The sequence below is a fragment of the Vibrio sp. 10N.222.51.C5 genome (assembly GCF_041474575.1).
Classification (GTDB): domain Bacteria; phylum Pseudomonadota; class Gammaproteobacteria; order Enterobacterales; family Vibrionaceae; genus Vibrio; species Vibrio crassostreae_C.
The window spans coordinates 1-40739 of the sequence record NZ_JBFRUJ010000056.1 but is presented as its reverse complement, the minus strand read 5'-3'; the positions used below and the strand labels follow the sequence as shown (position 1 = coordinate 40739).

Genomic DNA, 40739 nt, shown 5'->3' with positions numbered 1-40739 from the left:
CGTATTTTAGGACGAGACATATCATTGTTTTCGCTGACTTTGGTAGTGCTGTTGTGTTTCGTTAATTCCCAGGTTGCTTTTGAAAACAGATCAGTCTTTTGATACGTCACTTTCTTGGTGCCTTTAACGCTTACTTTACACAGTAGCTGTTTATTTTCTAGGCGTAGGATATGTCGGTACACCAGTCGTCTCGCTGCTGCTTTATCTAACGTAGAACCAGCGAGAGCCAGATACCGATCCCTAAGTTCTAATACAGAGAAATCATCAAGTTGATCCTCAATGAGAATTTGATAGAGAAACGGAATTAGATGAATTGGCTTACTGGACATTTTGTTTACCGAAATTTCGAGTGGGATTTTAAATGCGGATTATAGTCCGTGGATTTATATGCCGCAAGTAAGGATAGTTTTCATTTTAACTTGGATTAAAAATGAAAGACTTAGCGGTTAAATTTGGCTCGAAATTACGTGAGGTACGCAAAGAAAAAGGCATCTCTCAAGATAAACTCGCGCTAATTGCTGACATAGACAGAAGTTACGTTGGCCGCATTGAACGTGGTGAAGTGAATATTACACTCGAAAAAGTGTATGGCTTGGCACAAGCCTTAGAATGTAATGTTGTTGAGTTGCTGCCAGCGCCTTAGGGTAAAAGTGTATTCATACCATTCAAGAACCATTGCGGTTGTCGTTAAGTATCTTGTATACGCTGTTTCTCGAAATGCCTAGCACACTAGAGATTTGTGTAATTTTTTGATGCTCAGAATGCATACTGATAACTTGTTGCTTTATTGCGTTCGAGATTGGTTTCCTACCTTTGTATTTTCCAGCGGCTTTTGCTGCCGCGATCCCTTCAAGTTGACGTTCTCTGCGAATGTTTAATTCAAACTCGGCAAAGACGGCCAACATATCGAGAAACGCTTTGCCGGATGCTGAATCTGTTGAGATAGGTTGTTCTAAAGCGGTCAGTAGGATTTGCTGATCGTTAAAGGTTTTGACCATCTGCTGCAAATCTAGAACAGACCTGGCGATGCGATCGATTCTTGTAATGACGAGAGTGTCTCCGGCTCTTAGGTATTCCATTAGATCCACCAAACCTTGACGTTTGATGTTTGACCCCGTTGAAGTATCAGAGAAGATTTTGATACAACCTGCTTCCGTGAGTTTCTGAATCTGGAGATCTAATGATTGCTCTGTAGTGGAAACTCGTGCGTAGCCGACCTTGCTCATTGAATTTGCTCATTTAGCATCTAGACTTATTGAACATAGTGTCATTTAAAGTGTTTATCCACTCTAAATGAACATTATTGAGAAGCAATGAGTTTGTTGAATTAGGGTATACCTTAAATGAAGGCTTGCAGCCGCATGATGTGGAAGCTACTCGTTTAGAAAAGAGGAGACGTCATGAATTTTCGAGATCCTGAGCTTATTCTTGTTAAGCGTTTTCGTGGCGGAAAGAAATCCTATTTTCAAGTGAATTCATTTGATACCGAATGCGTGTCATTACAGGATATAGAACATGGCGAATGCTTTTGCTTTAAACGAGCGCAGTTAGAAAGCCACATTAACAGCGGCCTTCTTATCGCAACGGTCAAAAATAATGTTCCTGACGTTTTATTCATCAATGCTGTTAAAAAGAAAACAAAACCTGTAGCCGTTGGCAAGAAAGCAGCGAATGAAATGGAGGTAGAGCGTCGATATTTCTATGTGCACAAAGTACTGGATTCGGATCTTCCTGCATTGTCAGCAAATCGGTTAACACCTTGGATTAGCAAGGTAGCAGCAGAAATCGAAGATGAATCCCCACCATCATATAAAACACTCACCCGATGGCTTAAAGCGTTTAATGAATCGGGATGGAAAAAAGCGTCGCTGCTCTCACGTCATCATAATAAAGGTAATCACTCCAATCGACTGCCCCCTGAAGTAGATCAATTACTATCTCAGGTTATCGTTGAGCATGCTAGGTCTTCAGTGAGAGTTAATATAGGCAAAGCACATCGAGATTTTATTGAGCGAATGGAACGGCTGAATGAGCGTCGATGCAACGAAGGGCTACCGATGCTTACTCCGAGCAGTTATGAAACTACGTTGCAGCGTTTCAGAAAGTGACCATCTGGTTGTTTATTTTTGTAGCCTTATAACGGGATGAACAATGAACTTTAGCGACCCTAATCTTATTCTTGTGAAGCGCTATCGAGGCGGCAAGTGTTCTCATTATCAGGTAAGTGATGTGAGCCGAACTGAAATTACCATCAAAGACATCGAGCATGGTGGGCACTTTTCCTTTGCAACACGCCAATTAGAATCCCATATACAAAAAGGCCTGTTGGTTGCTGTCATTAAAGATGCTCTCCCTGAAACGGTATTTGTTAACCCTGTAGGCAAAAAGGCTAAGTCCCAGAAAGCGAGCCGAGAGTTAGAATACGAAAAAACAATGGAAAGGCGCTATGCGTACGTAAGGGGAGTATTGGACTCTGATGTTCCGGCGTATACCGAAAAGCGACTGGTTCCGTGGCTTGCTACATTTTCTGAAACTATTGAGGATGCAAATCCACCAAGCTGGCGAACGTTAGCAGAGTGGGTCAGTGTGTACGTGAAATCAGGTTGGCAAAAGAAAGCCTTGAAACCTGCTCACGCGCGTAAGGGTAATCGAACACAATATTTGGATGATGAGGTTGAGAGGCTTTTATTGAAGGTTGTTAGGGACCACTCATTAAAACAAATCAGAGTGAACTATACGCAAGCGCATAATGATTTCTTGAAGCTTGTGGATGATCTCAATCGATCGAGAGTTAAGCAGGGTTTGAAACCAGTTAAAGCGAGCAGTTACCGCACAACGGTTAACCGGTTTCAACGGTAGTATAGTGATAGCCATATGTACTAATCTGATACCTATTTAAAATTAAATAAAATCAAAGGCTTAATTGGATTGGTATCCAGTGTGCTATAAATTTCTAACTTGTTGCAAGCATCACCTTAAAAAAGCCGCTCTTTATGAGCGGCTTTTTGCTATCTGATGCTTTCTAAAGTGAACACAGTTCGCAATTAGTTTAGTCCACACTGCATACCAAACTATTCGTAAATGCTGTATGAAAAATACTTACTTGCGATTTTTTGATGCTGACCATTGTCGATCAAGCGCTGGATACCGTCATCAATAAGATCTTTGAGTTCATTATCTTGTTTTCGTACCGCGACACCAATACCACGCCCGAACCATTTTTCTTCTGTAAATTTAGGACCCGTAAAGTGGTAGTCCTTACCTTGCTCCGTTTCAAGAAAGCCCGTATTGAGTCCCATAGAACCACCAAACACGCTATCTAGGCGCCCGTTGAGTAAATCGGTAAAGGCTTCGTCGAATGATCCATAACGCTTGATATCTACATTTGGGTAGATCTCGGAAAGGTATTTGTCACCAATGGTAGCGCGCTGAACTCCAATTGTTAGTTCATTTAAGCTGCCGTCATCCATATTGATTTCACGCCCTTTTTCCATGACAAAACGAGTGGGAACTTTAGCGTAAGGCATCGTGAAGTTAACTTTCTTTTCACGTTCTTCGGTAATTGTCATAGCCGCTATAATTGCATCGTTTTTACGGCTTAAAAGCGAAGGGATAATCCCGTCCCAGTCAGTTTTTGAGATGATACATTTTACTTCTAATTCGACACACAAGGCGTTGGCTAAATCGACTTCAAACCCCTCTAATTCACCATCTTGCGTTGTCCAGCTGAATGGTGGGTATGCTCCTTCCACCGTAAATCGGATTTGCTTCCAATCTTTTGCGTAAGTAAATACTGAGAAAACACTGACGAATACAACAAATATCCACTTCATTTTTATTTCCTTATAGTTTTAATGGATAAGTTGGTTAATCAAATGTTAAATAATATCAATGTTAATGCATATCATTGTGAGCAAAGGCATTAGATAACTTCTGGAACTCTTGCTTCCCAAACTAACTACACGACTTTTTCTTATCTAAATTTCTATTTATATCTTTCATAAACAGTAGCTTGCTGTACTTCTCGCAAGATCTTTAAGATACTCACCTTTGATTTATGTTGCATCTGAAACAAAAATCAATACAATGAGCGCATTATTTTGTTGTAGGTGAAACATTATGGCTAATAAAGCGTATCAATGGATGCTCTATCTAACACTTGGCACCAGTGCCTTGTTTGCTCTTTTCTTGGTGGCAAGTGACAACCTTGCGCCGTTCACAACTCAAGCTCAATTGCACATTCCAACCAGCCGTATTGCTGCAGAAGTGTCGGCGCCAGTGGTGGAGTTGGCTGTTAAGAATGGTCAGGATGTAAAAAAAGGGGAACTGCTAGTTCGCTTAGATCCAACTCGTTTTGAATTGGCGTTAATTCAGGCTGAAGCGGCTTTGGTTGAAGCAGAGCAAAGCTATGAAGCAAACAAGCAGCACTTGCATGGCGCGGAAGCGACGTTACGTCAGCGCCAACACGAAGCTCTGAATGCCGAGAGAAAATTGAAGCGTAACCAGCAATTGATTTCGAGAAAACTTGTTAGCCAAGAAACGCTAGACGATAGCCGATCGGACACGATTGTAAGACAGCAAGCCGTCGAAGCTGCGCAAGCCGATATTGAGCAGATAAAAGCTGAGCTTGAGAAAAGCAGCGACAACGGTGCTTTGGCTGTTGCTCGAACTCGCGTTGAACTGGCGCAATTGGATTTGGACAAAACGACAATCGTCGCGCCTGTTGATGGCGTAATCAGCAATCTCAACCTTAACTCAGGAACCTATGTTGGCGCTGGCAGCCCCGTTTTGTTTTTGGTTGATCGCCAGCATGCTTGGATTAACGCAGACTTCAACGAAAAGGGCAGTGCAAATCTGACTGCGGGAACAACCGTTCGTTTGGTGTTTGATGCAATGCCTGGTGAGGTGTTTGAGGGAAATATTCAAGGTCGTGAACTGGCTATCTATGATGCGAGCAGCGACAACAGCGGCCTCGCGAAAGTCGTGAATGATGATCGCTGGATTCGAGACCAACAAAAAGTGCGTACACAAGTAACGTTGCCGTCACTTGATCACTCATTGTTCTCAGGCTCTAAAGTGAGCGTGATGGTGGTGCCTGAAGCGACGTTTTGGGATGTGATCGGAAGTGCATGGATGGAAGTGCTAGCTCGCATTCGTTACCTAGTTTAACTGTGCTCTTCAATCATCGACTGACTGACTACCCACTGACGAAATAACGATTTACGACCTAAGAGGCAGATTATGAATAACGAAGTTCGAGGCCCGATTAACTGGTCTGAAGTAGCTTGGATCAGCGCTATCGTGTCTTTGGGTATGTTGGCTCAACTTTGGCTACAGCTAGGTGTTGCGGCGTACCTCGCTCTTTATCCGGTAATGGCGGCGACCAAGATTAACGACTACTCAGTGAGAGGTATGCTCAAAGCGTTTCTCCCTATCTTGGGTGTCGCTTGTGTGGCTCTGCTTGTCGATCAGTTATTTGCCTCACACCCGGCAGTGGTTTGGGGGATCAGTTTATGGGTATTTGATTTAGCAAGAAGGTGGGCCGACACGCCTGCCAAACTTGGGAAAATCTACATCCCATTGCTCAATTGGTTTTTGGTGATTGTGTTTGCACAACATGGCCCAATGCCGATGACGGACTGGGTTCGCGATATAGCAGTGAGCATGGTGACGACCATGGTTGTGGTGAGATTTGTGATGCTGTTCTTAAAGCCGCCCAAAGCGATGTCGCCGCTGCCAATGCAAAGTGTTCCTGTGACGTACCAGCAGCGAGTGATATATGTGGTCATGCTTGGAGTTGGTTTAGCATTTTTGATGATGGTCGATTTGATTGCCGCGACGTTCTGTATGATGCCTGTGATTATTGCGGCTGCGCAAAGTGAACGCATGAACTATCAAATGGTGGTGAAAAACTGTTTACAAGCCCACGTTGGTGGTTGTGCATTGGCGTTGGTCTTCGTAACCTTGTTAGCGGGGCAACACTCCTATAATTGGGTGTATATCATTGGACTAACAAGCTTGGTGACCATGATAGCAATTTGGATCAGCGGCAGTCGTGGTGGCGTGCGAGGTATGCATACTGAAGCGATGTTAGGAACTATGCTACCATTGCAACTCTATGTTTCAGCAACCGATCTTGGTTTGCAAGATACCTACTTTCGTGCAGAGTTAATGTCCATCGTGTTGGTATTATTAGTGGTCTGCCAAGGAATTATATATGGAAAATCAACCAGCATTATCCATCACCGGAATTGATGCACTCGACAGCAATCCTATGTTCTTAATGGGCTTTGCTTACAAACAGTTTCGAGCTCAAGTCACCGCTGAGATGGGCACCACTTCGGGCATTTCTCTAGAGATGTTTGGTGCGCTTCGAGTGTTAGATAAGCATGGCAAAATCACTCAGCAAGAGTTAACCAATTACTTGCTTCGAAATCGCTCTGTGACCAAGCGTTTGGTTGATAACGCGATTAAGCTGAACCTTATTGAGGCCAGCAAGAGTGAAACGAACAAAAAGGTAAAACTTCTTTCTTTAACGGAAGAGGGCAAGAAGCTTGCCGAATATTGTGAGCCTATGGTCGATAGTATCAGCGAGCAGTTTCAGAGTGCGTTGAGTGAAGACGAATCCAAGCAGTTACAGACCTTGTTGGCTAAGCTTGTAAAAACAGACCAATTCGTCGACTGATTATGCGATCGAAGGTGTGGGTCTAATAACAATCGAATAAAGAGTAAGTGACATGACATACAAAATATTAGCGATGCTAATGATTAAGCTGTTGTTTACGTTTCGTGGCAGTAAACCTACGTCTAAAATCCCCGCCTCTGACTTTGATGCCGAACGCTTCGCTGGTACATGGTATTCCGCTTGTTTTATCCCGCATCCATTGCAATCAAAGCTCGGTTCTTTGTCGTTTAGCTTTTTATTTGAATCTGACGGTAATCTTAAGCTGACAACTCGAGGCTACAACGCGAAAAAGAATGAGTGGAAGACCAAAGAACAAGCCGCAACATTTAAGGGCTCTCAAACCGAAGCGTGGTTTTCAGTCGAAGCGAATAGCCCTTATGAGAAGCAGAGAAAGGTAATTTTCTTGAATGAAGATTACACTCAGGCTTTGTTGGTGGGTCCTACCAAAAATACCTTACAGATCTTGTATCGCACTGCAGAGTTCACCAAACAAGACTTAGACTCGCTGATTGAACGGGCGCAGAGCATGGGTTTTAAAACCAGTAAGCTAGTTCGTGTGTCACAACATATCAATGATGTGCCTGAACAATAAAGTAAGTTCGGCTAGTCCTGACTAGGTAGCTCGGCTAATAAGCAAACAACATTGCTAACCCGTTCTAATTCGCAGGCAACACTACTGCCGATGCTTCTTCGTCTGAATCTTCTTTGTCTTCTACTTGGTCAGCAACCCAGTCAATTGTCTTTGTTAGATAAAGCTTGTTGGTTTCGGTATCACACCAACTCTTGGATAATCCTCTTCGATTGAATTCACTGCCAATTGCTGCGAGTGTCTGGTTACTTGAGCGCCCGTAATACAAGGTGTCACAAAGTTGCAGGTTCGACATCGATTGTGGGTATGTGTTAACCGATGAGGAGTTCATGCTCAGTGCTTTTGATTGGTTATGAGTGCATCCTGTTAGGCTCAGGAAAAAGAAAAGGATCAGTGTATTTTTCATGGTGTATCAGGTCTGTTGCCGATGATTTGAAGACAGTATTGGCATGTATGATTAAATTATTGTCAATTTTCGCCAACTAGTTATAGACCAAGACTTTCCTCCCAATTAGAAAGCGTTGTTAAGCTAACGACAAAAACCGTATTAACAAACAAAAGCGCAATTTTGTACAAAAGCTGAAAGAGACTATAGAGTAGACTGATAAGTCGCTCGATAATCAACAGGCTTGGGAATTGTTATGGAGAACAAGAAACGCTCTAAAGAAAAGGCCGAATATAAGATAACCGAAGAGCTCGGCGGCCTTGAAATTCTTAATGCTGAATACGAAAAGCAGAACTTCTCGCGCCATAGTCACGAGGGCTACACGCTGGGAGTCATCGAGCAGGGCGCTCAGCGTTTCTATCGAACGGGCGGGCATCATATCGCCCCACAAAATGCGATTATTCTGGTCAATGCCGACGAAGTTCATAGCGGTCACTCTGCCACTGAAGGCGGTTGGGCGTATCGAGCCATGTATCCACTCCCAGATCAACTTGCCAAGATCACTCAAGAGCTAAACCTACCCAATTACGGCGCGCCTTATTTCCCAAGAGCGGTTGTTGAAGACCCTGAACTCGCCAATCAATTGAGGTTGGTCTTCAACACGATTGATGAATCCGACAATCGCCTGTTAAGAGAGACCTTGATGTATGGGATGTTGGTTAAGCTGATTAGTCGACACGGAAAATCGCCGCTTAACCCTCAACTCGACGGAAAAACTCAGCGCCAGCTTGTCTTGGTTAAAGAGTTCTTAGATGACTTTCCACAAGCCGACGTGTCCCTAGAAGAACTCTCTAAACTGGCGGCATTGAGCCCGTTTCACTTAGTGCGTTCTTTTCAAAAAGAGTTTGGTCTTCCGCCACATGCGTATCAAATCCAATCTCGGTTAAGGCTTTCGCGTAAGTTATTGAAACAAGGGCATACCATTTCAGATACAGCGCAAGAGTGTGGCTTTCACGACCAAAGCCATTTTCATCGACACTTCAAAAAGGCCAATGGGTACACGCCGGGGCAATACATCAAAATGCTCTAAATCGGACGCATTAATTCGTTCGCGAAATCGAGCAAGTTTGTACAATCGAACCGACTCCACTCTTCTTACATTGAATAGCAAATGTGAAGAGAGAAAAGAATGATATGGATAGTGAAACAATGGATAGACGAACACAGTTATGGAAAGGCGTTTTAGCGGGAATGCCCTTGAGCATTGCGGTAATCCCTTGGGGAATTCTAGCAGGCTCATATGCGATAGATGCCGGATTGAATCAACTTCAAGCGCAAGCGATGTCGGCTATTTTGTTTGCTGGCTCAGCGCAACTTGTCGCCGCGGGTATGTTCAAAGCGGGTATTGGTTTAGGCACCATGTTGTTGACCACACTGTTCATCACCTCAAGGCACTTTCTGTATAGCGTATCGATGCGTGACAAAATCAGCCATCTTCCTGCGCGTTGGCGTCTATTACTCGGTTTTTGGCTCACCGATGAGCTGTTCGCGATTTGTAGTGGGCAGTCTCAGCAAGAGTTTAATCGCTGGTATGCTGCGGGTGTAGGCGGCGGTTTTTATCTCGTTTGGAATATTGCGAGCTTTGTTGGCATTGTCGCGGGAAGCCAAATTCCTTCGCTTAATGAAATTGGGCTCGATTTCGCGGTCGCAGCAACCTTTATCGCCTTGGTGTTCCCATTAATCCGAACTCTACCCGTCGTGGTGTGTGTGGTGGTTTCATTGGTCACTTCGGTTGCCATGTCGGTTAACAATATTGAGGGCGGGCTAATGATTGCAGCGATCGCCGGTATGTTAGCGGGCTTTTTCAGCGAGTCGTTCCAAGACCGAAACAACGGTAACAAGACAATTGTGGAGGGGAAATAGAGATGATTTGGTTAACGATATTACTCATGACTGCGATTGTTTTCTTTAGTCGGTATTTGTTTCTTGAGCCTGCAATTCCGCTTCGACTCAATCAAACCGCAAGGCGCCTATTGCGCTATTCAAGCCCAGCGGTGCTGACTGCTATTTGGGGGCCGATTGTATTTGCTCCTGAACAAACATTTTGGCCAAGCCTTGAAAACCCATACTTGATAGGCGCGGTGGTCACAGGTCTGTTGATTTGGAAAACAGGCAATGTGCTGCTAACGATCGGCGTCAGCATGGCGGTGTTTTTGTTCTATAACCTTGTCGCGGTTGATTTCCTTTTTTCTTGAGCTTCAACGTCAACTTAGGCTTTGTGTTTCTCCTATTCTTTAAGGGCTGTATAAATATGATTACTTGTTATGTTCGATATGTGATTGATCCTAAAAAGGTAAATGAGTTTGAGGCATACGCAAAAATGTGGATTCCTCTGGTCGCTAAATTCGGAGGTCAACACAATGGTTATTTCTTACCGTCGGAAGGGGCGAACAATATTGCCATGGCGCTGTTTACCTTTGAAAGTTTGGCTGCCTACGAAGAATATCGGGTTAAGTCGTTGAGCGATGCTGAGTGCATTAAAGCGTTTGAATTTGCAGACGAAGTTGATTGCATTGTGAGTTATGAACGCAGCTTTTTTAGACCTGTTTTAGAGTGATAGACCTTGCAACGTATAGCGTGGTGGCATCTAATGTACTGATTCACTGTTTGTGTGTTTAGGTTTTGGTAAGGAGTTAGTTTGGCTAAGAAATATTATGTGGTTTGGAAAGGTCGTACACCGGGTATTTTTACCACTTGGAATGACTGTAAGTCTCAAGTCGATGGCTTTGCTGGTGCGAGATATAAATCGTTCCCAACACTAGGCGAGGCTGAGTCTGCTTTCGGTGGTAAAACGTCGTCTGCGTCAGGTTCTACAGCGACAAAGCCAAACTCTGCGGGTAAGGCGACGAAAGCTAAGGTGCCGCCTCTTTCGGAGCAGCAAATCACAGATATGCCTTTTGATATCAAGATCTTTACCGATGGTGCGTGTGAACCAAACCCTGGTGAAGCAGGGACGGGGTTAGCGGTATACCAAAACAACCAATTAACCGAATTGTGGTATGGCTTGTATCAACCTGTTGGTACCAATAATACCGCTGAGTTGCATGGCCTTAAACAGGCGTTTTTGCTCGCAAAAGAGAAGCTAAACGCGGGTCTGTCTGTAGCGATCTATTGTGACTCTAAGTACTCGATAGATTGTATTACTAAGTGGGCAACGGGTTGGGAGAAAAAGGGCTGGACTAAGTCGGGCGGCGAGATCAAAAACCTCGATATTATTAAGCTGGCGTATGCGCTCTACCAAGAGCTGGCTTCAAAAATTACCATCTACCATGTGAACGGACACGTTGGTATTGAAGGTAACGAATTGGCCGATAGAATGTCGATTGTGGCTATTTCATCGAAAGAGCAACAACTCGCTCAATATCGTGACATCGAAGATATTGAGTCTATTTTGGCACTGCGAGCAGGCTAGTTAGGCTTCTTAATGAAAAGCTACTGAAAGTCACTGAAAGCATAAGTCGCCATCATTAGGCAGTGCTAGACGAGCGTTACATTTCAAATCAATGTAGCGCTCTTTTGTTTTTGTGGTGCTCCGTTTTTTTATGGTGCATAGTCGTTCTTGTGAGACGCAGCAGCCCTTGCGATGCTTACTGCCTGAGTTCATCCTTATTGAGCAGGGTTCTCTATCCAACGAGATAATTGCTGAGCTTGTTTGATCGAATTAAAACTGTCTTTCACTCTCTCACGTGCCTTTAAACTCATCGATGTTTTATCGTTACTGCTCAGCTGCGCGAAACGCTCAATCGCTTCTCTTAATTCTTCCACGTTTTTTTCGCTAACCACAAAACCTGTCTCTGGTGAGACGATCTCTTTGCATCCCATGATGTTGGTGGTAATGACTGGCGTTCCCACAGCCATCGCTTCTTTTAAAACCAGAGGCCCTGTATCCACACATCCGGTTTCGGAAAAACAGAAGGGCGCGATTAGGCTGTCATAATTCGATAGTTTCTCTTTCACCCATTCATGAGGCTTAGCGCCAAGAAAGGTCACGTTTCGAGTGAGCCCTTGCTCTTTGACCTGTAACTTTAACTGTTGCTCTAAATCGCCAGTACCAACGATATCGAGATGAATATCGAGAGGTTCGGCAATCGGCGCCAATGCATCAATAAGATGGTGGATGCCTTTTTGCTCCACTAATCGGCCAAGGAAAACAAAGCGAAGTTGCTTCGTTTCGGTTTTTGGGTTGAGTTGGAATTGTTTGGTATTAACTCCGCAGTGCAAGAGTTTAATGTTTCCTTTCGCCATGGTGTTGAAGTCAGCAAGCATGTCTTTACACACGGCAACCACAAAATCACTCGATGAAATCTTATGTTCAATGTCATAAGCGAACTCGTAAACATCATGACCGTGAGCAACGAACGAACAGGTGATATTCAGCAGCTTTGCCGCGACGATGGCGTGAGCTGTGGTGTGCTGACAGAAATGCGCATGAACGTGTTCGACGTCGCTTTCCGCGAGTTGTAGCGCTAATTTAAAACCATAAGCGAACAGTGACTTTTTGGGCATACTGGTTTGCTTAGAAATAAATGAGACAGCCTTGATGAACCCTATCCAGTTAATGCTGGCGACTTTACCCATCCGAACATTTTTACCTATTTCGACAATGTCGTAGTCGAACTGTTTTTCGCTGTTTTCAATTTTGAACGTCATTACACAAACATCGTGCCCACACGCTTTCACAGAGTCGACTTCTGTTTGAATGAAGGTCTCACTGAGTACTGGGTAGGTTGGCGCCACAAATGCTACTTTCTTCATTCCTTACTCCTCAAATCCATATGACTAAAGCTATCAAGCCAAGGTAATAACCAATAAAGCAAGATACGAACCAAGATCGAATCGTAGCTTTGGAGGGCTTTCTGATTGCTTTTCGAAGGCTACCCCTTAAGAGGTAGCTCGTTTTCTCAAATTGATAATCAAATTGGAGTTGCAGTTTTTTTGAACATCTGTGTTTGGTCGTCATTTTGAGAATGGACGCGTAGGTGGCTGATCTAGATGTGATTTCATAGCAAGACACTCTCGGCATAGAACATGCAACGTCAGCCATATAACGTATAAATCTGAGGGCGTCATTATGGCTAAAGTAAGTGTTGTTATTCCTACCTACAATTGTTTGGATTACCTGCCGAAAGCGATTGGCAGTGTACTAAAGCAGACTCATCAAGATGTTGAGCTGATTGTCATTGACGATAACAGTAACGATGGAACGTCGACGTATCTTGCTTCTATAGACGATGAACGCATTATTACGTTGTCCACATTGGGTGTTGGTGCGCCTCAAGCGAGAAACCTAGGGATTGAAAAGGCGACCGGTGAATACATCGCTTTTTTAGACGCAGACGATTTCTGGTTTCCTGAAAAAATTGAGCGCCAACTCGAATTTCATCAACGTTACCCTGATCTCGCGATGAGCTTTACTAACTACGAGCATCTTACTGAAGATTACCAAGTAATAGTCGACTGCTTTAGTTACTGGTCGCAGTTTCAAGATCAAGATGAGCTGTTCATCAATATCGAGAACCCGTTGGAGTTCATCATAGAAAATAACGTGATTGGAACATCAACGGTCATGGTGAAAGCGGATGTGTTTTCTCAAACAGACAGTTTCAATGCTGACATCAAGTATGGGGAAGATTGGGAACTGTGGCTTCGAATGAGTGAAAACCATCAGATCGGTGTGTTGAACTCGGTGCAGGTTGGCTACTTGATGAGAGCGAGCTCTGTTACCCAAACTGAAAGTCTTAAATTGAGAAATTTGCAGTCTATAGAGACTATTCTTCAACATTACCAAAATGACAGTCAACGATGGAATCTACCCACTTCTAGCTTCAAAATCGCAAAGGCGAGAATACTGGAAGGTTATGCTGACTATTATCGAGGTTTACAACAGAATAGACAGGCTATTGCCTACAGTTTCCGTTCTTTGGTCATGTCACCTCAAAAACGCACATTGCGACACCTAATTGGAGACTGTAAAAGTTTCCTAAAGCCAGCTTGGTAAGGAAAAGGTGACGACTATGGGTTCTTTAAAGCAGTCGGCTTACTACGCCATCGGTATATTAATGATGAAAGGGATTTCATTGGTGATGATCCCGTACATTACGCACAATATGACGTTGGCAGAGTATGGTTCCTTAGAAGCCATTGTCTTGCTGGCAGACATTGGGACGATATTGTTCAGCTTCGGTATTGTCGATGCCATGTATCGTTATGTGGGTGTCGCCGAAGGTGATGAAAAGCAAAAGCTTGTCTCGAACTGCTTCACATTGAGCGTGCTGGTGTGCGTGCTTGGGGGCGCCTTGATTGCCCTCAGTATGCCGTTGTTAATCTTAATGTTGCCAGTTGAATTCCAGCCTTACCAGATACTGCTTCTGCTTATTCCTACCATGCTCGATGGGGCGATTTCTATCCCGCTAACGCTGATGCGTATGAACGCGATGGCGAAACGTTTTTGCATGCTCAATGTGTTGAAAGCCGGTGTTCAAGCCATCATGACTTTTGTTTTGCTTGAGGCTGGATACGGTATAGATGGCGTGTTGATTTCAGCTGCGGTATCCAGTGTGTTGCTAATGGTTTGTTTAGTGCGTTATCAATGGCAAGAGATGGGATCTTTTGGTTGCTTCAAATACTCGGCGAAGATCTTAAAATTCGGACTGCCCGTTCTGGTTGGCGGTGCATCAATGTATATGATCATGGGGCTCGACCGCTGGGTAATGGCAAGCTTCGTCGGTGTCGAAGAACTCGCGATTTATGCGGTTAGCGGAAAGTTCGCGTTGATTCTTGGTCTGTTGTTGCAGCCTTACGCGCTTTGGTGGTTTCCAAACCGTGTGGCGATGCTTCAACAGCCGGGTGGCAGTAAGATGTGTGCCGATAGGGCGTTAGTCGGAGTGAACCTCGCCATTGTTTTAGGTTCGTTGATGATTCTAACGGTACCCGGATTTATTTCTCTCATTTTACCGAGCAGTTATCATTACGCGGGGGCCATTGTTGTTGCGCTGCTTGCGATTAGCGTTATCAAAAATGCAGGTGATTATCTTAACCTTGGTTGTTTCAGTGGCGATTCGAGTCAATCTCAAATGTGGATTCAAGGTGGATGTGCGGTCTTGGCGGCCATTGGTTATTTCACAGTGACGCCTATTTATGGCGTGTGGGGTGTTGTCGCGGTTCTTTGTGCAACTTATGTTGTGCGGCTCATGCTTCTGTATGTTGTAAGCCAAGCGATGGAACAATTACCTTATGAACACAGCAAGTGGGTAACCGCAGTTAGCATCGCATTAGTAGCGATAGCGAGTGATCAACTTCTGGGATTGGTGTTGGTTGATGTCCATGACTTTATTCTTGGATCGGCTGTTGGTGTAATCGCGCTGGTGGCCTTTGTTAAATACTCAGTGATCGTTGTCCCGCAAGCTCTGCTCGACAAGTTGATGCTGGGTAAGCGGTCTCACGCAAATTAAAATAAAACACTGTTCATAATGTGTTAGATCCGATAGTATTTATAAATTCAATGAATGCCATCAATGGAAAGATACATGAACAAGTGGATTGTGCTCTCAGCTCTATTCTCAACCTTATCGTACGCTTCGTCTGAATTGTCTAACCACGACGTACTCACTCAGCACTTTGACGTTCCTGAAGCTATCTCCTTAGAAAATCAAAACAGGGTATGTAATAGCCTTGTTTGTAGTTCGGTGTCTGCGCCAAAATCTGTTCCTGCTGTTGGCGACTTCCCAGAGCGAGAATCAAACCCAACGATAGATACAATTGCGAGCGCTATCTATTTCGTCGGTGAGATTGGTGTCGCCGAAAATCTAGCGACACCCGAGTACGAACAGTTTTTTGAGAACTGATTGAAAATTTACTGTATAGATTTGGTGCTTATTTTTTATGCAGTTACAAAAGATATGAAATGCTGTTATAAACGATAAGACCTTGTTTAAGGATTTTATAATCACGGCATTTGGCAATTAGGAAGCACCAATGGAAATCTGGAAGTTACTGCTGTTTATCCCGGCTTGTTTTGCGCTCAATATGACACCGGCTCCCAATAATTTGTTATCAATGAACAACGCCCGTTGTTACGGATTTCAGGCCGCCTTTGTCGCAGGCCTAGGAAGAATCCTCGCTTTTTCTGGCATGATTGCTTTGGCTGCATCTGGCTTAGCGGTTGTGCTTTATACTTCTGAAACGCTGTTTTTCCTGATCAAACTATTTGGCGCGATGTATCTGTTGTGGATCGCGTTCAACCTATGGCGCTCACACGCCAGTCCGGTCGTGGATATCGAACGAAATAAGAATTGGTTTGGTCTGTTTAAACAAGAATTTGCACTCGCTGCTGGCAATCCAAAAGCGATACTCATTTTCACTGCATTCCTTCCTCAATTTGTCGATGTTTCAGCGAACGTAAATACTCAATTCTTTGTTTTAGGTAGCACCTTTCTAGTGTTAGAAATGCTCGCGATATCGATCTACGCGGCATTTGGCTTATACCTCAGAAACTGGTTCTCTAAGCCACAAATGGTAAAACGTTTCAACAAAGCGTGCTCGGTTTTTCTTGCGTTATCTGGCGCAAATTTGTTGGTTATTCGACAGTAAAACATAAGTAACCTAATCTACTCCTCAGGCGTTAGTTAAGTGGCATCTTCGTTAAGGTAGTTCGTAAGCCTTTAGGCTGTTGATATATTGTTAATAGCACCTTTGAGTTTGCATGTTTAAACTTGAGGTTCGGTTTAAATGAGGTCTATCTATGAATGTTGTTTGTGCGGAAAAACAAGAACTGGCTGATATCTACCAGCTTGAACATGCTTTGTTTGGCGCTCACGCCTATCCGCTGTTTTTCTTTCGTCAGGCCTTTGATTGCTGGGGAAAAGGTTTATTGGTTGCTAAGCAAGACTCAAAGATTGCTGGCTATGCCTTAACGACAACCACAGACAAGCAGAATGAGTTTTGGGTCCTATCATTGGCTGTAGACCAGAATTATCGTGGCATGGGAGTTGGCCGGAAACTGATGCAACAGGCGGTTGAGCAGTTGCCTCGAGATGCTAGGCTTTTGCTCACTGTAGACCCAAATAACACATCGGCTCGTGCGCTTTATGCATCGATGGGGTTCGTTACCATCAAGCAAGAAGACAACTACTTTGGTGATGATGAGCCGAGGTTAGTGATGAAGCTCATCATCTAGATTGTTGCTAACGGTTTTTAACAAAGGCGCTTAACTAAATCAAAGGCTCACACTTCAAAGACAATCTCGTAGCTCTAGGTTAGCATCACGATACCGTGCATTAACACGACACTAGAGGTCAGCCGAGTCCTCATATCAAAGTAGCCATCAGGACCTTGGCTCTGGTTCTCTTCTCTCATCGTCCTTTCAGCTCGCCAAACCGCAATATAACCAAAGATGAGAATCAGAGTTGTCACTAGCTCTTTTTGTTCGCCAAGCAATACTGCCAGCCAAGCGATGAGCACAATCGCGTTGCTTATTAGCAGTGCTTTGTTACTTGATTGGCTTTCAAAGTTTTCGATGCCATTTGCCCACAAGATCCCTGAAAGAAAACTCAAAATTGCCACGCTGTAGGTGATGAACAGCGTTTCACCGCTTATCCCCATAAATTGGCTGTCGGTGAGCGAAAGGAGAAGACCGAATAAAAACGGAATTAACCCCATGTACCCCAGTTTGGCCATGGTGTTACGGGTTTGAGTTGTTGCCATGTAATCCGCCTTCATAACTGCTGCTCAATCGCGTTTTTGAGCGTGGCACTCACTGGAGATGTGGAGCTAGGGAAGGTGGCGACGACTTTACCTTCTTTACTGATCAAGAATTTGTAAAAGTTCCATTTAGGCGTTACGCCCGCTTGCTGTTGTATATCTGTAAACACGGGGTTGGCGTTGCTACCAGACAGTGAAGCTCGCGCCATCATTGGGAAGGTCACGCCATAGTCTAGGTAACAAACCTTTGCCGTCTTCTCTTCGCTTCCCTTGTCTTGGCGAAAATCATTACTTGGGAAACCGATAACCGTGAAGCCTTGGTCTTTGTAGGTTTGATGAAGTTGCTCGAGTTGCTCAAACTGCGGAGTGAAGCCACATTGGCTCGCTGTATTTACCACCAATAGAGTTTTGCCTTGAAACTCATCGCACAAGGCGATTTCTTCGGTTGAGTTTAACAAGCGCTGTTTGCCATTAAGTATTTCGGGACAGCTCGCTGCAAAGGCGATGGAACTCGTGAGGCTTGTAATCAGTGCGGTTGAGCAAAGTAGTGAACATTTCATAGGGTTGGCTCATTTTAGTTGGCGTAATGGTTATTACTCTTGAGCACGATGAAATGATCACTTTGCGTATTATTTACTGTCTCATTAACTCGCGCTTTTAGTTGTGCTTTTGCTCTCTGAGATAAGATATGGAGCGACCAAGCGACTGATATTCACTTTTGCACCAAGGCGAGCCGCTAATAGATACATGCCACCAATTTTTCGGTGCAGGAACAGCGCATCGGCGGGCGGCGTATGCCAATACTCTTGTTCCATGCTCAAAATGGTGCCTGCTTCACGAAGCCTTTGTGCCAATCCACTGGCTTTGAAGTCGTACTCTTCGTCAACTAACATCGGCTCACAGGCCATCTTCACTAGATTTAGAATCGCTTGGCGTTGTTCGGGAAGAATTGTCTCGCTAAAGAATCCTATTTGCTCTAAAGCTCGGTTGAGCACTTGCTCATCGTTGTTAATGACAGAGGAAAAGGCCAAGCGATAACCCTCGCTGAAGCGGTCACTGTATTCACGTGTTGCTCCGAAATCTAACAAGCCAATTTGTCGGGTGTTTTCAACGTAAAGGTAGTTGGCGAAATTGGGATCGGTTTGCACCATCTTAAAGTCGAACAACTCTCTGAATAGAAGCTCAAGCAAGCTGTGCATCACAAAGTCACGGGTGTCTTGGTCGTAACTTTCTATCTGTTCTATAGAGACGCCTTCGATGAAGTCCATGGCGAGCACGGATTCTGAAGAGACTTGCGGATGAATCTTAGGTACGACGAAGTGAGAGTGCTCTTTTAATGCATTGTGATAACGAGTTGCATAGCCAGCCTCTCGAGCGTAGTCCGCTTCATCATGGAGCTGTTTTTTTGCCTCTTCTAACAAGCCTTTGTAGTCGACCGACTTTGGTATCAAGCCAACAATGTTGAGCAGTGTGCCGACGTTGTCCACATCACTGTCGATGCTTTTTCGAATGCCTGGGTATTGGACTTTGACGGCGAGTTTGTCCCCAGCATCACTATAGGCTTGGTGAACTTGTCCGATAGATGCACTGGCGATCGGTTTAAAATTGAAGGACAGGAATTCGGTTTTCCAATGGTTCCCGAGCGAGCTTTCTAACACTTGATTGAGCTGTTTTGTTGGCAGTGGATCGGCATCGGAGCGCAGGCGAGAGAGAATGTCGGCTAACTCTGGTTCTAAGATATCACCCGCATCCATTGATAGCATCTGTCCTAACTTCATAGCCGCACCGCGCAGGTGTGCGAGTTGATCGGTCAGGCGAGCAATGTTTTGTGGCGTTAACAGTAAGTCTTTTGCTTTGGGCCTGTTGCCTTGTGCAATTTGTTTGGTGCCTTCCGTTAGCACGTTACCCGCGACTCTTGTCGCCAACGAAGCGAACTTACTGAATCTAGAAATTCGATGTGTGGGAAGGTTTCTCTCTTTTGCCGACATAAAGGTTCTCTCTGGGAATCAGGGTTGATACCAATCGTAGTAAATAACTGTTCACCCTAGCTTGTTAAAAATCTCGATAAAGTCGTTAGATTTTTTGATTGTAGAATAACTACTTATCTAAACTTCTTGTCGAAAAGAGCCGCCTTGTTCTCAAGCTTTTTTCCTGCGCTATTTCTTGACACTTACCTACTGTGATTGGTATGACTACAAAGTTCTATCAATCATTACACAACCGTATGTTTTGTTGTGCTAACTTGTCGCGTGGAACAGTAAACAGAATTAAAAGGACAAAGCATGAAATTTATTTGGTTGAAAGTGGCCGTTACGGTATTGGTGTTCGCAGCCCTATTTGGCATCGTTTACTACAAAGTCGCCAGCGGCATGTCTTAACTCAACACTATTTTGTGCAGCTGTTACCGTTGCAACGTGATTTTCCGGTTAGCCAAAACGAAATCTTATATCGATTTTTGGCAAACCGTAGATAACACCAATCTGCCATTGGCTTAAAAATCGCCCAACGTAACGGGGCATACAGCCAACCCTTTCCTACTAGCTTCCACGCTTGGTAAGTCACGTCTAAACCGAGCAGCAGCTTTCCGTTTTCGTCCAGTGCATGCAAGATTGTATTGGCTGCCTCGGCATCTATTTGCGGGTAGTTTGAAAACGCTTCACTGTAGATATCGACGGTCTGGATCTGATCTTTGGAATCAGACTTAGTCAGTGCTGCCATCTCTTTTGCACAAAGTGGACAGGTTCCATCGTAAAATATCGTTAATGCAGTCATTGTTTTCCTTACTATTTTCGTCAATTCTCATTGATACGACATCACCATTTAGGTGGATCATTCTGCCCAGTTATCCGACACTGTTATTGTGGCAACCAATTTACAGTATCATCTCGAGGTAACATCCGTTCCATGCATTTAAAAAATAAGAGCCTATCTCCAATGACAACAAAGTTAATGAACCGTTTGATTATAGCTGTGACAGCCCTGATGCTCAGTGGTTGTGTTAGCTACAGTATTACCGAGCAAGAAATGACGAAGTACCTTGAAGACTCAGTGATGCTAGAACAAGAGGTTGGTGTACAAAGTGTGATGTACGCACAAGTGGCTGTGGATGATCTAGAAGTGCAAATTGGTCGAGCCGATGCACAACGCGTGTCCGTGTTGGCGAATACCAATGCAAAAGTTCAAGTGTTCAATATGCCTAATATGGGGTTGGATTTAGACTTAGAGTTCAGCGCGATTCCCGAATACGACAAGGAGAGTGGCGAGGTGTATCTAAAGTCGCTGCGACTAGAGCGCTTTGAAGAAAAAGGCAAACAGCTTTCGCCTGAAATAGAGACACTACTCAAACCAGCTGTATCGATGATAGGTTTTGCTTTGTCCCAGTCTCCGGTTTACAAACTCGACAGCAACAAGGTTCAAGAGTCGTTGATTAAGTCATCGGAACCCAATCTAGTGATTAAAGACAATAAATTGGTTATCGAATTGTTTGATTAGAGGCTTGTTGTATTAAAGGTTGACTAGTTTTTGCCTGAGTACGGAGTAACTTGTTATTGTGTACTCGGGCTGAGGTTAATTCACTCTTCTGATTGTTGTTCGATAAAAGCCATTAACCAGCAACTTATTTGGTGCTAGGGCATTCAGTCGAGATGTCTCCAAACTGTTGTTTATGAACATTGATTGTCAGATCACTCGGTTTACTCCAATCGATGATTAACTTAAAAACATGTCGTAATCAGAATTTGGCCATTCTGGGATTGGGTCAACGTTATCAAAGCGATGCTTAATCAAAGTAACAAGCACTTCAATGCTGATGTGTTCCCACGCCAGTAAAAGATCTGCATTACGGTATTTATCTAAGAATAACTTCAAAGTCATTCCAACCATATTGTGTGTTGATGGGCATGCCATATTGGATCGCAGTTGGAGCAATGGTTACCAAGGCCGTCATCTGGCTTTTCGGCATGTCGAACAAGAATAATTCGTTGTACTTGATCGTTACTTGTTTTTTCTGCTTCCGCAGTCGCAGTATTACAAGCCATACCTAAGAGTATCGCCAAGAATATTTTTACTTTCATTTTTTACTCGAAATTTATTTAGCACTCCTGCAAGGTTAATAACGATATTTTCCTTAATATCATTTGTACGTGTGTTTAATTTAGAACTCGAATTTTGCTTTTAGGGCAAATACCACATCGGTTTTATTCTGGATTAAATTGATGTTGTCGAAGCCATTGGTCAGATCAACCGCGGTGTGATTCAGAACTTGCACACTTGGAGAAATTTGCAGCCATGGTGTGATTTGAGCTCGGTAATACGCTTCAGTTGTATATTGGTCGTCTAAGTCCAACCCTTGCGTTGTGCTCTCCATTGGGCTTGCCCAGTTAACTGCCAGTCCAAACATGTCTTGGTTTCTCTGTGCAGGAATGTAACCAAAGCCGGCGCTTACTGAGGCGTCATACATGGCTCCGCCATCTTGAGCCCATCCAGCCCTAATGAAAGGCAACCAACGTTCAGCCACTAAACCTGATAGAGACAGGTTGATACCGTAACCTTCATCATCGTTTCCAACTGCGTCACGCTGCCATAGGCTGATATGAGCATTGCTGATGAACAGCATATCTTTACTTGGTGTCCAACCGAGTTCTAAGCTTTTCCAAGTGGCCCCTGTGTCAAAGAGCTCTTTGGCTCCTTCAACTAAGTCAGAAGCGTTGCCTTTAGCATCAAGAATACTGGCCGAGCCATAAATGCTATCTGAGAAAAAACCGCCGGCCATAACACCCAGTGCACCATCAGGCAATCCACCAATCGTTCCACTTCCGGAAGTAAACACACCACTGTTGAAGTCATTCCATGGGCTAGCTAACGCATAAAAATCGGTGTAATCCGTCATGTCTAAGAAACCGGCGTAAACCACCATCTGTTCTTGCAGTAGAGATTGACGCCAAAATAAATGAGTGGTTCTAAAGCCTTGATCACCATATAAGGAGTGAGCAAAACCTAAGTAACCGAGATCGGCCAAACCGTATTCTTTCGGGGAGTTTTCTGTGTATTTATGTCGATGCTCAAACTTGAATACAATTCCGCCTTTGTCTCCATCTTCTGTCTCTATAAGATCCCATTGACCAAAGACTCTTAATGCTCCTGCCGCAGCAGATGCATCCCCAAGAGGATCAATCGCTCCCATAATCAGCATGTTGTAATCCATGCCCAACTGTAAGCCATGCTCTTTTTGAAGGTTTTGCTTGGTTTCATTCCATGAATCGTAATGTGAACGCGAAGTCGAGGACTCTACTGACATTACTTCAGCGGTTGTTGCCCCTGATGCCAATATCAGAGCAATCGTTGACATATTCAAAAGATGTTTCATTTTAACCTCTTAGTAATTACGACTCAGCTTGGTTAATCAAATACGCTGAGTGCAAAAATAATGATGTATCTACTTTAGGATTGGATGACTGAACTTGATTGTTACTTCGCCATAAGTGTTCTCAACTCTAAGCTCTCCCCAGCGAGATTTATCTTGTGATAAAGGTGTTGCTAGACGGAGTGTTGTTTTCAAGGTGCTGCTTTCAAGATCGCCGTCGATATATGTGTATTCCGGATTGAAGGTGAAAAAAGTGCCATCGTCGCCAGTTTTTAACGTTCAGGAATGCCGCAGCAGTACCACCAATCGCGGTTTGGTTGTTGATGCCAAATCCACCGCTTTGGATAAAGTCTTCTTTGTATTCGTATCGGTATTTCACATAGGTTATTTAGATAAGCCGGAATGATATAAACGTTTAATGGAAACTCAGAATTGCTATTGTCTGACGTGATCAGACAAACTATTTGAACCTTGTTGGTTTTTTTTGAGGTGGAAGTCGTAACCTATGCATGTTCTGTCTATACTCATCACGTCAAAGTGATTGATTTGAAAGTAATAAAGCATTATTTGAATATTGGAGTCATCTATGAATTTCAGCCTCGAGCAACTCTCCACCTTTGTGACGGTTTACGAGCAAAAATCTTTTAGCAAGGCTGCCGCTAAGCTAGATAAACACCGTAGTACCATCGGGCAAGTTGTTGTCAATTTAGAGGATATTCTTGATGTCGCACTCTTTGAGCGCAAAGGTCGCAGTGTTGAAGCAACACAAGAAGGTAAATTACTTTACCGCTATGCCAAGCAAGCCGTTGAGCAGCTAAAAGTCTTTGATAAAATAGCGCTCAACATCTCCCAAGGCGAACCAGAAACCATCAATATCGGTTATCTAAGCTTTATGCCACAGCTCATTTTGGCTGATATCAGAATGCAATTACAAAAAGACTTTCCAGGTTGTCGAGTCAATATGCTGGTCATGAATAAAAAGGAGATTGAGCAGGGGATTGAAGATGGGACACTGCACTTCGGTTTTTTGAATACTCATGAGAGTAGGGCGATGAATAGCTTTCACGCGGTTTACCTAGAAACCCTTACGCTGCTCCCATTCGCAAGTAAAGGCAGTGAACTGAGTAAAACGCCACCAAACGAACTGTTCTCTAAGTTAAAAATATCTAAGCAGTTAATCTTGAAATCATTAATCGATGAAGGGATGGCAGATAAAGTCACCCTTTCTGCTAACTATGAGCTTGTTGACCAACTTGCGCTTGTGATCCAATTGGTTCGGCTAGACTTAGGTTGGGCGTTACTTCCTCGCTCTGTTATTTACTCTGAATTTGTGCAGCAGAATTTAGTTGAGCTCAAGCCTACTGAGATTAAAAAAGGTTTAGAGGTTCCCATTTCTTTATGGAGCCCACATTCTTTACATATTGAAGGGATAAGGGAATCTATCGTTACTGCTGCTAATGAATACATCCAACACGTTTATGATGAATACTTCTAACTTGGGTTTATTAGATGAAAAAACAGCCAGTAAAAATCACTGGCTGTTATGAGGGCATATTAGTGCGCGTTAGGTAGATCGTCTCCAATCGCTTGTCGTAACTTCATCAGTTTCGTTCTTTGCCAGATATTCGTCCTTGATATCTGAATCTCGAACTCTTGATGTTCATCACAAAAGATCGCTGATGGCAATTGGTCATAACTTCCGATCAAATCATCAACTTGCACCTGAGACAAATTGGCGACATCTACGCCGACTTCGCTTACATATGAGGCCAGTTTACTCTCCTGAACTAACGTTGGCGCTTTCGGTTCTTTGACAGATATTTGTTGTCCTGTTTGTTTAAAACTAGACACATCAAATCCCATATCATCGATGCTAGTTGCACTTGTCGTTCCTGAAAACGAACCCGTGAGTAGCAATGCACATATAGCCTTTTTGATCATGATTACCTCACTTTTTTCTATAGTTGCGGATTGCCAGAGGCACCCGAGTCATCGATAGAAATCGTTGGTACTGTTAGGTTTTCCAAGAACTTTTCTTTGCTCAATCCTTCAAATCGCGATTCATCCGATGGTGTGTTACGAATGGGTTGGCCTGCCCATACTTTTTGGAACTCAGCTTCTTTAACCACTTGCTCACCATTTACGATGACATAAGAAATACCGGTTGTTGGATTGCCTTGTTCTTTGGCTTTGTAAGTCGCATTATCGGTTACGTTTTCTGGGTCGAAAATGGTGATATCCGCAACCATGCCTTCTTGCATACGACCACGAACTTTCATTGATTCAACCCCCGCATCACCTAGATGCTTTGCTGCCCAGTAAGACGTTTGAGCAAGTGTGAATAACAATGGTACGCCTTCTTCACGTGCCATACGTAATACTTTGCCTCGAGTACCCGCAGTTCGAGGGTGACCTTGATATTCTGTTGGATCGGCATCCCAAGAATCAGTACCTAAACCTGAATAGATAGAATCTGCTGCAACGGTCATGTTTGGAATTTGTAGCCAGTATTTCATCCAATCTTTACGTGCAGGGCTAAACAGAACCACCAAGTGACCCGGTTCTTCAGCGGCAATGACCAGATACTCTTCTTTGGTCAGAAATTTATCGCGTGTTGGGTCGTACATCATTTCTTCATACTTCGCGTTGTACATCCCTTCCACAGACTCCGGTACAAGGAAAGATGAACCAATCGCAGTGGATGCCGCATCATATGGATAGTATTCAGACCACATCACTAAGCCTTTCTCTCGTGCAAGCTTTAGCTTTTCTTCTACTTCCCACCAACCGAAGTCGTTGTTGTGGAGCATCAAAAATGGTAAGTCGAGAAGCATCGCATTGGTAAAGATTTCGTCAAAACCCAGCTGTGCTTCTGGATTTGAAGGGTTAGCGTGAAAACGGGTATGTGATGATACAAATCGGTCCCAGTTTGCTGCGACTTTCATGGACTCGTACATCTCAAATGCCGTCAAACCATCTTTCATATAAGCGGTTGTTGAAGCTAGGTTCAATGCACCTTCTGCAAAGCCTTGATCAAGAACAGAAAGGATTTGGTTCATCTGCTCGATATCAGCTTTGGTCTCAGACCAGCCACTCACACCGTCTTTAGCCGCTTCAGTTCGAAGCGAGCCAAGAATCGTAGTTGCATCATGTGGGCCTGTAATTTTCACTTCAGGATCTAGGATTTGAAGACGAGCTCCTTCGTGGCTGACACCAGTACCGTAGTTCAGTGGCCATTTACCCGCTTTTTCTTCATACCACTCACCGACGCGAATCGCACCGACTTCCAGATCCATACCCGTTGTTACACCATCTAGGGCTGCAAGCTTGATAGATAAACCATCTAGCGAGTGAAAGTGGGTATCAATGAAACCTGGGGCAACCACTTGATTTGTTGCATCGATTGTCTCATCACCGTCGAGTTTTTCTGCCGTGATTTTGATGATTTGACCATCTTTGATCCCGACGTTTAATACAGCATCCAGCATGCTTTCAGGGTCCATCACTCGTCCATTCTCGATAACTAGGTCGTAATCTGCGGCAAAAGCACCTGACGCACCTAGGCACAATGCGATACTAACAAGTCCGCTTATGCGGCCTTTCTTGAATGATTCTTTCATGATTTCTCTCTTTGTTGCTGGAAAGGTTAAAGTGTTTACCTATTTCAGCTGAAATTAATTGTCGTACTGCCGTTTGTATTTCTGGCTTACCTTTGGAAGCTGAGATAATTCTAGCTCAATTTTTATATAACAAAATTTCAGTTTGTCTGATCTAACCCTACAAACTTAAAACTTGAGTTGATGATGAGAGCCTTGGTGTTGGTCTTTAAAAGTGGTTTTCCATTATTTAGACAGAATAGATATTGTTGAGGCATAAAACCAAGATATGAATATCAGCACGATGGCTATCGGTTTGATGGTGATTCAGGCTTTAGACTGGAGTCGCTTTACTTCATCCGTTTATTGAATTCGCTGGGTATCTCACCTTTACTTTACTCTTGTGAGCAAGTCATCGCTTCAGTCATCAAATCATAAGAAAGAAAAGGTGAGCGAACTATGAAGAGTCCAGTAATTGCGGATAACAAACCCGTTAAAGTAGAGCTGACGAAGGGAGAGAAGTATTACTTCTGTACCTGTGGGAAGTCGAAAAACCAACCGTTTTGTGACGGTTCTCATGCCGGTACGGGGTTCAAACCGAAAAGCTTTGTCGCCGAAGAGAGCGGAGACGCCTACCTTTGTCGCTGTAAGTATTCCAACAACCTTCCTTTCTGCGATGGCACTCATAAACAGTTTACTGCGGAACAAATTGGGCAAGAAGGCCCTGAAGTTAACATTCAAGCGACAGCCCCTGATTTATCTCCAGCGGCAACCGCAACCAAAGAAGAGCCTACCGTGGAGTTTATTCATCAGTTAGCGCGTGATGGTTTATCTAAGGTTGGGCATCATGGGCCAATGACCTCTATGGGCGTGCCAAGACATCTATTACCTCACTGGGACGATATTCAAGTGATGGTCGCGCAAATGGCGACTAAGCCTTTGCTAGAAAATGTGCCTGTTGGTACCGAACTGATTATTGGCCCCAAAGCGAAGAAGCCGCTTAAATTGGACATCTCTTTGTTTGTGTCTGATATGAGCTTTGGCTCGCTATCTGAAGAAGCAAAAGTCTCATTGGCGAAAGGTGCCGAACTCGCAGGGACGGGTATCTGCTCCGGTGAGGGCGGTATGTTACCCGAAGAGCAAGCGGCGAACTCTCGCTACTTTTATGAATTAGCCAGTGCTCAGTTTGGTTACGATGAAGCTAAGCTCAAAAACGTTCAAGCCTTCCACTTTAAAGGCGGGCAGGGTGCCAAAACCGGAACGGGCGGGCACTTACCGGGCGCGAAGAACATAGGCAAGATCGCGGAGGTGCGTGGCATTGAAGCGGGCACGGCAGCGATTTCTCCACCCACCTTTGTCGACCTAAACACGGTCGAGGATTTTAAAAAGTTCGCCGACCGTGTTCGAGAGGTGACAGGCGGTATCCCGATTGGCTTTAAGTTAAGTGCCAATCACATCGAAGAAGACATTCAGTTCGCGCTTGATGCCAGTGCCGATTACATCATCTTAGATGGGCGTGGTGGCGGTACAGGGGCGGCGCCAGAAATGTTCCGTGACCATATCAGTGTTCCCACTATTCCAGCACTCGCTCGCGCTAGAGCGTATCTCGATAAACAAGGGGTCAGTGACAGAGTCACATTGATCATCACGGGCGGCTTGCGCGTGCCGATGGATTTCGTAAAAGCGATGGCGCTTGGTGCTGATGGTGTCGCTATCTCAAACAGTGCCATGCAGTCGATAGGTTGTGTGGCGGCGAGAATGTGTAACACCAATAATTGCCCTGCTGGTATTGCAACTCAAAAAGCCGATTTACGTCAGCGTTTGAATGTCGAGAAAGCATCGAACCAGCTTAAGAACTTCTTTGAAGCCTCGACAGAATTAATGCAAGTGATGGCGAGGGCATGTGGGCATGATCATTTGAATCAATTTAACCCTCATGATTTGGCAACATGGAATCGCGAAATGGCCGAGCTATCCGGTGTCGCTTACTCTGGTGTCTGTCCATTAAATCACTTTAAGTAAATAATACTTCGATAAAGCACACTCAATGTATTTTGGGTGTGCTGACTTTTTCCTGTGTAATGCCAACCTATGTTAAACCTTTCATAATTAACTGCTTTATAAGTGTTTTTAAACTATTTCCTATATTTTGAAAATATCGCCTTACCTCAAGTTAACTTGAGGTTTATCATCATCCCCAATCTAAAAACACAATCTATCACCTTGTCGCCTAGTGCAGGTTTTGATGTTATCAAACAGACGTTACGAATCTTCAGTTATGAATTTTGAGCTCCGTAATTGAAGTCATGAGTGCAAAAAGGTGAGAAAAATGAACAAGGATCAACAATGAAAGTATTAGCGATTGGCGCGACCAACAGTACAACATCAATTAATCAACAACTTGCAGCGTACACCGCAGGTTTAGTCGAAGGCGCGCAAGTCGAGGTGCTCGACCTTAATGATTTCGAGATGCCAATTTACAGCGAGAAAAGAGAGCAAGATTCAGGTGTTCATCAACACGCTCAACGCTTTTTTAGCAAGATTGGCGAAGCAGATGCTGTGGTCATTTCTTTTGCAGAGTATAACGGCTCATACACCGCAGCCTTTAAGAATGTGTTTGATTGGACATCACGAATCGACATGAAAGTGTACCAAGGCAAACCTGTTGTGATGCTCTCCACATCACCAGGCCCAGGCGGCGCAAACTCTGTGTTGTCGTCTGCGGTAAATTCGGCACCTTACTTTGATGCAGATGTGAAGGGGTCGATGTCGGTGCCAAGTTTCTACGACAACTTTAATGTAGAAACGGGTGAGATCATCAATACCGAAATGGCCGAGAGCCTGAAATCGATCATGAGTCAGATCTAACTGCTTCAGTGAGTGAGAGAATTACTACATCGGTGCACAGATAAATAGATAAATAAGTAGATACATACATAAATGGCCATCAAGCGATGGCCATTTAATTGCGTCATTGTCTATTGTGATAACTCTGCTGCGGTGTCAACGAAGATACCTTGAATGTCTTTCGCTTCACGCTCAGTTTGACCACCGTGTTTTAGAAACGCACCGATAATTGCTGCGGTTTTCTGCTCTTTTGCGCGCTCTAAGAAGTAACGAAGTTCTAGTTCAGCGCCCGCTTGCTCATCTTTGATTGAGGCAGCGATGATCTCTTTGTACATCACGATATCACGTACTTCTAATTGGCTGATTACACCGAGTGTCGCTGCTAAGAAACCCTCTAGCTCTGCCTTCGGTACAAACTGCGTGATGATGTTACGCTCTTCTGCTTGTTGAGCCGTAAAATCGTTACCAAGCAGCAAAGCTTGTAGCGCTTTGTTTTTGCCCATGCGTCTTGCAAATTGAACTGCGCCTTGGCCACCCGTTGGGATGTTTACATGAATTTCTGGTTGTGCGAACGCCGAGTTTTCAGTGCCGTAAGCAAGGTCACACGCCATCACAAATTCATTACCGCCCCCACGAGCTACGCCATCAACTACCGCGACAGAGACTTGTTTCATCGCTTTAATGTTCTCAATCATGTGGTTGAATTCAATCGAACCAGCTTGTCCACCTTGTGTACCGTTGATCACATTGAGATCTAGGTGAGCCAGAAAGAAGCTCTCATGTAATGATTTGAAGACCACAACCTTAGTATCACGATCATCTTTCAATGAAAGTACAAAGGCATTGATCTCGTTGATCAAGTCGAAAGTCAGCACGTTCACTGGTGGGTTGTTGATCGATACTGTTGCGATGCCATTTTGGTTAGTCACAGATAGTAGTGTCATGGGGTGTTCCTCTATTAGGTCGGGACTGAATGTTGTCTCCGTTATGTGCAGCTACTATAGATTTGTAATAAGATGAGAAAAATAGTCATATTGGCACTTGATTGGTGCCTTAAATGCAACAAAGGGCGTTATGGATATATCGAGTCGTTTATTATTGTTACTTGAAGTGGTTGAGCTGGGTTCGTTTGTCAAAGTGGCGGAGCAAAGAAACGTCGACCGTTCCGTTATCTCTAAACAGATCAGCCGTCTTGAAGAAGAGCTGGATGTTCGGTTACTCAATCGAACCACTCGTTCGTTATCTCTGACAGCTGCAGGCAATGAGATGGTCAATCAAGCGCATCAGCTTCGTGCACTGTTGAACGATACTCGACGCTTGGCGCAAAATTATCATGCAGAGCCTCGAGGGTTATTAAGAATCACCAGCTCGACCATGTTCGGTCGACAATATGTTCAGCAGGCGATTGCGGTTTTCCAGAAGCAGTATCCAGATGTTGATTTTGAATTGAGACTCGAAGACCGAATCGTCGATATGGTTAAAGAAGGGTTTGATATTGGTTTCCGTATTGGTAAGCCCAAAAACTCCAGCCTAATCAGCCGTAAGATAGCCAGAAGTCGATTGCTGATTGTCGCTTCACCTGAGTTCATTGCTCAGCATGGCGAGATCAACACCATCGAAAAGTTAGAGTCATTACCTGCGACTATCTATGCCGCTCCGGGTTTGTTGATTGATAAGTTTTCTTATGTCGATCAAGAGGGGCAAGCGCAGCATTTCCAGCTTAATGCCGCTTATAAAGTGAATGACGTTGAGATGATTTCCAAGAGCGCGCTAACTGGCAGTACTCTCGCGGTTGTCACGGCGCAGATGATTGAAGATGAAGTGCTCAGTGGAGAGTTAGTGCCTATTATGACTCACTTAAACTTGGATGACTTTGGCACTTTCTATGCGGTGTACCCACATCGAGATGCACCCATAAAAACCAAGCTCTTCATTGATACATTGAAAACCATTGTCGGTGAAGATAAACCTGTGTGGGAGCAAGGCATTCCCGGGTTTGACGACATGTATGGTAATCAGCGAACAAAATCATAGCTCAAAAAAATCAATACGTTAGGTTGCTTTGTTGCGCGTATTTTGTAATCTAGCCCAAACCTAAGTTTGAACGCAAACTTCAAGTTAAAATGAACTATAGTATACTGGTTATTATCAGGAAGAAACGGCTATTCAAACAGGAAGTGAAAGATCATGAGAAACATCGTATACCTCACCATAGGCCAGTTGGCTGAGCGCAGTGGCGTGGCTCCTTCGGCCTTACGCTTTTACGAAACCAAGGGGTTGATTGCTTCAATTCGTACTAACGGAAATCAGCGCCGTTATCAGTCGGCGATGTTGAGAAGAATTGCTTTGATACAAGTCGCGCAGTCGATAGGCTTCACGCTGGAAGAGATCACCGAAGAATTATCGACACTGCCGATGAACCATACCGCGACTAAGCGAGACTGGGAGCGGGTTGCTAAGAAGTGGCAGGGTCAACTCGACAGCAAAATGGCGCAGATTAAATCGCTACAAGAGAACTTAACCGGCTGTATCGGTTGCGGATGCTTGAGTATGCAAAAGTGCAACTTGCTAAATCCTGATGATATCTTGCATGACCAAGGGCAGGGCGCACAACGAATTGTTGAACAGACTAACTGAGTTCCCGAAAGGCATGGAGCAACGAACTAAGTTTCAGGTGTTTGCTCAATGGGTTAAGCAACAGTTGTGACCGAATAGCGTGCCTAGACAAACACGAATTATAGGTCTAGTTTAGGTTGTTCTTTCAATAGAAGAAGAGGTTAGTTATGTTCAGCCATGTTTTTCTCGGTACCGAAGATATTGTACGCGCGAAGGCTTTTTATGACCCAATCATGAAAGTGCTTGGTTATAGCGAAGGCTCTGTTGATTCTAAAGGGCGCTGTGTTTACGTTAGTCAAACAGGTGTGTTGGGCTTAACGAAGCCGATTGATGGTCAGCCTGCGACTCACGGCAACGGCATGACGGTGGGTTTTCTTGCGTCTTCTCCTGAAGTTGTAGATGAGTGGCATCGAGTTGGCGTCGAAAATGGCGGTACCAGCATTGAAAATGGCCCCGGAGCGAGAGGTTCTGACGAGCGTCGCTTGTACATGGCTTATTTGCGAGATCCTGATGGAAACAAGATTTGTGCAACGCACTTTATGCCGTAGTTTACGTTATGCCATCGTTCATTTTATGCCACAGTGGCGTATACTTAGTTCATATTGATGGTTCGGAGTTGGCTAAGTTGCGGCTCTGGACTTGTTAGCTTCCCGATAACTCAAAATTTTGCAAAGGACTGGCTAGATGAAACCGAACGAACTGTTTTATGAAAGTTTTGAGCGCTGCCGGATTGACCAAGAATTTCTCGAAACGTTTTTGGCTGATTTTTGCGAGCATAACCCAAGGTTTTCAGAACGTTTTGAAAATATAGGGTTAGAGCAACAAACCAAGATGCTTAAAGCCTCGATCATTCTTATCTATAACTCTGCTGGTCTACCAAGCGTGCGTAACTCAGTAAAGAAATTGGGTAAAAGGCATAAAGACCTAGGGCTGGATATTTCCGAGATTGAGCTCAACGAGTGGTTCAGTTCGTTACTCAATACAGTTAAAAAATATGACCCTCACTACGATGAAAGCGTCGAACAAGCTTGGACAGAAACTCTCGAGGCCGGCTTAACTATCATGAAGAAAGAGTGCGTAGTTCCAAACACTGTGAATAACTAGGTCGTTGATGGGTAGTTTTGCTTGTTCGTTAGTTAAAACCGGCATTAACTCTTGAAAGATTGACATTGTCAGGTAAGCCTAACGATATCAGGCTTACCTCTTATTGTTTGACTAGAAATGAGCAGCCCAACCAATCAGGAACCCTTGCGATGCGGTATCGTATTCAAAGGTCCCCTTGTTTTCGTAATCAACCCAGGTCGATTTGTAGGCAACATTTAAGTCAGACCAACTGTTTATCTGGTATCGCACGCCAGTTAACAGAGATGAGGTAAAGTTGGTGTCACTACCAAGCCCTGCATCAATGGTTGCGTGAAACTTCCAATCCTTATTGATCTGCGTTATCCATCTCACACCTACTTGGTAGTCAACCCAATCTTCATCAAGTGATCGGTCGACACTTAACCTACCACCTGAACCGTAAAGCTTGGTATCAATGTCGTTATCCCACCAACGAAGCCCAAACAGATAATCAATCGTGCCAAAATCGTATTGGTAGCGCTTAAAACCCTTCACATCTAAAACACCTTGTCGGATATCAAGGTTGCCTCTTAATAACTCTGCGTTGGATCCTAATACCGAGTTTGTTTTTCCGCTTAGTTTCATGAAGCTGTAGTCAATGTAATAGCCCCATTGATTGTCATAGTCACCCTCTAAACGCACCATTGCGGTCATATCAAGATGATCCATGATGAATGAAGGATCAACATCAACATCTGCTGACAAATTACCAATGGTGCTGTCTCCACGAATATTGAGTGCGAGCGCGTAGATTTCGAAACTATGTTGCCACTTTTTTGTATCCATCGGTGTACTTGCTTCTTGCGCACTTACGGTTGAACTAGCCATTAATACTGATGCGATTAGGTAACGCCATTTAGCCATATCGATATCCTTATCTTTTGTGTGAAGTAGCAAGTTTATGAATGTGCCTTCCGGGGGGCAATTTTCATATATGCAACTTGTATATTGCTGATTGTAGACTATGTTTTTTGAAATGAGCCAAGTTAAAAGAGTTAGGGTATGAAGCCACAGAGTATTTTCTTGTTCGTTGCAGTTTTAGGTTTAACACCTATTGCACTGTCTTATGGTTATGCCCCCGTAGTCTCTCTTGACTATCTATTTGGTATCGACGCCACACCCATCAACGTTACTCATATCTTTCGTGCAGTGATGGGGCTTTATTTAGCTCTGGCGTTGTTTTGGGTGTTTGGCGCACTGTTCAAAAAGTATCGACTGCCAGCGCTCTATAGTTTGGTGGTATTCATGTTGGGTTTAGCTGCCGGACGAGTCATCAGTTTGGTGGTGGATGGCATGCCGCATTGGCTACTTTTTGTTTATCTAATATTGGAGTTGGGCTTTGGTTTAGTTGGTTTAAAAATGATTCATAAAGAGCAATCTGAAACAGTATAAGGACATTCTATGAAAAGGATTTTCCACCTTGTTGTGATGAGTGTGTTGAGTAGCTTTTCGCTATCGGCATGGTCAGCACAAGAGCAACCGAATATTTTTGTTATCTTCACGGATGATATTGGGATCTCAAACCTGAGTGCTTATCACAATGGTGTGATGAGTAGTGAAACACCAAACATCGATAGTATTGCTGAAAAGGGCATGCTACTCACAGATTATTATGCGCAGCCATCGTGTACGGCCGGGCGCTCTGCATTCTTAACGGGGCAACTTCCTGTTCGAACAGGCATGCACTCTGTTGGGTTACCGGGTGGCCCAGTTGGTTTAAGTGCTGACACGCCAACGCTTCCTGAGGTTCTTAAAACCATGGGTTATGTGACGGGTCAATTTGGTAAGAACCACCTTGGTGACCGAGATGAATTCCTACCAACAATGCACGGATTTGATGAGTATTGGGGTTGGTTGTATCACTTGAATGCAATGGAATACACAGAAGATCCAGATTGGCCAAAAGATGGCTCTTTGGATGCCTTTGCACCTCGTAATGTCATATACGCAAGATCAGACGGTAAAGGTGGTCAAACGATCGAAGACGATGGTGCATTGTCGATCGAGCGTATGCGTACACTCGATGACGAAGTAAATAAACACGCGATCAACTTCATCGAAAGGGCGGTTGAGGCGGATAAGCCCTTCTTCACTTGGTACTGTCCATCACGCGGTCACGTTTGGACGCACCTTTCACCTGAATACGAAGCGATGCTCGGCCAAAACGGTTGGGGCCTTCAAGAAGTGGTCATGAAAGATCTTGATGATCACGTCGGTGAGATGATGGCGAAGATGGAAGAACTCGGTATTGCCGACAACACCATCATCATTTTCACTGCCGATAACGGCCCTGAGATCATGACTTGGCCTGATGGCGGCATGACACCTTATCACGGTGAGAAAGGCACAACTTGGGAAGGTGGCGTAAGAGCCCCTGCTCTGGTTAGCTGGCCGGGTAAAATCCCTGCGGGTACTGTAGGCAATGGCATCTTTGATGGTATGGACTGGTTACCCACTCTGGTCGCTGCGGCTGGTGGTCCAACGGATCTAAAAGAAAAACTGCTGAAAGGTCACGATGGCTTTAAAGCGCACCTTGATGGTTACAACCAAGTGGATATGCTGACTGAGAAAGGCGAGTCAAACCGTAAAGAGATCTACTACTACGAACGAGACAAGCTGCAAGCGGTTCGTGTTGGTGATTGGAAAGCGCATTTCGTGGTTCAGAATCACGGTTGGAGTGGCCCGAAAGAAGAACTTAACGCGCCATTGCTGTTCAACCTGCGTCGTGATCCTTACGAGCGAGCAGCTGAAGAGTCGGGTATGTACTTGAAATGGATGGGGCAGAAGATGTGGGCATTTGGCCCTGCTCAAGCGGCGGTACAGCAACACCTAGCGACCTTCAAAGAGTGGCCACCTAAGACGCCAGAAACTCAGCCAGACAATACCGGTGGTGTGGGGAATTAGCGTACACTCACTTCCAGAACCTAAATAAACAAAGCTCAGCCCCTAAGTTTTAGAAACCTAGGGTGTTGGGCTTTTGTTTTGCTAAAAGAAAAAGGCTATCAGAAGAAGTGAACTAGTCCTCAAGAGGAAGCTGATAGCTGTTTTTCAACTCTTTTACTGAGATGTTGGACTGAATCGCACTCACGCCTTTCACTCTTCGAATCGAGCTAATACGCTCAAAGTACTCTTCTAAATCTTTCGCCAACACTTGCACCATGTAATCGGCGCCGCCTGCAATGCAGTGACACATTGGAATCCAATCGGTTACCGCGACAAACTCTTCGAACGGTTCTGTGTTTTCAACTTCATGATTGCCTAGTGTTACAAGGGTAAAACCAGCCACATGAAAGCCTAATTTCTTACGATTCAGCTTAGCGGCGTAACCATCGATATAGCCAGTTTCCTCCATGCGTTTCCAACGACGCCAGCATGGGGTTTCGCTGAGGTTGACCTTCTCTGCGAGCTTGCTGTTGCTCATGCGTCCGTCTTGCTGGATATGCTCTAAGATGGCGATATCTGTGTCATCTAACACTTCTTTGGTGGATTCTTTCTGTTTCATGGCTATTTTAGAAAAGTCTTGCTCAAATTTGGATTAATATTAGCCTATATAGCAATTTAATTCCTAGTCGAATCTGTAAACTCTCTCCCTATAAATACTTTACTTATTAGGAGTGAGAGGAAATGAGCTCTCAATTAATGCTGGCGTTCTTGCTATTTTCAACATCAATTGCAATTACCCCTGGGGCAGGCAATATCGCATTACTTGGGATTTCAAGTCGTTATGGATTTGCTGCGACTTTACCTTTTATCTCTGGGAACGCTGTTGGCATCATCATCGTACTGGCGGGTTCTAGTGTCGGTTTGGTGAGCCTATTTACCCTTTACCCAGAGCTATACAGCATTTTGAAATACGCGGGTGCGGCTTATTTGCTGTTCATGGCGTGGTCGATTGCGAATATGCAAATCGAAGAAAGCACCACCGACAATCGTTCAGGCTTTGTGTCGGGTGTGTTGGTGCAGGTGTTAAATCCTAAAGGTTGGATAGCGTCATTAACCGTGTTTTCGCAGTTCATCACTCCGAATGCAGATTACTTGATTCAAGTCGTGACCATTACCGCGGGTATGGTGATTACCGGTGTACCGTGCATGTTGGTGTGGGCGTATTGCGGCACTATGCTTAAAAAGCTACTGCAATCACCAAAACAGATGATGTTTGTGAACCGTTGCTTGGGCGGAAGCTTAGCGATGGTGGTTGCCTTTATGCTTTATCAACCGGCGTAAATCACAAAGAAAAAAACCACTCCTAAATCCATAGGAGTGGCGTCTAAATGTCGACTAAGTCGTTAACAGTAAAGAATTAAGTTAACAAATATTTAAGGAACTTGAGTTAAAAGCTTTAAGCTTTTCAGTGTAAAGATTAAGCGGTTTCTGCCTCTTTAACTGGAGCTGAGTTACGAATTAGGTGGTCAAATGCACCTAAGCTTGCTTTTGCACCTTCACCCATCGCAATGATGATCTGTTTGTAAGGTACGGTTGTTACGTCACCCGCTGCGAACACACCTTTCATTGATGTTGCGCCATGAGCGTTAATTTCAATTTCACCGCGTGGTGAGAGCTCAACTTTCGAACCCTTCAACCATTCGCTGTTTGGCATCAGGCCGATTTGAACAAAGATACCTGCGAGTTCAATCTGTTTAAGTTCATTGGTGTTGCGGTCTTTGTATTCCAGACCGGTTACACGGTTGCCATCACCAATCACTTGCGTTGTTTGTGCCATCTTGATGATTTCGATGTTTGGTGTTGCGTTCGCTTTGTCGATAAGTACTTGGTCAGCGCGCAGTGTGTCCGCAAACTCAAGCACAGTTACGTGTTCCACGATACCTGCTAGGTCGATAGCCGCTTCAATACCTGAGTTACCGCCACCAATAACCGCTGTTTTCTTACCTTTGAACAAAGGACCGTCACAGTGTGGGCAGTAAGCGACACCTTTATTGCGGTACTCTTGCTCACCCGGAACGTTCATTTCACGCCAGCGCGCACCAGTACTGGTGATCACCGTACGAGCTCGCAGTGTTGCACCGCTTTCTAACTCAATATGGATGTAACCGTCTTCTGTGTCTTCTGCCGCAATGATGTTTGCAGCGCGCTGCTCAGTCATTACTTCAACACCGTACTCTTTTACGTGCTCTTCAAGGCTTGCCACTAACTTAGGGCCAGTTGTCGCTTTCACAGAGATAAAGTTTTCAATCGCCATGGTATCCATCACTTGACCACCGAATCGGTCAGCAACAACACCAGTGCGAATGCCTTTACGTGCCGCATAAATTGCCGCTGAAGAACCCGCAGGGCCGCCGCCTACAACCAATACATCAAACGGTGCTTGTTGGTTTAGGTTTGCCGCTTTCTTTTCTGCTGCGCCTGAATCGACTTTGTTCAATATTTCAGCCAGTGACATACGGCCTTGACCAAATAGCTCACCGTTAATGAATACGCTCGGTACTGCCATGATGTCGCGAGACTTCACTTCGTCTTGAAATGCTGCGCCGTCGATCATGGTTGTCTTAATCAGAGGATTAATCGCCGACATCATGTTGAACGCTTGAACTACTTCTGGACAGTTTTGGCATGATAGCGAGATGAAAATCTCGACATTAAGCTCTTGATCTAATTCTTTTACTTGCTCGATTACGTCAGCTTCAAGCTTGATAGGGTGACCACCACTATGAAGCAGTGCCAGTACCAGTGAGGTGAACTCGTGACCCATCGGTAAACCTGCGAAGCCAATCGCTGTACCTTTCTCTTGGTTCACCACCTGCATGATAGGGCTGCGAGTGCTTGCGCTATCATCGCGAGTCACTTCAATTTTGTCAGTGAGAGAGGCGATATCATTCGCCAGATCTTGAAGTTTGTTTGCGGTATCGCTGTTATCAAGGCTCAGCACTAACTGAACATTGGTTTTTAGGTTTTCTAGGTATGCTTTTAGCTGCTGCTTCATTGCTTGATCTAACATAATCGTGCCTGCTCTTAAATTCTGTGTCTTGGTATTGACCAATACCTTCTTGCTGAAAAAGGAAAATAAAAAGGGGGCGCAAGTCGGCAAATATTGTGTTGTTGATGTTTTGAAAGGGTGGCGCGCAACTGCCCTTTAGGAGGGAGGCCGAAGCGCGCCTGTAGAACCGTTTTATTTGTTCTTTTTAGATAGGCTTAGATTAAATCTTACCTACTAGGTCTAGAGATGGCGCTAGAGTCTCTTCGCCTTCTTTCCATTTAGCTGGGCAAACTTCACCTGGGTGAGCGGCTACGTATTGTGCTGCTTTAACTTTGCGTAGTAGGTCTTCAGCGTCACGGCCGATGCCTTCAGCTGTGATTTCCATTGCTTGGATAACGCCTTCAGGGTCGATTAGGAAAGTTGCACGGTCTGCAAGGCCCTGACCTTCACGCATAACGTTGAAGTTGTTGGTGATGTTGCCTGTTTGGTCGCCTACCATGAAGTATTCGATAGTGCCGATTTTGTTAGAAGTATCGTGCCATGCTTTGTGAGAGAAGTGAGTGTCAGTTGATACTGAGTAAACTTCTACGCCGCGAGATTGAAGCTCTGCGTATTTGTCTTGTAGGTCAACTAGCTCAGTTGGACATACAAACGTGAAGTCTGCTGGGTAGAAGAAGAATACAGCCCACTTGCCTTTAACGTCTTGCTCAGTGATTTCTACGAATTCGCCGTTTTTGAATGCTGTTGCGTTGAATGGTTTGATTTCTGTGTTGATCATGATTCGGCTCTCTTTCTAATTTGTAGTGTTTAACGCTATCCCGCGTCGATGGAGCTATATTGCATTCGCACCGAAAATTAGTGAAATCGGACATTTCTATAGATTCAATAGGCGAATCCTATCTTCGAAAGGAAAGGACTATCGGTAAAAGCTATCAACAAAAACGATTAACAAAAGCCATCAAACATCAGCAACCCCAATTTGAGTAGCTATGCTTTTTAGGTTGCTCTCTATTTAGGTAAGCAGTATTTGGTTCAGTATCTATGTAGGTAAGGGGAAGTACGGTTTCTTTACGCGAGTTGAGTTGTTATACCAATCTGTAAATAACAAAAAATTATCATTAATATAATTTATGATAATTTCAGTTAATCGTCGCATCTCCATATACTCTCTCCATCGAAACGAAACACCGAAGCTAATCTTCGGAAAGCACAGAATTAAAAACGAATTTGGAGCAAGTTATGAAAATGAATCACGTAGGCATCATGGTTGGCGACATGGACAAAGCAGTAGAGTTTTACACGAAAGCGCTGGGTCTAAGAATCGTAATGAACAACACCAAAGTAATGGAAGAGCGCGAATCAGCAATCGGCCGTATGTGTATCGCAGTATTTGGTGAAGGCTTCAAAGGCTTCAACATTGCACACCTAGTCACATCTGATGGCATCGGTGTTGAGCTGTTCGAAATGAAAGATCGCCAAGAGCGTCACGAAGTTGATTTCTCTCGCCTAGGCATCTTCCACTTCTGTCTACAGCTTCCAAAAGAACAGTTCCATTCAGCTATCAAGCGCGTTGAAGAGTATGGCGGTAAGGTTCGTATGGACATCATGCGTTACCACCCAGAAGACGAACTAAAACAAGCACAAATGGTTTACCTAGAAGACCCGTTTGGCAACCTATTCGAATTCTACTCGCACACATACGAAGATACGTACGCGACTGATTACGAGTAATAGCGTTACTGCCTTCCATAGGTAGAAAAACCGAAACACCCCCTAAAGAGGATTGGTAGCGATACCAATCCTTTTTTTGTGTCTGTAGGGCTTAATTTAGGTTCATCGCGGCTTT

The 40739-nt window shown here is 44.3% G+C and carries 46 protein-coding genes and 1 pseudogene; 29 read left to right on the top strand and 18 right to left on the bottom strand.

What is annotated here, in order from left to right:
* Positions 1–329 (bottom strand): annotated as a pseudogene (locus tag AB4558_RS17790) (hypothetical protein); the annotation flags it as partial.
* A 101-nt stretch (positions 330–430) separates the two neighbouring features.
* Here AB4558_RS17790 and AB4558_RS17785 point away from each other — a divergent pair.
* On the top strand, positions 431–643 hold the full coding sequence (locus AB4558_RS17785) for a helix-turn-helix domain-containing protein (RefSeq protein ID WP_065676525.1): 213 nt from the start codon (positions 431–433) through the stop codon (positions 641–643).
* A 22-nt stretch (positions 644–665) separates the two neighbouring features.
* Here AB4558_RS17785 and AB4558_RS17780 read toward each other — a convergent pair whose 3' ends face one another.
* On the bottom strand, positions 666–1226 hold the full coding sequence (locus AB4558_RS17780; protein WP_102321418.1) for a recombinase family protein: 561 nt from the start codon (positions 1224–1226) through the stop codon (positions 666–668).
* 174 nt (positions 1227–1400) lie between these two features.
* Between AB4558_RS17780 and AB4558_RS17775 the strand changes: the two genes are divergently transcribed.
* Together AB4558_RS17775 and AB4558_RS17770 are read left to right on the top strand one after the other, a co-directional pair.
* A complete protein-coding gene (locus AB4558_RS17775) occupies positions 1401–2108 on the top strand; it encodes a helix-turn-helix domain-containing protein (RefSeq protein WP_136978159.1) in 708 nt (235 codons plus the stop codon).
* A gap of 43 nt (positions 2109–2151) precedes the next feature.
* Positions 2152–2859, top strand: a complete 708-nt coding sequence (locus AB4558_RS17770) for a hypothetical protein (RefSeq protein WP_102393850.1) — start codon at positions 2152–2154, stop codon at positions 2857–2859.
* 212 nt (positions 2860–3071) lie between these two features.
* On the opposite strand, the gene AB4558_RS17765 is transcribed toward AB4558_RS17770, so the two are convergent.
* Positions 3072–3833: a transporter substrate-binding domain-containing protein gene (locus AB4558_RS17765; RefSeq protein ID WP_017070266.1), complete on the bottom strand. Its 762-nt coding sequence runs from the start codon at positions 3831–3833 to the stop codon at positions 3072–3074.
* Positions 3834–4119: 286 nt separating this feature from the next.
* On the opposite strand from AB4558_RS17765, the gene AB4558_RS17760 reads away from it, so the two are divergent.
* The 4 genes from AB4558_RS17760 to AB4558_RS17745 all read left to right on the top strand — a co-directional run bounded on the left by AB4558_RS17760 (position 4120) and on the right by AB4558_RS17745 (position 7277).
* A complete protein-coding gene (locus AB4558_RS17760) occupies positions 4120–5169 on the top strand; it encodes an HlyD family secretion protein (protein ID WP_372072987.1) in 1050 nt (349 codons plus the stop codon).
* A gap of 72 nt (positions 5170–5241) precedes the next feature.
* The gene (locus tag AB4558_RS17755) at positions 5242–6255 is read left to right on the top strand and encodes a DUF2955 domain-containing protein (protein WP_017070267.1); all 1014 of its coding nucleotides are present in this window, start codon (positions 5242–5244) and stop codon (positions 6253–6255) included.
* Positions 6218–6685 carry a MarR family winged helix-turn-helix transcriptional regulator gene (locus AB4558_RS17750; RefSeq protein ID WP_017062227.1) on the top strand — a complete coding sequence of 156 codons (468 nt, stop codon included), beginning with the start codon at positions 6218–6220 and terminating at the stop codon, positions 6683–6685. The genes AB4558_RS17755 and AB4558_RS17750 overlap by 38 nt, the downstream gene beginning before the upstream one ends.
* Positions 6686–6737: 52 nt before the next feature.
* Complete coding sequence (locus AB4558_RS17745; protein WP_017062226.1) at positions 6738–7277, top strand: lipocalin family protein; 540 nt, start codon at positions 6738–6740, stop codon at positions 7275–7277.
* 64 nt (positions 7278–7341) lie between these two features.
* Here the strand turns inward: AB4558_RS17745 and AB4558_RS17740 are convergent, their stop codons facing one another.
* Complete coding sequence (locus AB4558_RS17740; RefSeq protein ID WP_050650325.1) at positions 7342–7680, bottom strand: hypothetical protein; 339 nt, start codon at positions 7678–7680, stop codon at positions 7342–7344.
* Positions 7681–7915: 235 nt separating this feature from the next.
* On the opposite strand from AB4558_RS17740, the gene AB4558_RS17735 reads away from it, so the two are divergent.
* From AB4558_RS17735 to AB4558_RS17715, 5 genes are all read left to right on the top strand, one after another.
* Positions 7916–8749: an AraC family transcriptional regulator gene (locus tag AB4558_RS17735; RefSeq protein ID WP_050634771.1), complete on the top strand. Its 834-nt coding sequence runs from the start codon at positions 7916–7918 to the stop codon at positions 8747–8749.
* A gap of 104 nt (positions 8750–8853) precedes the next feature.
* Positions 8854–9582 carry an AzlC family ABC transporter permease gene (locus tag AB4558_RS17730; protein WP_172380082.1) on the top strand — a complete coding sequence of 243 codons (729 nt, stop codon included), beginning with the start codon at positions 8854–8856 and terminating at the stop codon, positions 9580–9582.
* 2 nt (positions 9583–9584) lie between these two features.
* Positions 9585–9914, top strand: a complete 330-nt coding sequence (locus AB4558_RS17725; protein WP_102434275.1) for an AzlD domain-containing protein — start codon at positions 9585–9587, stop codon at positions 9912–9914.
* Between the two features lie 56 nt (positions 9915–9970).
* Positions 9971–10276 (top strand): NIPSNAP family protein, encoded by a 306-nt coding sequence (locus AB4558_RS17720; protein ID WP_017062221.1) that lies wholly within the window; start codon positions 9971–9973, stop codon positions 10274–10276.
* An 81-nt stretch (positions 10277–10357) separates the two neighbouring features.
* Positions 10358–11131 (top strand): viroplasmin family protein, encoded by a 774-nt coding sequence (locus tag AB4558_RS17715; RefSeq protein ID WP_372158963.1) that lies wholly within the window; start codon positions 10358–10360, stop codon positions 11129–11131.
* 194 nt (positions 11132–11325) lie between these two features.
* Here AB4558_RS17715 and AB4558_RS17710 read toward each other — a convergent pair whose 3' ends face one another.
* The gene (locus tag AB4558_RS17710) at positions 11326–12474 is read right to left on the bottom strand and encodes a glycosyltransferase family 4 protein (RefSeq protein WP_372072982.1); all 1149 of its coding nucleotides are present in this window, start codon (positions 12472–12474) and stop codon (positions 11326–11328) included.
* Between the two features lie 316 nt (positions 12475–12790).
* On the opposite strand from AB4558_RS17710, the gene AB4558_RS17705 reads away from it, so the two are divergent.
* The 5 genes from AB4558_RS17705 (at position 12791) to AB4558_RS17685 (ending at position 16894) form a co-directional block, all read left to right on the top strand.
* Positions 12791–13717 (top strand): glycosyltransferase, encoded by a 927-nt coding sequence (locus AB4558_RS17705; RefSeq protein WP_017062218.1) that lies wholly within the window; start codon positions 12791–12793, stop codon positions 13715–13717.
* 16 nt (positions 13718–13733) lie between these two features.
* On the top strand, positions 13734–15170 hold the full coding sequence (locus AB4558_RS17700) for a lipopolysaccharide biosynthesis protein (RefSeq protein ID WP_372072980.1): 1437 nt from the start codon (positions 13734–13736) through the stop codon (positions 15168–15170).
* A gap of 75 nt (positions 15171–15245) precedes the next feature.
* A complete protein-coding gene (locus tag AB4558_RS17695; protein WP_017070274.1) occupies positions 15246–15563 on the top strand; it encodes a hypothetical protein in 318 nt (105 codons plus the stop codon).
* A gap of 130 nt (positions 15564–15693) precedes the next feature.
* Complete coding sequence (locus tag AB4558_RS17690) at positions 15694–16308, top strand: LysE family translocator (protein WP_372072978.1); 615 nt, start codon at positions 15694–15696, stop codon at positions 16306–16308.
* A 151-nt stretch (positions 16309–16459) separates the two neighbouring features.
* Positions 16460–16894 carry an N-acetyltransferase gene (locus AB4558_RS17685; protein WP_017062214.1) on the top strand — a complete coding sequence of 145 codons (435 nt, stop codon included), beginning with the start codon at positions 16460–16462 and terminating at the stop codon, positions 16892–16894.
* A gap of 74 nt (positions 16895–16968) precedes the next feature.
* Here AB4558_RS17685 and AB4558_RS17680 read toward each other — a convergent pair whose 3' ends face one another.
* The 4 genes from AB4558_RS17680 to AB4558_RS17665 all read right to left on the bottom strand — a co-directional run bounded on the left by AB4558_RS17680 (position 16969) and on the right by AB4558_RS17665 (position 20190).
* Positions 16969–17436: a DUF3429 domain-containing protein gene (locus AB4558_RS17680; RefSeq protein WP_017062213.1), complete on the bottom strand. Its 468-nt coding sequence runs from the start codon at positions 17434–17436 to the stop codon at positions 16969–16971.
* Entirely contained in the window at positions 17433–17978 is a 546-nt protein-coding gene (locus tag AB4558_RS17675) for a glutathione peroxidase (RefSeq protein WP_372072976.1), read from the bottom strand. The genes AB4558_RS17680 and AB4558_RS17675 overlap by 4 nt, the downstream gene beginning before the upstream one ends.
* 84 nt (positions 17979–18062) lie before the next feature.
* Positions 18063–19406, bottom strand: a complete 1344-nt coding sequence (locus tag AB4558_RS17670) for an ABC1 kinase family protein (protein WP_372072974.1) — start codon at positions 19404–19406, stop codon at positions 18063–18065.
* A 397-nt stretch (positions 19407–19803) separates the two neighbouring features.
* Positions 19804–20190, bottom strand: coding sequence for a thiol-disulfide oxidoreductase DCC family protein (locus tag AB4558_RS17665; protein ID WP_017062190.1), 387 nt, complete (start codon positions 20188–20190; stop codon positions 19804–19806).
* 162 nt (positions 20191–20352) lie between these two features.
* On the opposite strand from AB4558_RS17665, the gene AB4558_RS17660 reads away from it, so the two are divergent.
* Entirely contained in the window at positions 20353–20910 is a 558-nt protein-coding gene (locus AB4558_RS17660) for a DUF1439 domain-containing protein (protein ID WP_017065247.1), read from the top strand.
* A 216-nt stretch (positions 20911–21126) separates the two neighbouring features.
* On the opposite strand, the gene AB4558_RS17655 is transcribed toward AB4558_RS17660, so the two are convergent.
* Entirely contained in the window at positions 21127–21285 is a 159-nt protein-coding gene (locus AB4558_RS17655) for a hypothetical protein (RefSeq protein ID WP_372050963.1), read from the bottom strand.
* Positions 21286–21571: 286 nt separating this feature from the next.
* Positions 21572–22783: a carbohydrate porin gene (locus AB4558_RS17650; RefSeq protein WP_372072972.1), complete on the bottom strand. Its 1212-nt coding sequence runs from the start codon at positions 22781–22783 to the stop codon at positions 21572–21574.
* A gap of 583 nt (positions 22784–23366) precedes the next feature.
* On the opposite strand from AB4558_RS17650, the gene AB4558_RS17645 reads away from it, so the two are divergent.
* Positions 23367–24275 carry a LysR family transcriptional regulator gene (locus AB4558_RS17645; RefSeq protein WP_372072970.1) on the top strand — a complete coding sequence of 303 codons (909 nt, stop codon included), beginning with the start codon at positions 23367–23369 and terminating at the stop codon, positions 24273–24275.
* Positions 24276–24334: 59 nt separating this feature from the next.
* Here the strand turns inward: AB4558_RS17645 and AB4558_RS17640 are convergent, their stop codons facing one another.
* Together AB4558_RS17640 and AB4558_RS17635 are read right to left on the bottom strand one after the other, a co-directional pair.
* A complete protein-coding gene (locus tag AB4558_RS17640) occupies positions 24335–24721 on the bottom strand; it encodes a hypothetical protein (RefSeq protein WP_017071821.1) in 387 nt (128 codons plus the stop codon).
* A 17-nt stretch (positions 24722–24738) separates the two neighbouring features.
* Entirely contained in the window at positions 24739–26400 is a 1662-nt protein-coding gene (locus AB4558_RS17635; protein ID WP_017071822.1) for an amidohydrolase family protein, read from the bottom strand.
* A gap of 435 nt (positions 26401–26835) precedes the next feature.
* Between AB4558_RS17635 and AB4558_RS17630 the strand changes: the two genes are divergently transcribed.
* Positions 26836–28398 (top strand): glutamate synthase-related protein, encoded by a 1563-nt coding sequence (locus tag AB4558_RS17630; RefSeq protein ID WP_372072968.1) that lies wholly within the window; start codon positions 26836–26838, stop codon positions 28396–28398.
* A 324-nt stretch (positions 28399–28722) separates the two neighbouring features.
* On the top strand, positions 28723–29244 hold the full coding sequence (locus tag AB4558_RS17625; protein WP_372072966.1) for an NADPH-dependent FMN reductase: 522 nt from the start codon (positions 28723–28725) through the stop codon (positions 29242–29244).
* A 110-nt stretch (positions 29245–29354) separates the two neighbouring features.
* Here AB4558_RS17625 and AB4558_RS17620 read toward each other — a convergent pair whose 3' ends face one another.
* Complete coding sequence (locus AB4558_RS17620; RefSeq protein WP_136975921.1) at positions 29355–30167, bottom strand: enoyl-CoA hydratase/isomerase family protein; 813 nt, start codon at positions 30165–30167, stop codon at positions 29355–29357.
* 130 nt (positions 30168–30297) lie between these two features.
* On the opposite strand from AB4558_RS17620, the gene AB4558_RS17615 reads away from it, so the two are divergent.
* The 4 genes from AB4558_RS17615 (at position 30298) to AB4558_RS17600 (ending at position 32943) form a co-directional block, all read left to right on the top strand.
* Complete coding sequence (locus tag AB4558_RS17615) at positions 30298–31257, top strand: LysR family transcriptional regulator (RefSeq protein ID WP_012604456.1); 960 nt, start codon at positions 30298–30300, stop codon at positions 31255–31257.
* Positions 31258–31410: 153 nt separating this feature from the next.
* Positions 31411–31860 (top strand): redox-sensitive transcriptional activator SoxR, encoded by a 450-nt coding sequence (gene soxR / locus AB4558_RS17610; protein WP_017062186.1) that lies wholly within the window; start codon positions 31411–31413, stop codon positions 31858–31860.
* A 146-nt stretch (positions 31861–32006) separates the two neighbouring features.
* On the top strand, positions 32007–32387 hold the full coding sequence (locus AB4558_RS17605) for a VOC family protein (RefSeq protein WP_372072964.1): 381 nt from the start codon (positions 32007–32009) through the stop codon (positions 32385–32387).
* A gap of 136 nt (positions 32388–32523) precedes the next feature.
* Complete coding sequence (locus AB4558_RS17600) at positions 32524–32943, top strand: globin (RefSeq protein WP_372158961.1); 420 nt, start codon at positions 32524–32526, stop codon at positions 32941–32943.
* 111 nt (positions 32944–33054) lie between these two features.
* On the opposite strand, the gene AB4558_RS17595 is transcribed toward AB4558_RS17600, so the two are convergent.
* Positions 33055–33825, bottom strand: coding sequence for a DUF481 domain-containing protein (locus AB4558_RS17595; RefSeq protein ID WP_102320542.1), 771 nt, complete (start codon positions 33823–33825; stop codon positions 33055–33057).
* Positions 33826–33963: 138 nt separating this feature from the next.
* Between AB4558_RS17595 and AB4558_RS17590 the strand changes: the two genes are divergently transcribed.
* Both AB4558_RS17590 and AB4558_RS17585 read left to right on the top strand, forming a co-directional pair.
* On the top strand, positions 33964–34353 hold the full coding sequence (locus AB4558_RS17590; RefSeq protein ID WP_017071827.1) for a DUF4345 domain-containing protein: 390 nt from the start codon (positions 33964–33966) through the stop codon (positions 34351–34353).
* Positions 34354–34362: 9 nt separating this feature from the next.
* Positions 34363–35865, top strand: a complete 1503-nt coding sequence (locus tag AB4558_RS17585; protein ID WP_372072962.1) for an arylsulfatase — start codon at positions 34363–34365, stop codon at positions 35863–35865.
* 112 nt (positions 35866–35977) lie between these two features.
* On the opposite strand, the gene AB4558_RS17580 is transcribed toward AB4558_RS17585, so the two are convergent.
* Entirely contained in the window at positions 35978–36463 is a 486-nt protein-coding gene (locus tag AB4558_RS17580; protein ID WP_102320540.1) for an Lrp/AsnC family transcriptional regulator, read from the bottom strand.
* Positions 36464–36585: 122 nt separating this feature from the next.
* Here AB4558_RS17580 and AB4558_RS17575 point away from each other — a divergent pair, with 122 nt between their 5' ends.
* Positions 36586–37185: a LysE family translocator gene (locus AB4558_RS17575; protein ID WP_372158960.1), complete on the top strand. Its 600-nt coding sequence runs from the start codon at positions 36586–36588 to the stop codon at positions 37183–37185.
* 136 nt (positions 37186–37321) lie between these two features.
* Here the strand turns inward: AB4558_RS17575 and ahpF are convergent, their stop codons facing one another.
* Both ahpF and ahpC read right to left on the bottom strand, forming a co-directional pair.
* Positions 37322–38914 (bottom strand): alkyl hydroperoxide reductase subunit F, encoded by a 1593-nt coding sequence (ahpF, locus tag AB4558_RS17570; protein ID WP_372158959.1) that lies wholly within the window; start codon positions 38912–38914, stop codon positions 37322–37324.
* 199 nt (positions 38915–39113) lie between these two features.
* Complete coding sequence (gene ahpC / locus AB4558_RS17565) at positions 39114–39671, bottom strand: alkyl hydroperoxide reductase subunit C (protein WP_372158957.1); 558 nt, start codon at positions 39669–39671, stop codon at positions 39114–39116.
* A gap of 461 nt (positions 39672–40132) precedes the next feature.
* Between ahpC and AB4558_RS17560 the strand changes: the two genes are divergently transcribed.
* Entirely contained in the window at positions 40133–40624 is a 492-nt protein-coding gene (locus tag AB4558_RS17560) for a VOC family protein (RefSeq protein ID WP_029406249.1), read from the top strand.
* The last annotated feature ends 115 nt before the right edge of the window (positions 40625–40739 follow it).

Coding starts and splice junctions, on each gene's coding strand:
- AB4558_RS17575 (WP_372158960.1), top strand. CDS start 36,586: ATGAGCTCTCAATTAATGCTGGCGTTCTTGCTATTTTCAACATCAATT.
- AB4558_RS17580 (WP_102320540.1), bottom strand. CDS start 36,463: ATGAAACAGAAAGAATCCACCAAAGAAGTGTTAGATGACACAGATATC.
- AB4558_RS17760 (WP_372072987.1), top strand. CDS start 4,120: ATGGCTAATAAAGCGTATCAATGGATGCTCTATCTAACACTTGGCACC.
- soxR (WP_017062186.1), top strand. CDS start 31,411: ATGAGAAACATCGTATACCTCACCATAGGCCAGTTGGCTGAGCGCAGT.
- AB4558_RS17785 (WP_065676525.1), top strand. CDS start 431: ATGAAAGACTTAGCGGTTAAATTTGGCTCGAAATTACGTGAGGTACGC.
- ahpC (WP_372158957.1), bottom strand. CDS start 39,671: ATGATCAACACAGAAATCAAACCATTCAACGCAACAGCATTCAAAAAC.
- ahpF (WP_372158959.1), bottom strand. CDS start 38,914: ATGTTAGATCAAGCAATGAAGCAGCAGCTAAAAGCATACCTAGAAAAC.
- AB4558_RS17745 (WP_017062226.1), top strand. CDS start 6,738: ATGACATACAAAATATTAGCGATGCTAATGATTAAGCTGTTGTTTACG.
- AB4558_RS17765 (WP_017070266.1), bottom strand. CDS start 3,833: ATGAAGTGGATATTTGTTGTATTCGTCAGTGTTTTCTCAGTATTTACT.
- AB4558_RS17770 (WP_102393850.1), top strand. CDS start 2,152: ATGAACTTTAGCGACCCTAATCTTATTCTTGTGAAGCGCTATCGAGGC.
- AB4558_RS17725 (WP_102434275.1), top strand. CDS start 9,585: ATGATTTGGTTAACGATATTACTCATGACTGCGATTGTTTTCTTTAGT.
- AB4558_RS17710 (WP_372072982.1), bottom strand. CDS start 12,474: ATGAAGAAAGTAGCATTTGTGGCGCCAACCTACCCAGTACTCAGTGAG.
- AB4558_RS17680 (WP_017062213.1), bottom strand. CDS start 17,436: ATGAAGGCGGATTACATGGCAACAACTCAAACCCGTAACACCATGGCC.
- AB4558_RS17630 (WP_372072968.1), top strand. CDS start 26,836: ATGAAGAGTCCAGTAATTGCGGATAACAAACCCGTTAAAGTAGAGCTG.
- AB4558_RS17695 (WP_017070274.1), top strand. CDS start 15,246: ATGAACAAGTGGATTGTGCTCTCAGCTCTATTCTCAACCTTATCGTAC.
- AB4558_RS17775 (WP_136978159.1), top strand. CDS start 1,401: ATGAATTTTCGAGATCCTGAGCTTATTCTTGTTAAGCGTTTTCGTGGC.
- AB4558_RS17735 (WP_050634771.1), top strand. CDS start 7,916: ATGGAGAACAAGAAACGCTCTAAAGAAAAGGCCGAATATAAGATAACC.
- AB4558_RS17730 (WP_172380082.1), top strand. CDS start 8,854: ATGGATAGTGAAACAATGGATAGACGAACACAGTTATGGAAAGGCGTT.
- AB4558_RS17660 (WP_017065247.1), top strand. CDS start 20,353: ATGACAACAAAGTTAATGAACCGTTTGATTATAGCTGTGACAGCCCTG.
- AB4558_RS17740 (WP_050650325.1), bottom strand. CDS start 7,680: ATGAAAAATACACTGATCCTTTTCTTTTTCCTGAGCCTAACAGGATGC.
- AB4558_RS17625 (WP_372072966.1), top strand. CDS start 28,723: ATGAAAGTATTAGCGATTGGCGCGACCAACAGTACAACATCAATTAAT.
- AB4558_RS17665 (WP_017062190.1), bottom strand. CDS start 20,190: ATGACTGCATTAACGATATTTTACGATGGAACCTGTCCACTTTGTGCA.
- AB4558_RS17595 (WP_102320542.1), bottom strand. CDS start 33,825: ATGGCTAAATGGCGTTACCTAATCGCATCAGTATTAATGGCTAGTTCA.
- AB4558_RS17620 (WP_136975921.1), bottom strand. CDS start 30,167: ATGACACTACTATCTGTGACTAACCAAAATGGCATCGCAACAGTATCG.
- AB4558_RS17670 (WP_372072974.1), bottom strand. CDS start 19,406: ATGTCGGCAAAAGAGAGAAACCTTCCCACACATCGAATTTCTAGATTC.
- AB4558_RS17690 (WP_372072978.1), top strand. CDS start 15,694: ATGGAAATCTGGAAGTTACTGCTGTTTATCCCGGCTTGTTTTGCGCTC.
- AB4558_RS17720 (WP_017062221.1), top strand. CDS start 9,971: ATGATTACTTGTTATGTTCGATATGTGATTGATCCTAAAAAGGTAAAT.
- AB4558_RS17685 (WP_017062214.1), top strand. CDS start 16,460: ATGAATGTTGTTTGTGCGGAAAAACAAGAACTGGCTGATATCTACCAG.
- AB4558_RS17700 (WP_372072980.1), top strand. CDS start 13,734: ATGGGTTCTTTAAAGCAGTCGGCTTACTACGCCATCGGTATATTAATG.
- AB4558_RS17560 (WP_029406249.1), top strand. CDS start 40,133: ATGAAAATGAATCACGTAGGCATCATGGTTGGCGACATGGACAAAGCA.
- AB4558_RS17615 (WP_012604456.1), top strand. CDS start 30,298: ATGGATATATCGAGTCGTTTATTATTGTTACTTGAAGTGGTTGAGCTG.
- AB4558_RS17750 (WP_017062227.1), top strand. CDS start 6,218: ATGGAAAATCAACCAGCATTATCCATCACCGGAATTGATGCACTCGAC.
- AB4558_RS17705 (WP_017062218.1), top strand. CDS start 12,791: ATGGCTAAAGTAAGTGTTGTTATTCCTACCTACAATTGTTTGGATTAC.
- AB4558_RS17650 (WP_372072972.1), bottom strand. CDS start 22,783: ATGAAACATCTTTTGAATATGTCAACGATTGCTCTGATATTGGCATCA.
- AB4558_RS17605 (WP_372072964.1), top strand. CDS start 32,007: ATGTTCAGCCATGTTTTTCTCGGTACCGAAGATATTGTACGCGCGAAG.
- AB4558_RS17585 (WP_372072962.1), top strand. CDS start 34,363: ATGAAAAGGATTTTCCACCTTGTTGTGATGAGTGTGTTGAGTAGCTTT.
- AB4558_RS17640 (WP_017071821.1), bottom strand. CDS start 24,721: ATGATCAAAAAGGCTATATGTGCATTGCTACTCACGGGTTCGTTTTCA.
- AB4558_RS17645 (WP_372072970.1), top strand. CDS start 23,367: ATGAATTTCAGCCTCGAGCAACTCTCCACCTTTGTGACGGTTTACGAG.
- AB4558_RS17755 (WP_017070267.1), top strand. CDS start 5,242: ATGAATAACGAAGTTCGAGGCCCGATTAACTGGTCTGAAGTAGCTTGG.
- AB4558_RS17675 (WP_372072976.1), bottom strand. CDS start 17,978: ATGAAATGTTCACTACTTTGCTCAACCGCACTGATTACAAGCCTCACG.
- AB4558_RS17590 (WP_017071827.1), top strand. CDS start 33,964: ATGAAGCCACAGAGTATTTTCTTGTTCGTTGCAGTTTTAGGTTTAACA.
- AB4558_RS17780 (WP_102321418.1), bottom strand. CDS start 1,226: ATGAGCAAGGTCGGCTACGCACGAGTTTCCACTACAGAGCAATCATTA.
- AB4558_RS17600 (WP_372158961.1), top strand. CDS start 32,524: ATGAAACCGAACGAACTGTTTTATGAAAGTTTTGAGCGCTGCCGGATT.
- AB4558_RS17635 (WP_017071822.1), bottom strand. CDS start 26,400: ATGAAAGAATCATTCAAGAAAGGCCGCATAAGCGGACTTGTTAGTATC.